We start from the raw sequence: 53122 nt of genomic DNA on the forward strand, positions 1-53122 counted from the left end.
CTGTGGATGCTGGCCGCGGCCGCCTGTGCCACGGTGGTCGCGCCGCTGGCGCTGTGGCGCTTCGCCGATGATACGCCTGCCGTGCAGGTCGCCGAAACACCCGTGTACCGGACGGCGACACGTCAGCGCCTCATGGTCACGCTGTCCGACGGGTCGCGGCTGACTCTCGATACCGACACGCGGGTCCGGATGGCCTATACGCGCACCGAGCGTCGATTGGTGTTGGAACGCGGACAGGCCTTGTTCGAGGTCGCGAAGCATCAGACCCGGCCGTTCGTCGTCACTGCCGGCGCGCAGGCGGTCACCGCGCACGGCACCGCGTTCGACGTGCGGCTCGAAACCAGTGCGGTGCGCGTCGCGCTGCTCGAAGGGCTCGTCAGCGTCGCCGGCAAGGGCGCGCCCGGCAAGCCCGTCGCATGGTGCCGGACGACGTCCTCACCGCATCGGCCAGCGGCGTGTCGGTTCGCCACATGCCCGGCAACGCTCAGCGGCTGGCAAGCTGGAGCGAAGGCCGGCTCGTGTTCGAGGACGAGGCATTAAGTCAGGCCGTCGCCGAGATAAATCGCTACAGCGTCCAGCAGATCGCGATCGTCGACGCCGCGGCGGGCCGGGTCCGGATCAGCGGCGCGTTCCGGACGGGCGAGGTCCAGCCGTTCCTCGACGCGCTCGAACTGGGCTTTCCCGTCAGCGTCGATCGGCACCCGAACGGCAGCATCACGATCGCCTCGAAAAAATAATCGACCCGAGGGCAAAACCCGGTTCGGGTTTTCCAACGTCCCGCGTCTTTACTGTCAGATCGACCCCGGCAGAGGGATCGCAGGAACAGGGAGGGTTGCATGACATCCACAGGCAGGGCCGTGCTGATACGCGGCGTGATGTTGACCGCATTGGCGCTCGGCGCAGGTGGGATCCCGATCGGCGTCACCGCGCAGGCCGCTATCGGCATCCGCATCGCGCGGCAGGACATGAGCACCGCGTTGCTCGCCTTCTCGCGCCAGAGTGGCAGGCAGATCCTGTTCTCCCCCACCCTCGTCCGCGGCAAGACCGCGCGCGCGGTGGCCGGCCGGATGGACGTCGGCGCGGCGCTGACGACGATCCTGAAAGGCTCCGGTCTCGGCCACCGGCTGACGCCGGGCGGGGCCTATCTTATCATCGACACGCATGCTCAGGCGGCCGAAGCCACGCCAGCGGCGGTTCAGGTCGCCCCGGCGCAGGCGGCAGCCGATCCGGCTGCGACGCAGGTGCCCGAGGAAACCGCCCCCGATATCATCGTCATCGGCACCGCGGGCGCAGGCACCCGGCGCCAGGACGCCGCGTTCGCGGTCACCACGATCGACAGCAGCATGGCGCAGCGGCTCGGCACTGCCAGCACCGCCGAGGTCCTCCGCGCGGTGCCGGGGGTCAGCACCGAAAGCTCGGGCGGCAAGACCGGCGCGAACATCTTCGTGCGCGGCTATCCATCTGGTGGCGATGCGGAATATGTCACCTTCCAGACGCAGGGCGTGCCCTTCTTCCCGCCGCCGACGCTGTCGTTCCTCGAAAACACGCAGCTGATCCGTATCGACGAGACGATCCAGCGCGTCGAAGCGGTGCGCGGCGGCACCGGCGCGCTGTTCTCGAACGGTCAGCCCGGCCTGACCGTCAACCTCGTCCAGCGCGAGGGCAAGCAGACGCCGGCCGGATTGCTGAAACTCAGCGGCACCGATTTCGGCGAGTTCCGCGTCGACAGCTACGTCTCGGGGCCGATCGACGACAGCACAACCTATATGCTCGGCGGCTATTACTCGACCTCGCGCGGGATCCGCGACGCGCAGTTCGAGGCGGAGCGCGGTGGTCAGATCACCGGCAATATCCGCCATGACTTCGACAAGGGCTCGATCCTGCTCTTCGGTCGCTATCTCGACGATCGCGGCCAGTGGCTGCTGCCCATCCCGGTCGTCCAGGACGGCGACAAGATCCGCGAATATCCCGGCTTTGATGCAGGCACCGGAACGCTCGTTGGGCGCGACACGCGGATCGGCGTGCGCAACGACGGCAGCCGGGTCGATCTGGCGGATGGCCGCAGCGCGAAGATCTACAATCTGGGCGGCAATTTCGATTACGAACTCGGCAGCGGGATCACGGTTCGCGATCGCGGCAGCTGGATGGAGGGCGATGCGAACACGATCGGTCTCGTCCCCGGCGGCGCCGCGCCGGTCACCGCCGCCGCCTATGCCGCCGGCCGGGGCGGGACGATCGGGTCGCTCACCTTCGCGACCGGCGGTGCGGCGGCCTCGCCCAACCAGGCGGTCGTCGAGGCCGGCCTCTGGAGCGTCGAGAAGCACATCCAGGCCTTCGTCAACGATTTCGCGCTCGAGTGGAAATCGGGCAGCAACACGCTGACCGGCGGCGTCTACTACACGCGGTACAAGTCGCGTGACCGATGGAATCTCGGCAACAGCATGCTGCTCACCGCCGAGCCAAACGCCCGCCGACTGAATCTGACATTCGCGGATGGCCGGATCGTCACGCGGGACGGCTTCTCGGGCGGATCGACGTTCAAGGTCAACGCGCGCTACACCGGCGAGGACGTCGCGGGCTATGCGGTCGACGAACTGCAGATTACCGACCAGCTGCGGATCGACGGCGGCGTCCGGTGGCAGCATCACTCGGTCGACGGCACGCTCGAAAACCTTGCAGCGACGGTCCCGGCGGCGGGTGCGGACGGCAATCCGCTGACGCTCTACGACAATGGCGATGCGCAGCTGAACGGCACCTTCCGCACGATCCGCTATCGCGGCGATGCCTGGTCGTGGACCGGCGGCGTCAATTACGACCTGACCCGGCAGGTCGGCGCGTTCGTCCGCTACAGCCGCGGCAACAGCTTCCCGTTCTTCGACAATCTGCGCGACGGCATCGACGTCGCACCGCAGGTCGACAGCTATGAGGGCGGCGTGAAGGTCTCGACCGGCATCGCCAACCTGTACGCGACGCTGTTCCACAACACGTTCGACGGCCTTGCGACGACGGTCATCACCAGCGGCGCCCCGATCGCGTCGGTCGGCGGCGCCAAGGCGACCGGCGTCGAGTTCGAGGGGCAGTTGCGGCCGTTCGGCGGCTTCACGCTCAGCGGGTCGGCGACCTATCTCGACGCCAGCTACCGCGACTTCTTCACCGATGGCGGCCGGACCGATCTCACCGGCAATCGGGTTCAGCGCCAGCCGAAATGGCAGTGGCGCGTGACCCCCGCCTGTGATCTCGAGCTCGGCGGCGATGCGAAGGCGGGAGTCTATGCGACGATCGGCTATATCGGCGACCGCTTCTCCGACGTCCAGAACGCGCAGGTGCTGCCGAGCTTTTACAAGCTCGACGCAGGGATCACGCTCGATCTGAACCGGCAGGTGCAGTTCCAGGTGATCGGTGACAATCTGACCGACGAGATCGGGCTGACCGAAGGCAATCCGCGCACGCTCGGATCGCAGGGCAGCGGCACGATCCTCGCAAGACCGATCGTGGGTCGCTCGATCCGGTTCGCCGCCGCGTTCAAGTTCTGACACAGCCAAGGGTGATCGATCCCGCCCCGTCGGGGGATCGATCACCCTGGCGAAATGGTTGCGATCTTCATGAAAACCCTTTGCCGTTTTGCCGCCCTGGCCTCGGTCGCCGCGATGGCGCCTGCCCAGACCGCTCCGTCCCGACCGACTGCATCCGCCGCGAAGGCCCAGTCGCCCGCCGATATCTATGGCCCGCTGTTCCAGGCCGTGCAGCAGGGTCACGTCTTCGCGGACGGCAAGACGTTCGTCGATGCCGTCCCCAAGCGCGCGGCCGCGGCGATCATGGCGGACTATGCGCGGACCAGACCCGCCGGCCCGGCGCTGAAGGCGTTCGTGCTCGCCAATTTCGTGGTGCCCGGCGAGAACGACCGGGGCTCGGGCGATCTGAGGTCGCATGTCCGGGCCTTGTGGCCGCAACTCGTCCGTCAGCCGGTCGCCCCCGTCGCAGGCAGCTCCGCCCTGCCGCTGCCGGCGCCTATGTCGTACCGGGCGGGCGCTTCCGCGAAATCTATTACTGGGACAGCTATTTCACGATGCTCGGGCTGAAGGTCGACGGCAAGCAGCCGCTCGTCGAATCGATGCTCGACGATTTCACCAGCCTGATCGAGCGTTACGGGCACATCCCGAACGGGACGCGGACCTATTATCTCAGCCGTTCGCAGCCGCCTTATTACGCGCTGATGCTCGATCTCTCGACCAACACCGACCCCGGTGTCGCGAAGCGTCGGCTGGCGGCGTTGCGCGCCGAGCACGCCTTCTGGATGAAGGGCGCGACCTGCCTCGACGGCAACCCGGCCTGTCTCCGCGTCGTGCGGATGCCCGACGGCAGCGTGCTCAACCGCTATTATGACGACCGCGATACGCCGCGCGACGAATCCTATGCCGAGGACGTCGAGACCGCGGCCAGGGCGGCACCCCGCGCCGCCGCCGATACGCAGCGCAACCTGCGTGCGGGCGCGGAGAGCGGATGGGATTTCAGCTCACGCTGCTCCGCGATCCCCGGTTGCTCGCCACAATCCACACCACCGACATCGTGCCCGTCGATCTCAACAGCCTGATCTGGGCGATGGAACGCCGTATCGCCGCACGCTGCCAGACCGCGGGCGACACCCCCTGCGTGACCGAATTCACGACCCTGGCGACCAAGCGCAAGACGGCGATCGACCGCTATCTCTGGCAGGCGACGACCGCGCGCTACGCCGACTGGGACCTGTCGTCGCGCAAGCCAACGACCAGCATCAATGCCGCGATGCTGCACCCGCTGTTCGTCGGGCTTGCGTCGCCGGCGCAGGCGAAGGCCGTCGCCGCGACGGTGCGCAAATCATTGGTCGCCGAGGGCGGCCTGCGCACGACGACGCTCAACACCGGGCAGCAATGGGACGAACCCAATGGCTGGGCACCGCTGCAATGGGTCGCGATCGCAGGGCTCGAGCGAAACGGCGAACCGGCGCTGGCCAAGGACATCGCCAGACGCTGGCTCGGGACGGTCGGCGCGGCCTATGCCGACACCGGCAAGATGCTCGAAAAGTATAATATCGAACAGCGCATACCGGGCGGGGGCGGCGAATATCCGGTCCAGGACGGGTTCGGCTGGACCAACGGCGTGACCAGCGCGATCCTCGATCGCTTCCCGGACCTGGCCCAGCCGTCGACCAGTGTTCGCAAATAGGCGCTCGGCAATAGGATCATTCTTGTCATCGGCCGCCTTTAACGCGACCTGTCGGCTTTGCAGGAGATGACGTTGGATATCGAGCAGTTCACCGGCGACGCAGCGATCACGGGGTCGGACGCGCTCATCGTCGTCGACCCGCAGATCGACTTCTGCCCGGGCGGCCGGCTGGCGGTTGCGGGCGGGAACGAGATCATGGCCGGGATCGAACGGCTCGCTCCGCGGTTCCGGCATGTCGTCGTAACGCAGGACTGGCATCCTGCGGGACACCAGTCCTTCGCGAGCGGCCACCCCGGTCGGCAGCCGTTCGATACCGTGCCGATGCCATATGGCGAGCAGGTCCTATGGCCCGATCACTGCGTCCAGGGAACCGCTGGTTCCGAGTTCCATCCCGACGTGCAGGGCACCATCCGCCGCGCTCACGTCATCGTTCGTAAGGGGTATAAATCGGAAATTGATTCCTATTCGGCCTTTTTCGAGAACGACAAGACGACGAGAACGGGGCTGGCCGGGTATCTGCGGGACAAGCAGGTCCGGCGGTGCGTGTTCGTTGGGCTGGCCTATGATTTCTGCGTCGCCTGGTCGGCACTCGATGCGCGGCGCGAGGGCTTCGAAGCGTCTATCCTGACGGACTACACGCGAGCGATCGCGATGCCGGCAGGTGATGGAACGACAGTCGACGTGGCTGAAGCGCAGTTCCGCGCAGCCGGCGTCCGGTTGATATAGACTTCAAAATGGCGCGGAAGGATGGTCACGTGTCGACGCCGCGCACGCTCCCTACCCTTTCCGTGCCTGATATTACCGGCGTCCACCCTTTGGTCGGCCGAGCGCGACGACGATACCAGCGCCGACAACACCCAGCATCACAACCGCGGGGTGAAGCTTTTGCACCTGCAGCACGCTGCTCGATGTGCGCGCGTGGACATGCTGGGTCCCGCGCAGCGCATCAGCCCGCGGATCATAGAGATTGTCGCGGCGTGCCGGATCACCGGGATCCCCGGGCTTCTGCTGCGCGAACGTGCCGACCAGTTCCATGATCCGGTCGCTCACCCGCGGTGCGGAGCGCGAGAGAAGCGAGGCCAGCCGCCCGCCACCGCCAGCATACAGCGTCCGCCGCGGCGTCTCGCAAGCGAACAGCACCGCGTCGGCGACGACGGAGGGGGTGTAGAGCGGCGGTGGCAGGCGCGGTGGCTGATCCATGAAATTGCGCGCATGTTCGGGAAATGGCGTGTCGATCGCGCCGGGCTTGATCAGCGTGACCGAGATGCCGGCCCCCTCCTGCTCGAGCTCCATCCGCAACGTGTCCGTCAGCGCCTGCACCGCATGCTTGGTCGCGCCATAGGGCCCCTGCTCGACGATCGCGCGGTCGCTGAGGATCGAGCCGATGTTGACGATCGCGCCGCCTCGCTCGCGCAGATGGCGGGCCGCGACCAGCGATCCGTGCAGCACGCCAAAATAATTGACGTCGAACACCTGCCGGTGATCGGCGACCGGCACCTGATCGAGCGTGCCGTACGTGCCTGTCGCGGCATTGTTCACCCAGCTGTCGAAGCCGCCGAACGCCGTGAGCGCAACGGCGGCGACACGCTCGACCGCGGCCATGTCGCTGACGTCGGCGACGCAGACCGCAATGCGTCCGCCATCGGCCGACAGACGGGCGCGGAGGGCCTCGAGCGCGGCGTCGTTCCGCGCGGTCGCGACGACGGCCGCACCGCGTTGCACGGCGGCCTCGACGATTGCGAGGCCGTTGCCGCTGGTCGCGCCCGTAACGACGATGACCTGATCGCGAAGGGGTTTCAGTGTGAGGACCATGGCGATCAGCGCCCCAGTGGCGACTGGGCGTAATCGGCAAGCAAGGCCGCGACATCGTCATAGATCGCGACCGCACCCGCGCCGTTCAGTTGCTCGTCGCTGAACTTGCCCGATCGGACCGCAACCGCGGCGATCCCGCACTTGGCGGCCGCCTCAATATCATAAGGCGTATCGCCGACGACGATCACCTCTGCAGGATCGATCCCCGGCAGCGCCTTCAGCGCGGTGGCGAAAATGTCCGGGGCGGGTTTGGTGCGCTCGACGTCGTCGCTGCTCGTCGTTGCGCCGATCAGATCGCGCGCCTCGAGCAGCGCGATGTAATGATCGAGCTCCGATCCCGACGCCGACGAGGCGAGCACGACCTGCTGCCCCAGGCTATGCGCGTGCGCCAGCAGATCATGCGCGCGAGCGAACGGCTTGGCAGTCTCGAGATATTTTGCCTTGAAGATCTCGCCGTGCGTATCGCCGAGTTTCTCCTGCTCCTCCGCGTCGGCACCGGGCAACAGGGTCGGCACGAGCATGTCGGTCCCCTTGCCGATCTGATCGTGGATCACCTGCCGGTCGAAGGACGCCCCGACACCTGCAAAGGCCTCCTCCCAGGCGAGGACATGCATGTCATTGGTATCGACCAGCGTGCCGTCGATGTCGAAGAGGATGGCCTTGATCTGCATATCTAATTCCCGAATCGAAGTCGCGTTTGCCAGCCGGCATGCCAGCGCCCCGCAGGTGCGCCGGTGAGTGTCGGCGAAGGTTGCTGACATCCCAACGGTCCGCTGTCCGAATTGGCCCCGACGACGGCAAGCATGGCGGGGCGCGCGGCCTCCGTGAAACTGTTCAAGGCGTGATTTTTCGCCGGCGAGGAGCCCAACCTGACGGTCATTTCCGGCAATTTACCAATGATCGCAGGCATTTAGTCACACTGATGAGGATCAATACGAAATATTCTCGACGAATAGTCAAGATCGTCAGGAACGATGAGGACATCCAAATCGCTATGTCTCCATCAATATCCGGGGCCTGACGCGTGGCTTGACGGTAGAACACATGATGCGATGACGCCACCCGGCGATCTCGTTGTTGTTTCTGCCGACTACGCTCCGTCGAGATCGCCCGATGACTGATGAGTTCTGACGGCAAATGGTACTTTTGAAAGTACGGCACGCCACTTAAAAGACGGAGACTTTCTGATGCGCGCACTGGTTTGGCATGGAAAAGGCGATGTTCGGGTCGATACTGTCGCGGATCCCGAGATCAAGCATCCGCGTGACGCGATCATCAAGGTGTCGTCTTGCGCGATCTGCGGGTCCGATCTTCATCTGCTCGACGGCTATCAGCCGACGATGCAGGCCGGGGACATTCTCGGCCATGAGAATATGGGCGTCGTCGTCGCACTGGGCTCCGAGGTTACCAACCTGAAGATCGGCGACCGCGTCGTCGTGCCGTTCACGATCAGCTGCGGCGATTGCTTCTTCTGCCGCAAGGGGCTGTTCTCGGCGTGCGAGCGGACCAACCCGAATGCCGAAATGGCGATCAAGGCGATGGGGCATTCGCCTGCCGGTTTGTTCGGCTTCAGCCACATGCTCGGCGGATATTGCGGTGGCCAGGCAGAGTATCTGCGCGTGCCGATGGCCGATATCGGCCCGATCAAGGTGCCGGACAACGTCACCGACGATCAGGCGCTGTTCCTCTCCGACATCTTCCCGACGGGCTATATGGCCGCCGAGAATGCGAACATCGAAGAGGGCGACACCGTGGCGATCTGGGGCTGCGGTCCGGTCGGCCAGTTCGCGATCCGATCGGCGCTGATGCTCGGCGCAGGCCGTGTGATCGCGATCGACGAGGTGCCCGAGCGCCTGGCGATGGCCGAGGCCGGCGGTGCGGAGACGATCAACTTCGCCGAGGTCGACAGCGTCTATGACGAACTCCAGTTCCGCACCAAGGGCCGCGGTCCGGACAGCTGCATCGATGCCGTCGGTGCAGAGGCTTCGGGTCATGGCGCAATGGATGCAGTGATCGACAAGGTGAAGGCGGCGACGTTCCTCGCCACCGACCGTGTGCATGTCCTGCGCGAGGCCATCATGAGCTGCCGGATGGGTGGCACGGTCTCGATCCCCGGCGTCTATGTCGGGATGGGCGACAAGATCCCTATCGGCGCGATGATGAACAAGGGGCTGACGATCAAGACCGGCCAGACGCATGTCCAGGCCTACACCAAGCCCTTGCTGGCGCGCATCGAAGCCGGCGACATCGACCCGAGCTTTGTCGTGACTCACCCTGCAAGCCTCGAGGATGCGCCCGAAATGTACCAGAAGTTCCGCGACAAGCAGGACGGTGTCATCAAGGTCGTGCTGCGGCCGTAACCCTGCCCCACCCCGGTCCGCTCGGCATGCCGATCGGGGTGGCCGCTTCCTATCCACGACCGTCACGAGGAGTTTTCATGAGCGACAAGGTTCATACCCCCGTCCCGGGCAATCCCGCGAGCAAGGGCGCACCGGATGGCGTCTCGGAGTCGCCTCGCAGCGATACCGACGGCCGCGTTCATGGTCGCAGCGACGGCGGTGAGAGCGCGGGCGGCGCCTATCCCAACCCGCACGAAGGCAAGACCGACGCCGATACCAGCCCCGCGTCGCAGGGCGGCCAGACGGACATCGCCTATCATGGTGGCGGTCAGGCGGGCAAAGGCGGAGGCAGCGCGGGGAACGCGGCTGCCGGCTCGAGCGGTGGCGGCGGCACGACGATCGCGGCGGACCCGGATGCCGATCGGACCCCGCACTCGATCGCGGCCGAGCATGGCACGATCAAGGTCGTCGAGACGTCCGGTATCGCCGAGGCCGAGGCAACGGGCAAAGTGGGCACCGATGCGCGCTACGAGAACGAACAGGCGAAGCCCGGCGCGGGCTGACGCCTGGACGGCACGCCCCCTATTCAACGTCAATCACGCCACCGGGCATTTCTGGCCCGTGCACCAGCAAGGAGTATCCCATGTCTGCACCCGAAGATCTGAAAGACATCTACACCGACGAGCTGAAGGACCTGTGGTCGGCGAACGACCAGATGAAGAAGGTCCTTAAGAAGATCACGTCGAAGGCCAGCGATGCCGCGCTGAAGGACATGCTGACCAAGTCGCAGGCGGATATCGAGAAGCATACCGATCTCCTCAAGGAACTGATCGCGTCGAACGACGAGAAGGTTTCCAAGGAGCATTGCAAGGGCATGGAAGGGCTGGTTGCCGAAGCCACCAAGCATGTCGTCGAAGAGGGTCCGGCAAAGGGTCCGTTGCTCGATGTCATGATCATCGCCCAATATCAGCGGATGACGCATTACGGGATCGCCGGTTTCGGCACGGCCGCGGCCTATGCCAAGGCGCTGGGTCTCAAGGATGATCACAAGGCGCTGAATGCGGCCACCAAGGACATTTACGGTGGCGACGAATATATGACGAAGCTCGCCGAGACGAGCGTCAACATCGACGCCGAAGACGCCTGAAACGATCGCCCGCCGGCTCACCCCGGCGGGCGATGTCCTGCTCCGTAGACGACGGACGCGACAGTCATGACTACCTACCCCTTGAGCGAGCCGGCCCGGATCTTCGCTGACGCATCGTCCGCCGGCGCGACACCAACGGAAGTCGGCCGCGGAACGCTGGAGGCGTGCGTCGATATCGTCGCTGGTCTGTCGGAGGCGCGGCAGCGTTCCGTCGCCATCCATATGGACGATCTCGACCTCCGGTTCGATGCGCGGGAGATCGGCGAATTGCTCCACTATCTCCGCGCTGAAAAACCGGGTCTTTCAAACGCAGAAATTACCGAGATCAAGGTCGCCGACCAGTAGCGACAAAGGCGCTCGCGGCGTTCCGCGATTGCCTGTACGCCCCGCGTCTTCCGGATCACACGGACTACGCTGTAGCCCGGCGGGGACAACCGCGGTGACATTGACCGTCGCTGTCATTTGCGACCATCATCACCACATGATCATATCGCAGGCCGATGCGCGCCGCATTGCCCTTGCAGCCCAGGGGTTCGACCGACCGCCGCCTCCTCGGGTCACGGCGGCGCATGTCCGCAAGGTCGCCGATCGGACGGGCCTTCTCCAGATCGACAGCGTCAACGTGCTGGCCCGCGCGCATTACCTGCCACTGTTTTCCCGGCTTGGCAGCTACGACCGGGCGCTGCTCGAGCGCGCCGCCTGGGGCCCGAAGCCGCATCGCCGCTTCTTCGAATATTGGGCGCATGAGGCGTCGCTGCTGCCGCTCGAGCTTCATCCGCTGCTGCGATGGCGGATGGCCCGCGCTGAGCGAGGCGAGATTGGCTACGCCGCGCTTCGCCGCTTTGCGACAGAGCATCGCAGCGAAGCCGACGCCGTGCTGGCGCGCATCGCAGCCGAGGGCCCCCTGACCGCCGCCGACTTCGAAAGCGGCACGAGCCGCAGCGGCTGGTGGGAATGGAGCGACGTCAAACACGCGCTGGAATGGCTGTTCTGGTCGGGCCGGATCACCACGGCGACACGGCGGGGCAGTTTCGCGCGGGTCTATGACCTGCCCGAGCGGGTGCTGCCCCCTGCTGTACTGGCTCTGCCCACACCGAGCGTTGCCGAGGCGCAGCGGGCGCTGATCGAGCGGAGCGCCCGCGCGCTCGGCATCGCGACCGCTGCCGAGCTGCGTGATTATTTCCGGCTGAAGCCCGTCGAGGCGGATCATGCCATTGCCGATCTGGCCGAGGATCAGGTGTTGGTGCCGGTCCGCGTGGACGGGTGGAGCCAGAAGGTCTGGCTCCACCGCGACGCCGCGGTGCCCCGCCGGGTGCGCGGGGCGGCCTTGCTGGCGCCCTTCGATCCGCTGATCTGGGAACGCGGCCGCACCGAACGCCTGTTCGGCTTCCGGTATCGTATCGAGATCTATGTGCCGCAGGCGCAACGCACCCACGGCTATTATGTGCTGCCCTTCCTGATGGACGAGGCGTTGGTCGCGCGGGTCGATCTCAAGGCGGACCGGCAAGCGGGCGTGCTGCTGGCAAAACGCATAACGCTCGAACCGGGGGCGCCCGGCGACACGCTGCCGCGGCTCCACATCGAGTTGGAGCGGATGGCGCAATGGCTCGGGCTGTCGGACGTTCGTGTCGGCGACATCATCCGCCCCGCGTGATGCAGGATGCCGCGATCGCAGGATTGCCGCCAAAGGTCAGTGGCTGATCGATCAGAATGTCACGACGACACTGACGGCGTCCTGATAGCTTCCCGCCGCCGGCGTGACCTGCGCCTGATTGATCCTGGCGACATAGGAATAGGTTCTGACGGGGGTCAGGCTGCCCGTTCCGGGGCTTGCGCCGGTAAGCGGGTTGGCTTCGTTCCAGACGGTGACGCCATCCGCATGATAGATCTGATACTGCAACGTCGCGCCCGCGCCGCTGGTCATCTGCCGCCACGCCGAGCCCGTGCCAGCACCGCCGGGTGTGAAGCCGATCCGGTAGACGGCGTCGCGGGTACAATCGATCTGGACGGCCGAGGTCACCGGGCCGAACTGCGTAACGAGCGCCGCACTGCCGAAGGACAGGTCGGGCGCGGTGATCTTGCAGTCGTTGCCGACCACCAGCGTCACCTGAAGCGTTATGACGACCTTCCCGCTATCATAGCCCGTACAGACGACACCGAGCACATTCACCCCGTTGCAGACGCTATAGTCCCATTGCACCGTCAGTGTGTCGCTATACGTCCCGGCGGCCACATTGGGAGCCGCCGTCAAACGCGCGAACAACGGCGTGGTGAAACTGCTTCCACCGCCCTGCAGCGCCAGCAGGCTGCCGCTCATATAGTTGACCGTCGATCCCTGCGTGAACGGCGTGTTGCCGCTGGCATCGGCGGATACCTGATAGGCGATCGCGTCGGCGCCTTTGACCAGGCGAAACTGGTTGAGGCTGGTGATGGTCGCGCGCGCCGAATTGCCGCCGATCAGGGTCAGCACCGAACCCGTGCAGGAAAGACCGGCGGATCCGGCAACCTGCGGCACCGTGCCCCCTCGCACGTCGTACGACGACACCGGCGAGAAGGTGAGTGCCCCGGACGATGTCGTGCAGGCGGCGAATGCGGGGCCCGTGACGATGCTCAGGACCACCAGTGCGAAGAACAGCCGCAGCGACGCCATCACCGGCACGAGACCGGTCCTACCCGTGACAGCGCCGCGACGTCTGCGGAGACGCCGAACGTCGCCTGGCACACCGTTCCGTCCGACGTCAGCGCGGAGAGCGACACCTGTTCGCCGACATCCTCCAGATACGCGATGCCGTCCCAGCCGATGGCGACGTCGGGATGTCCCTCGCGCCGGACGCGACCGCCCGGCTTGAGCGCTGCCCCGGTGCTGTCGACGAGCACCGCGAGGATGTTGCGCGTCATGCGAACGTTCAGACGCACGACGGCGCCACTGCCCTGTCGCATGGCAACCCGCTGCTCCACCGCGGATGCGACATGGTTCTCCGACAGCGACAGCGTATCGATCGCGAAGCGGACGGGAAGATAGGGCACGACATTGGGCACGAAGAGATGGCCCTTGCGGTTCGTCACGCCGACCGGCTGGTTTTCGTAACTGACGCCAACGCCTGCCACGCCAGTCTCGACGACCGCAAAGGCATCGCTCGCCTGGTTGGCGACGAACAGGCCGCCGTCCATCGCCACGATTGAACCCGATGCGCCAATCCAGGCCGAGCTGCGCGCCTGGGCCGTCGCGCCCCCGGCCTGCACTTCGATGAAGGGCGCGCGCCATGTCCCGGTCACCTGCCCCGATGCAGGCCCCCGGCTTGCCGCTGCTATCCCGGCATCGATTCCAAGGCCGCCATCGGTCGGCGTCGCCCGGGTATAACCGACCTGATAGAGATTGCGCCCGGCCGAACGGCTGATCCCGCCACTGGCCGCATTGCGTCCGAACGGGATGAACAGGCGCAGCTGGGCGCTGGTCGCGCCCCGTCCGAAATCGCGATCCGCGGTCACGAACAGGTTCGCGCGCGATCCGACCGGACGACCATAGGACAAGGACAGCAGGCGCGAACGTAGCGTGAGTTCGTCGACCGATCCCAAGGTCCGCCCCGAAATATACGCAGCCCCCAATGTGCCCAGCCGCGCCAGATTGACGTTGGCGATCGCGCGATAGGTCCGCCGGCGAGCCGCGGGATTTGCTAAGTCGAAGCTGGCGAGCTCGCGAAAGCCCCTGCTGCGATCGTCATATTGCGCGGCAATGCTGAAGTGACGCGCGGTATAGCTGTAGCCGAGCGACCAGCGATGGCCCGCGGCCTGACCCAAGCGCGACGCACTGACCGACAGCGCGACGGTGCCAAATCGCCACGGCGCCACCACGAGCCCGCCCCCGATCTGCCGAAGCCGGGCGGTCGCCTCGGCATGCGCCTCGAGCGTCAGGAACGACGTCATGCCGCGTCGGATCGAGCCATTGGCGGCGAGCGTGCCGTAATCGAAGTTGCGGATGCCATAGCCTTGGCGGATGGCGCCGGCTTCGGCTGCAAAATCGGTGAGCCCGGCGCGTAGCAGCGTCGACGAGACGTAGAAGGGGATCGTGGTCGCGATCTGCCGGCCCACGGCGTCCGTCGTGACGATCACGGCCTCACCCGCGCCGTTGATCACCGGGACATCCTGAAGCACGAACCGACCGGGCGCGACGTCTGCGCCCTGCTGCCGATAGCCGTCGACGAACAGGTCCACCGCCGACGGCACGGCCGCCTTGCCCGCAAAGCTCGGCAGCGGCATCGTCAACAGGTCCGGCCGCGTATTGAAATCGCGCGTGAGCTGCAGGCCACCCAGCCGGACGGACGTGCTCCAGGGCAAGGACCGCGTGATCAGGTCACCCGCCGTGACGGTCAGCGCGCGATCCTCGTTGATGATTTTCGCATGCGTATCGTAGCGCAGATAACCGCCGATGCCGGACCCGACCCGCAGCACGCCGGAATTGGACAGCGTCGCGATCGGCCCGAAGACCCGCTGTTCGGACCATAAGGAGGCAAGGGAGCCGCCGTCGGCGCGCTGCGCGTAAAACTGGTAGTTGACCATCGCGCCCCAGCTGGCGAGCGTGGCGGCGCGGGGTCTTCCACCCGCGGCAATCCGGGTGGTCGGCAGATAGTCGGGCGCGGTTTCGAGATGGAGCGTCTGGAGCGCGGCGTCATAGCGGGCGCGGGTGTGCGGCAGCGACGCGACGTCGCGCTCCGTCCCGCCGCCCTCCCCCCTCGAGCGTCACGCCATTTCGGCTGAGCGCCTCGGCCGGCACGAGCATGCGTGTGCGACGATCCGCAGCGGCACCAGGTCACCGGTAGCACGGCCGTTCACGACCAGCTCGACGAAGAGCTGCTGCACCGGGTCACCCGCGCGTGCCATTTGTGGCAGGCAGACCAGCATGGTCGTCAACAGGAGCGAACCGCGGATCATGGCGTATCGGACGGATCAACGCGCGGCAATGCGCTGATCGGCGCCATTGACGTTTGCCATCAGCGGACTGATGTCCGGGACACCCTCCGGCACCGGCCAGCGCATCGTCTGACCCGCCAGGACATAGCCCGCGAGCCCCGAAGCAAGACTGGTCTTCTTGTCGTCCGCCGTCCGGATATCGACGAGGCGCGCATGCAGCATGCCGGTATTGCGGATCGCCAGCATCCGACTGCTGCCGCTCCGTTCCACCGTCGCGGTCAGCTCCGGCCTGGCCGCGTTGACGGACCCCGCATAGGTGAAGAGGGGCACCGAATAGCGCATCTGCACCGCAAGCTCGGCCGCCGGCAGCCGGCTCGCATTCGGCGCGTTGGCGGTGGGGATTTCGTCGATCAACAAGCGGTAGCTGCGCTCCCCCGGGCCGGACTGGTCGTTCGCCGCGGCGGCAGGCCGCTCGCGCCGCAGCACACGGATCATCTGCCGTTGTCCCGCCGGGATGACTGCGATCGGCGGGCTGGCAACGACCTCGTCCTGATCATCGTACAGATCGCCCTGCGGACCCTGCGACCAGCGCAAAGTCCGGACCTGCATCGTGATCGGCTCGTTGCCCTTGTTCTCGATCCACAACGCGGTCGCGCGCTCGGTGGCGGCAATTTTCGGATCGACCGGCCAGATGATGACCGCCGCGGCGCGACTTGTGCCTGGCAGCAGGAGAAGCGGCGAGACGATGGCGGTCAACATACGCAGGATCTTCATGACTTGTCCTTGCTGCATCACCAGGTGACGGTGATGCGAACCACATCGGAATATCGCCCCGCCGCCACGCCGCGCTGGACGACGGCACGGGCCTGGACGGGAATGGACAGCCGCGACGTCCCGACCGGGAACGCCAGCGCGATCGCCTGCGACGTCCAGGGCGTCTGACTGCCGTTCGCGAACAGCTGATAGGGAACGCGATCGGCAGGCCGGGTCGCGTGGACGAGCTGGCGCACCCCGTTGGACGGCTGACTGCCATTGTCCGCCGTGAGGATGACGCTCATTCCCGGAGTGCAGTCGATCTGCAATCCGGCGGCAACCGCGGTGACCAGGCTGCCTTGCGCGGCTCCCCCATCGACCCCGTTCACCGACCCGAGGTCGATCGATCCCCAACTGCCCCCCGGTGTCGGCGCTGATCGCGCAACCATTGGCGATGACCGCGCCGACCCTGAACGTGCGGCTGGTCTCGGCCATGCTCCCCGACGCACAGCCTGCAATCGCCGACACCGCGAGGAAAGCCCGGACGGCGCGCACCGCCGCTACCAGCTGAGCGTCACCTGTACCGTATCGGTATAGGTGCCCGCCGGCAGCGCCAGGCCATTGCTCGACGCACGGGCATAGATCGGCAGCGTCAACGCCGAGGTGGCCGCGGTGCCGAGGCTGATCTGCCTGCCGATGGTGATTTCGTCCTGCCGCGACGCGTCCGTATACAGCCGATACGCGACGGTCTGCCCCAGATAGGCCAGCTGACGGACATTGCCCGCGTCGTTCGCGCCCGCCCCGACCGTGACCTTCGGCGCGAGGCCCGGTGTGCACAACACCGTGACCGCATTCGTGCTGCCTTGCGCGACCATCGTCGCATCGGCGTTGCCGAAGACGCCCGACTGATCGGCAAAGGCGATCGTCCCGATCCGCCCCATGGTCGCGGCGCTGTTGCCGCCATTCACGGCACAGGCCGCGAGGATGTTCAGGGACACGCCGATCGTGCCGCTGGCGGTTTGTGCATGTGCCGATGTCGCCCCGCCGGACGCCGCGATCATGCCGACCGCAATCCCCAGAACCCTGCTCGTCATCTTACGGTAAATCATGATAAAACAGCCCTCCATTTGGGCTGTTCTCAATGGTCGCCAGTTAACAGGATGTTGAACAACCGATCTGGCCGACGATAGCTTTCGATCCAACGATTATGACATGGTTCCAATAAGATGACGGCTCTCGTGGCCGGTCATCGAACATGCCGGGTCTGGCAACCGCGGTGCTTCCTAATTCGGATTGCCGACCGGGATGACCGGATTGCCCTTGTAGCTGCCAAGCTTGACGTGGAGCACCTGCACACGATCGGTGAAGTTGATCCCGTAGTCGGTCTGATCGCCGTTCAGCACGCGGTCGAACACCCAGTGTCCCTGCGCGTCGTAATGCCCCTCCTCGACCCGATCGTAGAGCATCGAACGCCCGCTGTTCGCATCCGCCAGCGCGAATGAGACGCGCGTATCGAATCCGGTCACGAGATATTCGTCGGGGCCGATCTCGGCGATAGCAAGACCGCCGGTCGGTTGCGGGTTGCCGGTCGGCTTGTCGGTGCCGAACTGATACTGGCCGAACGTCGCGGTGGCGCGGTACTTGCCGAGGTCCATGACCTGCCTGTGTTCGGCCTTGGGGTCGGTCGGCTCGGCCACGCCCCAGGTCTTGCCGGCAAAGGCCAGCCGGGCCCATTCCCGCATCATCGGCTCGAACACGCGGTAGTTCCGCGCAAACAGTTCCATCGTCGGCGCATCCAGCGTCTTCGCACCGAGCGGGAAGTTGTAATAGCCGCTATCGTCCATCCCGAACGGCGCGAAACCAAGCCCGCCCCTGCCGACCACCGGATAGAAATACCGTGCGAACTCGGGCGCATTGCCCGTCTCCGGGATCAGCAGGGCGTTGTCGGCACGGCCGTAGAGCTTCAGATATTCGAGATACGCAGCATGATCGCGCGCATAGATATCCGGCGCGACCAGATCGAGCGACGGCGCCGCGGCCTTGTACACGTCGATCACGTGATGGATCGGTCCGCCGCTCGAATAGGTGGTCGCCGCCTGCCGTCCAAAAGCGGAGGCGAGCGCGGCGTTGACGTACATCGGCACCGGCTTCACCGCCTTGCCCGCCGCCGCGATCTCCTCGATGTAGCGGGCGATCGACCAGGCGCGGAAATACTCGTCGGCATCGGCACCGAACACCTGTTTCCAGCTGCCCGCGGGCTTGCGGAATTTTTTTGAGCAACGCCGCCGGGACCGGACCGTCGAACAGCTTCTGCGCGACCGGCGAGAAATCGCGGACGCTGCCATAGGTACCGGCCTCGTTCTCGGGCTGGACCATGATGACGGTGTTCTGCGGATCGGCGGCCTTCAGATGCTGCATCAGCCTGACGAAGGCGCGCTTGTCCGCCTCCAGCGTCGACCGATGGAGCGGCGACAGCGCATAATGCGTCTCGCCCTTGGCGTTGGTCATCCGCGGGAACCGCGCGTTGTCGAGCTTGACCCAGGCGGGGGCGTAGTTGGGCGAGGTATTCTTCCACGTCGCGAACCACAGCAGGACGAGGCGAACCTTGTTCTGCCGCGCCTCGGCGAGCAGCTGGTTGAGGAAGGAAAAGTCGAATTGCCCTTCGGTTCGCTCAATCTGCTCCCACGCGATCGGCACCTCGACCGTGTTGGCGTGCATCGCGTGGATCGTCGGCCAGACCTTGGGCAGCATCGCCGGATAATTGCTCGAATTATTGACCTGCGCGCCGAGCATCAGCCACGGCGCGCCATCGACCATCAGCGCGTGATGTCCGTCGCGGGTCACCAGCTGGGTACCTCGGTCGCGGTCTGCGCGTGCGCGGTGCCGGCGAACAGCGTGGCGGCGAGGGTCAGGCCGGCGAGTGTGCGGGAGGGGCGGAAGATCATGATGCAGTACCTCGAACGGGAAACGGGAAAGTCGGGCCGGATCAGTCCTCGACGAAGACGAGCCCGCCCAGGCCCGATGCGACCGTGCCGTCGCTTTCGAGCAGGAGGGTGACGATCCGCTCGCCGGGACCTGGCGGGAAGGCGACGCGCAGCGTGGCGGCGGCGAAATCGGGCTTCGTCGCGGCGCGCTTGCCATCGATCCAGATTTCGCCGCGACCGACCAGATCCTTGAACACGATCGTCCCGCCGCGTTCGCGCGTGCCGCGGTGCGGGGTGAGCTTGGCACGCAGCACGGTCCAGCGGCCAATGCCCTGCGGCGGCTGGATCTCGCCGGCGCGGACATACAGCCAGCTGTTCATGTCGTTGTCCGCCAGCACGATGCCGGGCGACGGCCTGACGGTGGCGGCAGGCGACTGCCGCCAGTCCTGCACCGTCAGCGTCATGCGGTCGGGCGCGACGAACGGACGAGCCGGCGTGGCGAGGCGACGCACAATGCTGATGGCCGGGCGCAATCCCGCCGCGCTGGCCGAGAGCTTGACGGTGCCCGCGCCGCCGCCGCCCGCGCGAACGATCACCTGCGCCAGGCCGTTGAACAGGCGCCGACGATTGCCCTGTTCGGCTTCGTGGCTGACCGGATCGCCATTGCCGAGGCCGATGATCGCGCCCCCGCTCAACGCGAAGGTGACGTCGAGATTGGCGGTCGGGACATGCCGTCCGCGCGCATCGACCGCGTCGATCGTATAGGCTGCACGTCCTCGCCATCCGCCGCCATCGCACGCCGGTCGGGCGTGATCCGCAGCGCCACCGCCGCGCCGGTCGTCTCGACCACGCTGCGCGCGACCTCGCGTCCGCCGCGATAGCCGATCGCCTCGAGCCGGCCCGGCGCATAGGGCACCTGCCAGCTCGGCATCGTGTAGCGATCGACCTTCTGCTCGCCGATCAGACCGCCATTAAGCATCAGCCGCACGGACTCGACATTGGTCAGCGCCATCACCTTGACCGCCTGCCCCTCGCGCCCGGGCCAATTCCAGTGCGGCATCAGATCGAGCAGCGGCACGTCGTCGATCCACTGTGCGCGGTGCAGATAGAACGCCATCTTGGGAAAGCCGCACAGGTCCATGATCCCGAAATAGCTGCCCGCGGACGGCCATTCGAACGGGGTTGGCTCACCGTGATAGTCGAACCCGGTCCACACGAACGTCCCCGCGACGAACGGCCGCTCGGCAACCGATTTCCAGCCCTCGCGGTGGGTACTGCCCCAGTCCGCCGGTTCCTCGTCATATGACGCCATCACGTGCGCGGCGCGGTCGGTCTCCCACGCACCGCGTGTCATGAAACTGCTGGTGTCCTCCGAACTCGTCAGCGGCAGCGTCGGGTTGGCGGCGTGGAACCGATCATACTGGTCGCGCTGATAGTTGAAGCCGACCACGTCGACCGCCTGGCTGACATTGACCGGGGCGAACATCCCGCTGTTCATCGCCGCGGTGACCGGTCGGCTGTCGTCGAGCGCCTTCACCGCGACCGACATGCGGCGGACCATCTCATACCCGGCGGGCGTCCCCTGCATCGGCTCCTCGTTGAACACCGACCACATGAACACGCTCGGCCGGTTGCGATCGCGCCGGACCAGCCATTCGAGCTGGTCGATGTAATCGGGGCTGGTGTTGAAGTTGCGGTTCTCGCTCATCACCAGGAAGCCGAGCCGGTCGCATGCGTCGAGCACCTCGGTCGCGATCGCGCTGTGCGCGAAGCGGATCGCGTTGCATCCCAAGTCCTTCAGACGTCGCAATCGCCAGTCCCACAGCGCATCGGGCACCGCGACGCCGACACCGGCGTGATCCTGGTGGTTGCACGTGCCCTTGATCTTGAGCGGACGGTCGTTGAGATGGAAGCCCGTCGCGGCGTCGAAGCGCAGCGTGCGAAACCCGATCCGCAACGTGCGTTCGTCGACGGCCTTGCCGCCGCGCATCAGTCGCGTCCGCAGCGTGTAGAGCGTCGGCGTGTCGATCGACCATAGCCGCGGCGCGGGGACCGGGATGGTCAGCGTGGCCGTGCCGGGCTTCAAAGACGGCAGGTGCGCCAAAGCGGTCTGCGTCGCGATCGTGCGGCCGTCGAGATCGATCAGCGAGACCTCGATGCTCGCCTCGGCCGGGATCTTGCCGATATTGTCGAGCGTCGCGGTGACGGGGACGCTCCAACTGCCATCGGCGGCGCGGCGCGGATCGGCGTGGATGCCGTCGGTCGCGATGTAGGTCGCATCGCGTTTCGCCAGCCAGACATGGCGGTACAGCCCGGCACCTTCGTACCACCATCCCTCCATCGTCTGCGCATCGACCCGCACGACGATGCTGTTCAGATCATCGCCATACCGCGCCAGATCCGTGATATCGATATAGACAGAATTATAGCCGCTCCAGTTGTGCGCGACGATCGATCCATTGAACCAGATCGTCGCATTCGTCGCGATCCCCCCCGAACTGCAGCTCCAGATACCGCCCCCCGGTCCGCCGGATCGAGCCGCAGCGTGCGCCGGTACCAGCCGAAGCCGCGCCGGCGATAGCCCTGCGAGACATTGGCACCTTCTTCGAACGGCATCGTCGATGCCCAATCGTGCGGCAGATCGACCTCGGGCCAGTCCGAATCGTCATATTGCATCGCCGCCGCACCCTGCGCCTGCCCCGCCTTGGCGCTGTTGTAGGACCAGCCATGGCCGCGGATTTCCGGCATCGGGATATCGCCGATATGGAAGCGCCAGCTGCGATCGAGCAGCAGCCGGCTGGGATCCTCGACCGGCGGGCGCAGCGGCAGATCGTCGCGGGTCGCCGGCATCGGCAATGCGCCGATCGCTGGCGCCCGCACCGGTGCAGCCTGCGCGACACCGTCCGTGGCCAGCGCCACGCCGATCGCGGTTCCGCTTCCCAGGAAATGCCGCCGGTTCAGCCGACCAGTCTCGTGCGCATCCGTCATCTCTGGCTTCCTATCCATCGCTGCCGGGCGGGCCCCGTTCGTTGCACCGTCAATGCTGGCGTTCGCATCAGTCGGACACTGGTGGGCGCCTTGGTGAGGGCATTGCAACCCCACGTCGCCGATCGCGGTGCTGTGCTACAGGTTCGGGTCGCGACAGCACACGGGATCGCACCTGAAGCCCGGGAGTCTTTCGAGCCCCCCGGGCTTCGGCCGGTCAGTAGTTTACGCGGAGCGTCGCGCCGAAACGGCGATCGACGACCGAATAGTCGCGCGGCCGGCTGTCCAACCCGAAGAACGTCTCACGCCGCGTGTTGAGCAGGTTGGTGGCATCCACCGACGCGGTGATGTTGGGCGTGACGTCGTAGCTGATCGAGGCGTCGAGCTGGCCGAACGCCCGGTCGTAGATCGGCAGATTGCCCGTCCCGCTGGCCGACGTGGTGCGGACGTAATCGTCGCGCCAGTTATACGCGACGCGCGCCGACAGGCCGTATTTCTCGTAGATGCCGACCAGATTGTAGCTGTTCTTCGACAGCCCCTCGAGCGGCACCGAGATCGGCGCGCCGGGGATCGCACCGGCGCTCGGATTGGGCGCCTTGGAGTCTACATAGGTGTAGTTGGCCTGCACCCCAAAGCCCGACAGCGGCCCCGGCAGGAAATCGAAGAACTGCTGATAGCCGACTTCGAACCCCTTGATCTTGCCGTTCGCGCCGTTGACCGGCCGATTGATCTGATATTGCGTGCCGTCGATCACCACCGGATCGTCCACGCGCGCGATGAAGCCGTTGACCGCCTTGTAGAATGCGGCCGCGTAGACCGAGCTGGTCTTGTTGAAATACCATTCGAACGAGACGTCGAGCTGATCGGCGCGCAGCGGCTTCAGATCGGGATTGCCCGACGAGCCCCGCCGGCTGACGGGATCGAACGTCAGGACCGAGTTGAGCAGATTGTAATCCGGTCGCGTCAGGCCCTTCGACGCGGCCAGACGCAGCTGCAGCGTCTCGGTGATCGGGAAGCGGATGTTCAGGCTCGGCAGGACCGAGGTGTAGCTGTTGGTCTGGTCGATCGGAATGGTCGGGCCGCCCGACGGCGTCTGGAAACCGGCGACGTTGGTCTTGGTATTCACGATGCGCACACCGAGATTGCCGTCAAACGGCAGAATGGTCTCGGACTTGAACCGCGCGACCCAATAGCCGCCGATCGTCTGTTCCGAGACGTCGTTGCGACCGGTCGGCAGATATTCCGGAACGGCGACCTGGCCATTGGGATAATAGGAGGCGAAGGTCTGGCGTACCGCGTTCAGATCGCCGCGGATCACGTCGAACGGCGGGATCAGGAAGCTGCCGAGCCCGGCCGCATCGCCGCGGAAGAAGTTCTTCACCGGCACGGGGTTGTAATAGCCGGGGATCGCCGAGAGCGGTGTACGCGGCACGCGTGGCGTATCGAACAGGTCGACATAGCCGAACACCGGATTTTCGACGACCGCGTTCAGCTTGGTGTACCGCACACCCGCCTTGATCGACGTGAAGAAGCCGCCATCCGTCTCATATTCGACGTCCTGCCGTACCGACCATTGGTCGTTGTGGCTGCGGCTGCTGGAATCGAGGATGTAGAGATAGGAGAAGTTCGCCGGATCGGTGAGGAAGCTGGGCGACCCTGCCCCGGTCACGCCGATCACGGGCAGTTTGCCGGTAATGTCGACGCTGAGCGTGTTGGGCTGGTCGCTGCCGACGCCGAGCGCGAAGAACTCGGTCTTCGTGCGGCTGTCGACATAGCTGACATCCGTGGTCAGCGTGAGCTGGCTCGACGGATTGAACTTGAGCCCGCCGGAATAGGATGCGGTCTTCGAACGGCGATCGCTGCGATAGGTATTGCCCTCGACGAACACGTTCTGGAACGTGCCGCTCTGGAACTCGCCATTCTCGTCGAACGAGAAGCTGCTCGCCGGCCCCGGCGTGATGGGCGCACCGCCGCGGCCGAACGGGTAGACGAGATAGCCGACCTGGTTGAATTTGTAGTTGGCATAGTCGAACTGGCCGTAGACTTCGAGATTGTCGGCAGGCTTCCACTGGACGGCCGCGGAAATGCCGATGCGGCGGCGATCGCCGACATTGTTGAACTGGCCGACGCCGTTGGGCACGATCACCGCGTCGGCGGCATCAGCCGTGCTGCCATTGCCGGTCCGATCGACGATGCCGGTGCGCAGCTGATAGGGCTCGATCGACAAGGCATCGGTGCGATAGCGCCGCGCTGGAGCGATCCGTTGAGCAGGAAGCCGATCTCGCCCAAACCGGTCTGGTAGGTGTCGGTGATCAGACCCGAGAACGAGGTCTTGGTCTTGTCCGCCAGATCGTGATGCGTGACACGCGCGCTGCCGCTGATCGTCGGCTTCGAAAAGTCGAACGGCATCCGCGTGCGCAGGTTGACCGTGCCGCCCAGACCGCCCTCGATCACGTCGGCGGCAGGGTTCTTGTAGACGTCGATCCCAGCGAGCAGTTCGGAGGGGATATCCTCAAGGCTGATCGTGCGGCCGTCGCCCGCGGTGAAATAGTCGCGACCGTTCAGCTCGGTACGGACCTGGGTCAGGCCGCGGATCGCGATCCGGCTGCCCTCGCCCTGGTTGCGCTCGATCTGGATGCCGCTGATCCGCTGCAGCGCCTCGGATACGTTGTTGTCGGGCAGCTTGCCGATGTCTTCTGCGACGATCGAATCGATGATCTGGCTGGCGTTGCGCTTGCGCGCCTGTGCGCTCCGAAGGCTGGCGCGGACCCCGGTGACCACGATGTCCGCATCCGCATTCGCATTCGCAACGTCCCCGCTCGGTGCGACGGTTCCCGCCTGCGCACCCTGATCGATCGGTGACGGGGCAACCTCTTCGGCCGTGTCGGGGACGATAGCGGGCGCCTGCTGGGCGCTCGCGGCTACCGTGAATGCCGAGACAATTGCGAGGGCAGATGCCCCGCTTGCCAGAGCCTTGAGCACACAAGCCGAACGGAATTTTACGCGGTTCAAACACCATCTCCCCAGGATACCGAACGGACCACCGCTCGAAATTTGTGCCGCATTTTGAGCCATGAAGCGCTCTGCGGTCGAAGTGTGGTATCGGTATCAATCGACGAATTGTCTGACAAGTCATATTTTTGGCGGAGAATTCGGTTGATCTATAGCCCAGACCTGCAATTATACGACAAATTTGCCGCTTTGGCGAAGTTTGCGGTACCACAACGGGCACAGACCCGCGGAGAGGATTTCGATGCATATCGCCCCAGCCTGTGTCGTCACGCAGCCGTCCGACGATTCCCGAAGCACGGTATCGCCGAGCTGGTCGCGCCTGATCGCGCGATTTGCCGTTGGGGTTTCGCTGGCGACGATTGCGACGAGCGGGTTCGCAGCGCCGATCGCGACGGTCGATCGCAACGGCAGCCTGGTTTCGATCGAGGCCTATGCCCCCAACATCGTCCGCGTGACGATCGCGACCGACCGCGGGCAGGTCGACGCCCCCCCGGGCGACGGTCCCAACGCCAAGCCCAATGCCGCAGGCTGGACGCACCGCAACGATGCAGGCGCCGATATCTTCACGTCCGCCGCGCTGTCGCTTTCGGTCGATGCCAAGCCCTGGCCCAAGGCCCCCACGCAGATGGAACGCTATTTCGCGCCATCGCTGCCGCCGGTGTCGGTGACGATCCGCAAGCCCGACGGCACGATGCTGACGCAGATGACCGGGTGGGAGATGGGGCCGCATACCGTCAACGGCGAAAAGACGTTCCGCGTCGGTGCAAGCTTCGCCTCCCCCGCCGACGAGCATTATTACGGGCTGGGCCAGAACCAGGAAGGCAAGCTCGACCTGCGCGGCCGCACGATCGACTGCCGCCACAATTACGATGCGCCCGCAGGTGAGACGGTCTGCGTGCCGTTCATGGTCACCAACAAGGGCTATGGCATCGTCTGGGACAATCCATCCTCGACCGTCGTGTCCCCCGGCCTCCACAGTGCGACGCACTGGCAGTCGGAAGTCGGCGAGCGCGTCTCGTTCTTCGTCATCACGGGCGCGACCACCGACGAGATCTATGCCGGCTACGCCACGCTGACCGGGACGACCCCGCTGCCGCCAAAGGCCGCGTTCGGGCTTATCCAAAGCAAGGCGCGGTACGAGACAGAGAAGGAACTGCTCGGCATCGCTGACGGGTATCGCAGCCGCGGCCTGCCGCTCGACATCATGGTGCTCGACTGGTTCTACTGGTCGCGCATGGGTCAGCTCGACATCGACCGCACCTATTTCCCCGACCCCAAGGGCATGAACGACAAGCTCAAGGCGATGGGGATGCATTCGATCATTAGCGTGTGGCCGCGGTTCGAAAAGGAATCGCGCTACTTTAATCTGCTGTCGAGCAAGTCCTGGCTGCTGAAGGACAAGGATGGCAACGCCGTCGACGGACTGCCGATCCGGTCCGATCGTGCAGGCGCCTTGCTCGACAGCACCAACCCCGATGCGCGCAACTGGTTCTGGGAGCGAATCCGCGACAATATCGCCAGCCAGGGCTTCGACTGGTTCTGGCTCGACGAGACCGAGCCCGATCTGGTGCCCGACGGCAGCTTCTATTCGATCGGCTCGGGCGACCGTTATCACAACGTCTTCCCGCTGCTCCACACGATGAGCGTCGCGGACGGGTCGGCACGGGATCGCCCCACGATGCGCAACCTGATCCTGTCGCGCGCCGCCTATCTGGGCGCCCAGCGCAATGGCGGGCTGTTCTGGTCGTCGGACATCAAGTCGACCTGGGAGGCGCTGCACCGGCAGGTGCCCGCCGGGCTCGGCTTCACCGCGAGCGGCATGGCCTATTGGGGCAGCGACATCGGCGGCTGGCAGTGGCCGAACGGGCCCAAGGCGACCCGTCCGGTGCTGCTCGATCCGGCGGGCGCGACCGCGATGGCGCCCGACTATGCGGATTATCCCGAGCTGTTCACGCGCTGGTTCGCCTATAGCGTGTTCACGCCGACCTTGCGGATCCACGGCCAGCGCCCCGCCACTGCGCTCTGGGAATATGGCACAGCGGCCGAGCCCGTTCTCGCGAACTTCCTGAAGCTGCGCTATTCGCTGATGCCCTATATCTATTCGCTCGGGCGCCACACCTATGAGAGCAATGCGCCGATGATGCGCGCGCTGTTCATGGATTTCCCGAACGATCCCAACGTCGCCGACATGGGCGATGAGTATATGTTCGGCCCCGCCTTCCTGGTTGCCCCCGTCACCGAACAGGGCAAAACCAGCCGCCAGGTCTATCTGCCAGCCGGGGCGGACTGGTATGATTACTGGACCAACCAGCGCTTTACCGGTGGGCAGACCGTCACCGCGAACGCAGCGATCGACAGGATCCCGCTGTTCGTGCGCGCCGGGTCGATCATCCCGATGGGCGTCCAGGTCCCGAGCACCGCGACGGCGCAGTCGCTTGAGGCCATTCGCGTCTATCCCGGCGCGGATGCCAGTTTCGCGCTCTACGACGACGATGGCGTGACCAATGACTATCGGACCAAGGGCGGACGCAAGGCGACCCTCCGCTGGGACGACAAGAGCCGGCGCCTGACCGCGTCGGGCAAGCTGCCGACCGGGCAGGACGCCGGGTCCCTGGTCCAGATCGTGGCACCGAAGTGATCGGTAGCCGCGTCGCCGCACGGCTCCTGACCGGGTTACCGACGGCAGCGCACGCGCGCTTTGACGGCGTGCCCGTCAGATCCGTCGCAACCCCGTGAGCAGCGACCTCAGCCGTCGGTCGGTGCTCGCCGGTATAGCTGCACTCGGACCCGCAACCCATGCGCTCGCGCAGAGCCCGATGGGGCTGGCGCGGGGCCCGGTGCAGCCGACGTGGCAGTCGCTGGTCGATCACTATCGCTACCCCGAGTGGTTTCGTGATGCCAAGCTTGGCCTGTGGTCGCATTGGGGCCCGCAATCGGTACCCGAGCAAGGCGACTGGTATGGGCGCTTCATGTACCTGCAGGGCCATCCAGCGTACGAACATCACCTCAAGACCTATGGCCATCCGACCCGATCGGGGATGATGGAGGTGATGAACCGCTGGACCGCAGCGCGCTGGGATCCAGACGCGCTGATCGCCCGCTATGCCAAGGCGGGGGCGAAATATTTCGTCTCGCTCGCCAATCATCACGACAATCTCGACTGCTACGACAGTCGCTATCACGCCTGGAATTCGCTGCGCGTCGGGCCGAAGCGCGACGTCGTCGGCATCTGGGAGAAGGCCGCGCGCAAGGCCGGGCTGAAGTTCGGCGTCTCGAACCATGCGGCGCATAGCTGGCACTGGTATCAGACCGCCTATGGCTATGATCCGATCGGGCCGCGCAAGGGACAGCGTTACGACGCGTTCACGCTCCGGGCCGCCGATGGCCACGGCACCTGGTGGGACGGGCTCGATCCGCAACAGCTCTATACGGGCGCGCACGCGGTCCTGCCGAACGGCATCGACACGATAGCCGCGATGAACGCCTGGCACGATGCGCATGACGGCCAGTGGATCGAGACCCCGCCGCCGAACGACCCGTCCTATGCCGCGAAATGGCTGCTGCGGCAGACCGACCTGATCGACAAGTACAAGCCGGACTTCTGCTATTTCGACGATTACGAGCTGCCGTTCGGCCCGATCGGGCTCCAGGCGGCGGCGGACTACTATAATCGGTCGATCGCCTGGCACGGCAAGATCGATGTCGTGCTGACCGCCAAGCAGTTGAAGCCCTATGCCCGGTTTGGCCTGGTGCAGGACGTCGAACGCGGCTTCACCGACCATCTGTGGGACGAGCCGTGGCAGACCGATACATGTATCGGCGACTGGTTCTACAATGTCGCGCGCCTGAACGACAAAAGCTACAAGACCGCCGAGCAGGTCATCCAGCGGCTTGCCGACGTGGTGTCCAAGAACGGCAATCTGCTGCTCTCGATCCCGCAGCCCGGCGACGGCTCGATCGACGGCGAGGAGGAAAAGATCCTCGACGGGATGAGCCGCTGGATCGCGATCAACGACGAGGCGATTTTCGGCTCGCGCCCATGGCGGATCTACGGCGAAGGCCCGACCAAGCTGCAGACGGGCATGCAGAACGAGCAGTCGTCGGGGGTGTTCACGCCGCGCGACGTGCGCTTCACCACGAACAAGGGCGCGCTCTATGCGCTGTTCCTCGGCTGGCCACGCGGCGACGTGACGATCGAGGCGCTCGCACGCCACCGCTTCGCCGACGGCGTCGTCGAGCGCGTAACGTTGCTCGGCGGCGACCGCATAGCGCACCGCCGCGACCCGCACGGCCTGCATTTCGCAATGCCCGCCGACCGCGGCGACGGCTTCGTTCCGGTCGTGAAAATTGAGGGCCGCGGCCTGATCTAGGGCGTCGGGTTTCTCGGTGCTCGGCCATTGCTCCCCCTCGAGCGGGCGTTCGAAGGTAGAATACGCGGTCGCCACCAGCTTCGCAGCCAGTTATATCCGGAGAAACCTGGGTAGCGCAGCGCCAAACTTATTGGCGGGGCGGGATGAAAGGATGACGAGGGGTGAGCAATCTGGACTGGGCGCGCCCGCTTGCCGAGCGTGCGCGGGTGGACTCAGCAACGTTCGAAGCCGAAATCCTCAACCGTGGTGAACCGGTAGTCCTGCGTGCTCAAGTCTCCACCTGGCCGTCGGTTGCGGCAGCAAGCGGCGGTGCCCGGAGCGCAGCGCAATACATGGAGAAGTTCGACGGTGGTGTCCCCGTTCAGGTGATGGCGGGGCGGCCGGAGATACAAGGCCGCTTCTTCTACGACGATGCCGTCCAGGGCTTCAACTTCAACCGTCAGATGGTTCCGTTGCAGTTGCTGCTGTCGGAATTGCTTCGGTTTGAAAACGATCCCGCGGCGCCCGTCCTCTATGCTGGGTCTGCGCCGACAGGACAGCTCCTGCCCGGCTGGAGCGAGGCAAACCCGCTCGACCTGACGCTGCCTGGCGCGAAGGCGCGGGTGTGGATCGGCAACGCGACGCGGATTTCGACGCATTACGACGGATCGGCGAACCTGGCGTGCGTCGTCGCGGGCCGTCGCCGCTTCCTCCTGTTCCCACCCGAGCAGCTCGAGAATCTCTATGTTGGGCCGCTCGATCATACGATGGCGGGGCAGCCGGCGAGCATGGTCGACCCCGATCAACCCGACCTGGAACGCTACCCGCGCTTTGCCGAGGCGATGCGCCATGCGCTGGTCGCGGACCTTGGGCCCGGCGACGCGATCTTCATTCCGGCACTGTGGTGGCATAATGTGCGCTCGTACGAGCCGCTCAACATATTGGTTAATTATTGGGCCGAAGGGCACGAGGCGACGAGCCCGTTTACCGCGATGATCCATGCGCTGATGGCGGTACGCGACCTACCGCCGCGCGAACGCGCGGTATGGCGGAAATGGTTCGATCACTATGCGTTCGACGACGCGGCCGAACGGGTGGCCGATCACCTGCCCGAGGCAGCACGCGGCGTGCTCGGGGCGGCGTCGCCATCGCGGACGGATCGCATCAAGCAGTATCTCCTCCACGCACTAGGCGCGCGATAAGCCTTCCCGGCGTCACCGCTGCCGGCCGGACGCAGGCCGCAGTGCGACCGATCTGGTCAAGGAACTGCTGGTGCGAGGGCATACGGTCGACCGCCAGCCGCATCGCATTTGCGATGTGCGTCATGCGCTTGTCGAGTTCGCCTTCGGGCAGCAGATCGGCGAGCGGATGGTAGCGCCTTGGAACAAGCCCCTGCCCGTGCATGACCGCGAGCCAGCTCGTCTCGCTGAACAGTTCATTGTCGTGGCGATATAGTCGGCCATTCTCGCGAAATATCGCGATGCGCTCTTCGAGCGACGTGGGCAACGCCATGCTTCGGCAGTACCGCCACAGCGGGGAGTCATCGCGGGTCGTGGTGGCATAATGCAGGATGATGAAGTCGCGCACCTGCTCATATTCGACACGCGTGCGGCGATTATAATAGTCGATGTCGTGCTGGTTGAAACGACGGTCCGGAAAGTTGGTGAGCAGGCGCGCAATTGCCGACTGGATCAGGTGGATCGACGTCGATTCGAGCGGTTCGAGAAAGCCGTTCGCCAGACCGAGCGCGACGACGTTGCGGTCCCAGGCCTTGTGCCGGACGCCGGCCTTGAACTTCAGGAAGTTCGGTTCCGACAGAGGATCACCGTCAAGCGCGGCGTTAAGCCCAGCGAGCGCTTCATCATCGCTCAGGTGATCGGAGCAGTAGACATAGCCGTTGCCGGTGCGGGACTGGAGCGGGATGCGCCATTGCCAGCCCGCCGCCTTGGCGGTGGCGCGGGTGTACGGAAGCGGGTCGGTGGTCCGGCGGCAGGCGCGCGCCACCGCGCGATCGCAGGGCAGCCAATGGCTCCAGTCCTCGAAGCCGGCGCCAAGCGCTTTGCTAATCAGGAGGCCGCGAAAGCCCGAACAGTCGATGAACAGGTCGCCCGCAACGCGGCTGCCGTCCTCCAGTGTCACCGCCTGGACATGACCATTGCCGCTGTCGAGGGCGACATCGACGATGCGCCCTTCGGTGCGCCGTACGCCACTGGCCTCGGCCCGCTCGCGCAGGTAGCGGGCGTAGAGCGAGGCGTCGAACTGGAACGCGTAACTGATCGTCCCGAGCGGCGAGCCGGCGCGGCTGTGGTCGGGACGCTGAAAACGCTGGGCCCGCGCGGCATCGGCGCCGATGCTGAATCGGTCCAGTTCGAGGGCCCCGCCGAGCTGGGCCTGACGAAGCCAGAAATGATGGAAGTGCAAACCCTCCATTTCCTGACCATAGGTACCAAACGGATGAAAATAGCGGTCGCCGATGCGACCCCAATCGACGAACTCGATCCCCAGCTTGAACGTCGCGGCCGTGCGGCGGACGAAGTCGTCCTCGTCGATCCCGAGCAGCCTATTGAAATATTGCAGGTGCGGGATGGTCGCTTCGCCGACGCCGACCGTCCCGATCGCCTCTGATTCGATCAGCTCGATCTCGACCGCGCGACCCAGGACGCGGGATAGGGCAGCCGCCGCCATCCAGCCGGCGGTGCCGCCACCGACCACAACGATCCTGCGAATGGCAAGTTCGTCCATCGCTCAGCCCTCCGTCGCGGCGCAGTAGGCGCGATGAAGCTCGCATGTGTCGGCATGCGCGATGCAGCGTCCTTCATCGCGACGCCATGGATTGCAGGCTGTTCGCCACGTCGCGCGCGGGCAGCGCCGCGACGATCGGATCGCACCGTTCGGGCATGATTCCCTGGCCCAGCATCACCGCCACCCAGCTCGGGCGGGCAAAAAGCTCGTCATCATAGCGGAAGATGCGCCCCGTTTCGCGGAACAATTCCATCTTGTGCCGGAGGCTGTCCGGCACGCTCATGGTCCGGCAATAGTGCCAGAACGGCGTATCGTCCCTGTTCGTCGCGACATAGTGCAGCACGATAAAGTCGCGCACCTGCTCGAATTTCTTCTGCATGTAGCGGTTATATTCTACTCTGAGTATATCGGGAATATCCCCGTTGGGGAAAAGCGATATGAAGCGGCTGATCCCTTCCTGGATCAGATACAGCGACGTCAACTCAAGCGGCTCCAGAAAACCAGCCGCCAACCCGATAGCGATACAATTGCCGCGCCAGAACTGCCGCCGGTGCCCGGCCTTGAAACGGATCGCGCGGGGCTCTGCGAGAAGCGCGCCCTCGACCCCCTTGCGCAGGACCCGCTCCGCTTCGTCATCGTCCATGAAGCTTCGACTGTAGATATGGCCATTGCCCACGCGGCGTTGTGTCGGGATCCGCCACTGCCAACCGGCGGGGCGCGCTGTGGACCGGGTATAGGGCGGGGGGGGCCGACATGTGCGCTCGGCACCGCCAGCGCGCTGTCGCACGGCAGCCACGCGCTCCAGTCGACGAAATCGATGTCCAGCGTCTGCCCGGTCAGCAGCGCGCGAAATCCCGTGCAGTCGAAGAAGAAGTCGCCCTTGACCTTCGCACCCGAGTCCATCGTCACGGCGGCGATGCCGTCGCCCTGCGCGGTCCGGTGAACCTCTTTCACCACGCCCTCGATGCGCTTGACGCCCCGCTTTTCGGCGTAACGCCGCAGATATCGCGCGTACAGCGTCGCATCGAAGTGATAGGCATAGCGAAGATGCGAGAACACCGATCGCGGGTTCGGGTCAGGCAAGGCGAAGCGACCCGCGCCGGCGGCAACCGCGGAGAGGCTGTAGTCCTCGATCGGCGCAGTGCCGCCATCCCTGTTCAAGCGCAGCCAATATTGGTGGAAGTCGATCCCCTCCATGTCGACACCGTGCTGGCCAAAGGGGTGAATGTAGCGGTCGCCCTTGTGACCCCAGTCGACGAACTCGATCCCGAGTTTGAACGTCGCCTCGGTGGCACGCATGAACTCGGCTTCGCTGATGCCGAGCATCTGGTTGAAGACTAGCATGTCCGGAATGGTGGCTTCTCCGACATCCACGGTGCCGATCGCATCGGACTCGATGACCGTGATGGACACGTCCTTGCTTTCGACAAGGCTGGAAAGCGCGGCGGCGGTCATCCAGCCGGCTGAGCCGCCGCCGACGATGACGATGGATCCTAGGGGGGCCTGCGTCATTTTCGTGGATCCTGGCGGAGATAGCGTTCCAGCTGCGTCATATAGACGTGGTTCGACGGCAACGCGGCGGCGGCAGTCGCGATTTGCTGTGCCGCATCGTCGAGATAGTGGCGGACCCGTTTGGCATCGGCGCGGTCCGCCAGGCGATCATGGCGTCGCGGACGTCGCCCGATACCGAAGTGCATGATCAGCCAGTCCTCGGGATGAAAGGGCTCGAGATCGTAGGAGACGAGCAACCCGCGTTCGGCGAACATCGCGAGCTTGTGCTCGAGTTCCGCGTCCGGCGCGTCGCGTGCCGCGCGCCAGAAATCGCTGTCCGGCAGGGCGGACGTTTCGAGAAGCGCGCGGGTGAAGCGCATCGCATGATCGTGATCCTCGCCATGCCTGCGGTTATATTCGCGTTCTTCGACGGTCATCGACGCGTCGAAACGGGGATCAGCGTCATCAGCCGTTCGATGTCGCGTTCGAGCAGCATCATGGGCGCCGGTGTGAGGGGCTCGACGATGCCGGCCGCGTGCCCGATACCGACACAGTTCCCCGCCCAGGCCCGACGGCGCCGCCCGAGCGTCGCAGACGCGCTCAGCCCGCCTCTCGCGTTGCACGACGCAGTTGCATCGGAGACCGTCAGCGATCGCGTCGACCCACGCAGCGGGGTCTGTGCCGCCCAGCCCTGGTCGTGAAACGAAACGCTGCGAACCGGCGGGCCAAGCCGGGCCTCGGCCACGTCGTCTGCGGAGATCTGCAGCGCGCGCCCGCCCAGCCACGCGGGATCGAGCCGGGATAGAAGTTCGGCCGACGGTCCGCTGCAATCGAGATACAGGTCGGCCGTCACCATGTCGGCACCATCGAGTGCGATGCCGGTGATCGCTCCGTCGCCCACCGCGACCCGGGTCAGCGCCCCCTTCAGATGGTGGATGCGGCCGGGCGGTACGGCGGCGGCGAAACACCGGGCGTGGCTTGCCGGGTCGAAATGGTAGCCATATTCCGCACGCGCCAGCGGCTGCTGACCGGCAGCACCAGGTGATCGCGGGGGATGCGCAAACGTGCCCCGGCTTCCGGCGACGGCACCGAGAAGAAACGGGTCGAGCCGCGTCATGCCCTGTTGTACCAGATACTGGTGCATCAGGACGCCGTCGATCACCGGCAGCGTCAGGTTGAAGCACTGGATCCAGGATCGCCCGCCTTCAGCCCAGTGCACATATTTGCTGCCCCAGGAAAAGGCGGCGGAACTGCCGAGTACGAGAGCGGGCTCGGTGACACCGGCCGCCAGGTTGAACGCATAGCTGCCTGGACCGGAGACGGTGCCGTAGAAAAGGTCGGCGCAGCGGTGATCCCTATCGATCTCTGCAAGCGTGATCCGCACCGTGTCCGGGAGCTGGCGCGCAAGCGTCGCCACCGTCATCCAGGCGGCAAGTCCTCCACCGCAGACCATGATGTGACTGACACCGTTTCCGTGGGTAAACGCAGCAGGTGACCCCGGTCCGTCGATCAAGCCCCGGCAACGGCCAGACGCGCCGCTCCTCCGCTTTCCCGGATAAACGCGGTGTGCTCGGGTGTCCGCCGTACCGCAGCATCTACCCTCGCGCGCACGTCCATTGCTCTTGCCGTCAGAGCATCGACGCTCATGCTCTCGACGCGCGGATCATGCCGGTCGGGAACGAGATTCTGACCCAGGAACACCGCGACCCAGCTCGGCGACAGGAAAAGGCCGAACTCGTACTGGATCAGGTGACCGCGGGTACGCCACGCGTCGATCCGCTCGGATAGACTGTCGGGCAGGCGGAGGTTGCGGAAATGCCGCCACATCTCGCTGTCGTCGCGTTGCGTTGCGACGTAATGCAGCAGCAGGAAGTCGCGGATGCGCTCATAGTGAAGGCCTATGCGGCGGTTATATTCCGCGATGTCGCGCGCCGCGAATCCCTTGTCCGGGAAGACCGCGAGAAGTTCGGTGATGCCATCCTGGATCAGGTTGATCGACGTCGACTCGAGCGGCTCGAGGAAGCCGCCTGCCAGCCCGATCGCCACGACGTTCTTTTTCCAGAACTCGCGCCGCCGCCCCGTCGTGAACGACAGCCGGCGCGGTTCAGCCTGCATCGGTGCGTCGAGCCCGGCAACGAGCTGGTCATGCGCCTCGTCATCGGAAATGAAGCTGCTGCAATAGACATGGCCGTTGCCGACACGGTGTTGCAGCGGGATCCGCCACTGCCACCCGGCGGTGCGTGCGGTCGCCCGGGTGAACGGGCGCAGCGCGCCATTGCTCTGCGTCGGGACCGCGATCGCCCGATTGCACGGCAGCCATGCGCTCCAATCGTCATAGCCGCTCTGCAGGGCGGTCTCGATCAGCAGTCCGCGAAATCCGGAGCAGTCGATGAACAGGTCGGCGGATAGCGTCGTGCCGTTCGTCAGCACGACATCGCGCACAAAGCCGGTTTCACCGTCCTGTACGACCCTGACCACCCTCCCCTCGGTGCGCGACACCCCCCTTTTCTCGGCAAAGCCTCGGAGAAATCGCGCATAGAGCCCCGCGTCGAACTGATAGGCATAACCAAAGGTCGACTCGACGGCGTCCAGGTCACCAGAGGGCCGTCGAAAGCGGCCCTGCTCCGCGGCGATGACCGGGTAACTATATTCGTCGATCCGGCTCCGGTCTCCCGATTGGCGCAGCTTCAGCCAGTATTGATAGAAGGGCACGTCGTTGGTCGTCGGCCCGAAATCCCCGAACGGGTGGATATATCGATCGCCGCGGCGGCCCCAGTCGCAAAACTCGATCCCCAGTTTGTAGGTGGCCTCCGTCGCCCGCATCATTTCCGCTTCGTCGATGCCGAGCGCGAGGTTGAATGCTCGAATATGCGGCAGCGTCGCTTCGCCAACGCCCACGGTGCCGATCTCGTCCGACTCGACCAAAGTGATCGCTATCGGGAGGCCCGCCAGCTTGGCCGCCAGGGCGGCCGCGGCCATCCATCCTGCGGTGCCGCCGCCGACAATGCAGATGCTGCTAATGTCAGACTGTTCTGCCACGAACGCCCACCACGTATCTTGCGGGTGCACCACAATATGGCATCGCCGCTGCCCCTCCTGTTCCCCGCGCCTATTGGCGCCTTACGCCTGATTAAAGCCTGAGCTCGGGAAGGCAAGCGCGGTCGCGAACGTCGGCAAGTGATTAAAAGACAAGCATTCTGTCGCAATATTCAGGTCTTGATTGTCGCAGAAAGCGGACGTAGCATTACTCTTACATTTGACGACCGGTCGTGATGAAGAGCTCAAAAGCTCAGATCACTCAGAAGCTGGCGCAGGTGAGGAGGAAGCCCGGAACAAACCGGACAAAGAGGGGATGCTGTGATGCAAAATTCGGTTTTTCCGGCGTTATCAAGCTCGACCAAGCGCTTTCTGCTTTCGACTTCGGCGCTCTCGATAGCGTTGATCGGGTCACCAGCCATGGCCCAGACGGTTTCGTCACCGGCAAACGAGCAGACCTCGCCGCCGAAATCCGGTTTGCCGGATACCGACCCGGCGACCGCGCCTCAGACGACCGAGCTCGACGAGACGACGACCGAGGACATCGTCGTAAGGGGCATCCGCGCCGCACTCGAAAGCGCGAAGGACATCAAGCGCAACGCCGACACGGTCGTCGACTCGATCACAGCCTCCGACATCGCCACCTTGCCCGATCTGTCGGTGGCAGAGGCGCTCGGGCGCGTCCCGGGCGTGACGATCTCGCGGTTCGCGACCGGCGGCGCGTCACCCGACTTCCCCTCACCCGAAGGCCAGGGCAACCTGATCCGCGGTCTGGGCTTTGTCCGCTCCGAGTTTAACGGCCGCGACGCGTTCAGCGCCAATGGCGGGCGCGTGCTCGATTTCTCGAGTATTCCGCCGGAGCTCATCGGCGCAGTCGATGTGTACAAGAACCAGACGGCCGATCTCATCGAGGGCGGCATCAGCGGCACGATCAACCTGCGCACCCTGGAACCATTCGATCGCCAGAAGCCGTTTCTCGCAATCTCGGCGGACAATACCTACACCGACCTTCGCAAAAAGTCGTCGCCGTCGGGCAGCATCACGGGCGGCAGCAGATGGAAGACGGGGATCGGTGAATTCGGCGTGGTAGCGTCGGTTTCGCGGTCAAAGCTGAGTTCGCGTATCAACGGCTGGCAGCAGAATTCGCCGTTTCCGCGCGTCCTCGACGCGACCGGCAACGTTCCGCAGACAAGCCTGACCGGCGCGGCGAAGCTGTCCGAGTTCACGGGCGTGGATCCGTCACGCATCCTTGGTACGACGCCGGGATTTCAGTTGCGTACGAACGACGTCGATCGTGATCGTCGAAGCTACTACGGCGCGCTGCAGTGGAAGAATGATACGCTGCAACTCACGGCCAAGTATATCCGGGTTGAGGAGGACACGGACAGCATCGAGCGGACGTTCGAGTGGTTCCCCGAGCACGATACGGGCACGACGGCAGGGATCAGCAATCTCAAGGTCAAGCCGGGCTTCGGATCTGATGGTGTCGCCATGTGCAGCGGCGCGGGCGGCTTCCCCTCGAACCCTGGCGACTGCGAGACGCTGATCCCAATTCGCGGCGGTCTGATGGAATCGGGCTTCGTCACCAACCGGATCGATGCCTGGACGGGCGCGGTGGGATCGCCGGTCGGATCGCTCGGCATCGGCAGGACGGAAGAGAGCAAGACCGAGGATTTCAGCCTCAATCTGCGGTGGCAGCCGACCGAACGCCTCCTGGTGACGGTCGACGGGCAATATACCAAGGCAAGCGCACGGCAGCGTCAGATCTGGGGCGGCTTCAACACCTATCTCGACTGGCAGATTGCGCCCGATCTCGATAACCCGCGGATCGCCTTTTCGGTCAACCCGGCCCATCGCTTCAATCCGGGCAATACGCGCTTCAGCGGTGACAGCGATGCCAATCCGCTCGCGTCGCCGACATCGTCCGGCGATCTGAACGGCGCGACCTGGCAATTCGCGGCCGACCAGTTCCAGGTCGGCAAGGGCGATCTCTACGCCTTCCGTGCCGATACCGCGTACGACGTGTCGGGGAGTGACGGACTTGCCGGCTGGTTCGACAGCGTCAAATTCGGCGGTCGCTACTCCGAGCGGAGCCAGACGAACTCGGAAATGGCGCTGAACTGGGGTGCAATCTCGCCTGCATGGGATGGTCGCGGCGGTTACGGCGTGGTCGGCACCTTTCAGGAGCCCACCAAGGCTGCAGAAGCCATCAGCTTCGCCAACTTCTTCCGGGGCGGCGTGGTCGAAGGGCCGAACCAGACCTTCGTCTTTGCGAACTCCGCACTTCTCAACGACTATTCCGCATTCCGCAAATATCTGAACGCAGAGCCGCAGCTGGCCAACGGCAATTACAACTGGGTGCCCAGGGGTACGGACGACGGCAGTAAATTCGGGGTCCCCATATTCCGCCCCGAGGACACGTCCAATATCACGGAGCAGACGGCGAACGCGTACGCTCGCCTTGATCTCAAGCACGAGTTCGACAACGGCATGTCGATCGCCGCAAACTTCGGCGTCCGATATGTCCGCACCAAATTGCGATCGACCGGGTTCCAGGCGTTCCGGCCGTTCGTGGCCGATGCCCAGACACCGGCGTTTGCCGACACCGATGGCGACGGGGTTCTTGAGCGGACCAGAACCGATGATGCGGAGAGCCGGGACGATCCCGCGGACTTCCTGCCCCAGTCGATCGCGTACGGCGCTCAGGCGGCCGTACCGATCAGCTTCAAGCAGACCAACGAGAACTGGCTTCCGTCCTTCAACCTGCGCTGGAATGTCGACTCGCAGCAACTCGTCCGGTTCGCGTACAGCAAGGGGCTAAGCCGGCCGAACGTACAGGATCTGCGCGCGTCGCAGGAATATGTCGTGACCACGAACCGCGTGAACTTCCCGCCGATCACCGATGAGAATGACCCGCTGTTCGGCATTGATCGGGGTGCGCAGAACATCACGGCAGGCGACATCCGCGTAAATCGCGGAAATCCGCTGCTGCGACCAACCACGGCCGACAGCTTCGATCTCTCGATCGAGCGCTATTTCCGCGGGGGATATTTCTCCGTCGCCGGATTCTACAAGAGCTTGTCCAATATCGTCACGAATGGCGATCTGGCGTTGGGAACGACGACGCTTGACGGGCAGACCGTCAATATCATCTACAACGGGCAGGTGAATCAGGCCAAGGCCAAGGTCAAAGGCATCGAGGTCAGCTACCAGCAGTTCTTCGACAAGTTACCGGGCGTGCTGAGCCATCTCGGCTTCCAGGGAAACTATACCTATATCGACTCGTCGACGACACCGCCTGCGAACGGCGTCGACAGTGATGGCGACGGTAACGTCGATGACCAGACGACCTTCTTCCGGTTCGGCGTCGATGATCTTCTCGGACAATCCGATCACATCCTCAACGTCGTTGGAATTTATCAGGACTCCGCGCTCGAGATGCGTCTGGCGTATAACTGGCGCTCGAAATACCTCACGACCTACCGCGACTATGTGACGGGCAACCCCGTCTACAATTCAGCGGCCGGGTTCCTTGACGCTTCGGTTCGATACAGGATCGGCCCCCTGACGCTGCGCACGTCGGTCGCCAACATCCTCGACACGAAGAGCAAGGCGCGCGTGCAAATCGACCAGAGCGGACAATTGTATGATCGGTTCAGTTTCCTGAACGATCGGCGAATCGTCTTCGGCATCCTGTTGCAGTATTGAGGCTATGCGATCGGGACGGTCGAAACCGTCCCGATCTTCTTTCGTGATGGAGGGCATGATGAAATATGCAGTCCTGATAGTAGCGGCGCTGATCTGCACCCCGGCTGCTGCGCAAAAGGGGTATAAGGCAGCGAAGGCGGCAAGTGACGTTGGTTATCAGTCGTCCGTTGCCGCCGACGGCAGGGTGACCATCGTCTACACCGGCGCAAAAGGCGCAAAGCCCGATGATGTCGCCAAATTCGCCATGTTGCGGGCGGCGGAACTCACCCAGGATGCGGGTAAGGAGTGGTTCGCCGTCATCAAGGCTGAGACGCGCGACCTTGCTGCCGGTGGCGGCTCCGACCTGCGCGACAAAACCGGCCCGAGCTTCTCAACAGGGACCGGCGCCAGCGCTTCGATGGGGTCGGCCAGTCAGGCGGGCAGCCCTCCAGGGGTGGCCGATGCAGCCGTGCCGAATGGCCCTACGACGGGTGGTTTTGGCGGCGGTGACGTTCCCTATCAGGTGTTGGAACGCTGGCGTCCGAGCCAGTCTGCACAGACCACGGTCGTGATCCAGATGGGATCGGGCGACCAGGCTACATTCCCAGGACTCAACGTGCAGCCGACAATCTATGCTGCTGCGGACGTGATCGAACAGATACGGGGAAAACGCAAATAACGAGCAGCGTGCCGATCGGACACCCTCGATCGACCGGTACATTGGTCGCTAACACACCCCCCCTTGGGGCGGCGCACGGCCGCCCCGTTTTCGTGGGACGCAGGCTCGGTCGGGTCGGGCGGCTCCGACTTTCGGCGATCGACTATCCGCGATCCTGACAAACCAATGCAAGAGAAAGCCAGCGGGCGCCGGATGAGACGCGCCCCGTTTTTCCCCTCGATTTGGAACCGGGATCCGCACTCGGAATGGACGGGTAAAGCAGCAAATCATTGGCATTCTGAAGACGGGCGCGGTGGTGACGCATGGGAAGCTATGGCAGAGAGGCCGGGAATGCAGGCGTTTGTTCGGCCGCATCTGCAGGTCAAAGCCCCCCCTGCCGAACGACCGCTCAGACAGTCGGCTCGCCGGTGAGATACGGATCGACCGGCACCTCCGCCGGAACCGATACCCGCGGCACCGCCCTTGACGCTGCCGCAGCGAGCCATTCGTCGCCGCCGTCCCTGCGGCGCGTGGAGCCGTCGCCGCGTGTCGAGACACGCCCGTAGATCGGTCGCTCGCGGTCCGATGGTGAGCCCGCGAACGTCGCGGCGATGTTGCCGTAGGTCGACGGGTCGCGACCGTCGAGGCTGAGCCGGTCGTTGAGATAGCAGGCGGTAGACCATGCCGCTTCCGGACTGGGCGTCATCGCGATGATGCGTTTGCCCCAGTACATCCGCAGGTTGTTGTGCATCCAGCCGTCGACGAGAAACTGCTTCTGGCAGGCGTTCCAGGTCTCGTCGCGCGTTTCGCCGTGAAGCATCGCGCTCAACGTCTCCAACTCGGGTCGGGGATCGGCGGCATGCTCTGCGAGCGTGTCGACTGCCCAGCCGGCGACGCGGTCGTAGCGCTCCGGCGCGGCTTGATCCCGCGCCTGGTAGTGGAACCACTCGCGCCATCCGAGAAGCTCGTCGGCGAACTTTGCCTTGTGCCTGCTACCTGCATCAGCCGCGACGACCGCGGCCATCACCTCGCCCGGGCCCAGCACACCAAAGTGCAGATAGGGCGACAATCCGCTGGCGCCGTCCGCGCGCGTGGCGTCGTTGCGCGCTGCGGCATAGCCGGGCAGCACCTCGGTCACCAGCCACCGCAGCCGTTCCTCTGCCGCGCTCCGGCCAGCCGGGTGCAGGTCGCTGACCGGCACCGTATGATCGATCGCGAGACTGGTCACCAGCGCGTCGAGATCGCATGTGTCCAACCTGTCCGGCGTGAAGGGCAGCGTCCCGGCGTAAGCGGGCTGTTCCGGCACCGCCTCCTCCGTCTCTACCCAGTTGGAGCGCTCGGGTTCGTGGCGTCGCAGGAACCCCGATCGTCCACGGATGTCGCCGCCCAGCACTACCGGGGGTACCAGGCACGCAGCCTCGACCGCATAGACCGGCGCCGCGGCGCGGGCAGCGACCCTATCGGACTGCCAGCGGGCGACAAAGGTCGGCTGGTCCTCCAGCACAATCGCCGCCGCATCGGCGCCAAGCCGGTGCACGAGACCTTTTTCGCGGTGCCCAGCCCGATCGACGTGGTGAACGCAGGCCAGACCACGCTTCGTGCACCCGGTACCAAGGTCGCGGCTCGCCGCCAGGATAAAGTGGTGCAGCCGGTCGGAGGCATAGGGATAATCCTCGCGCACGCCGTGGTACACCAGGACCGGCAAACCGAGCGCGTTGCCGAGCAGAATGCTCGCATCGATCACCGGATTGTCGCACGCTCGTAGCGCCTGCTGCAGCCAGCACAGGACGTAACGGCCGCTGACGTTCACCGCGCGGTCGTTCAGCACCCGCACGCGCGGGGCTTCTCGCCAGTCGCGAAGACCGGCAGGCAGAACGGCCGTCACCATCCCATGCTGCCCGGTATGCCTTTGAACGGCCCCACAAGGTCCGACGTGATCCAGCCGCCGTAAAATCCGCCGGGTTGCGGAACCACCTGCTCGCCGTCCACCGTGCATGTATCGAGCGGACCGGCGTAGAAAGCGACATGGTCGCGCAATACCGCAAAGGCCGGCGTCGGCTCCGGATAGCTCCACGCCACGTCGCGCAGCACTTCGGCGCCGATCGTCAGGTGCCAGTAGACTGCGTAGCCCTTCCACTCGCAGAACGAGCGTCGCTCCGAACGGCGAAGCAGGCCTGGGCTCAGATCGTCGGGCGGCAGGTACCAGCTTGGCGGATGGCTGGTCTCAAGCGTGCGAACAGCCCGGCGCGTATCGGCCACCAGGACGCCGCGATGCTCGATGCGGATCCACCGCTCGCTCGCTTCGGCAACGGCCGGGCGGGGAAAGCGCCACACGCTCTCCTGGCCGGGCGCGCGTGAAGGATCGCGGTCGTTGTCGCTCACCGGCGACGACCGAGCCAGATGCCGATACCCGCAAGGCCGAGGACCGCGATACCGGACGTCGCAGCTGCGACCTTGCGCCCCCGATGCGGATCGCGCCGCCCGCCATCCGGACCGGCGGGAACGCCGGGCTCGAACAATACCCCGTCGCTGTCGTCGCCGTCGGGTGCGCGCGCTGACCAGGTGTCGAGGAAGCCGCTCAGGATCGCCGCCAGCAGGTTCGGTGCCGCGAACTCCCCCAGCTTGAAGGCGATCGCCGGCGCGCCGACTGCGGTGAGATTGCGGGGTCGCGTCGCGAGCCCCACGACCGCCTTCGCTACCGTCTCGGGTGCGAGCGAACCCGGCGGCAACGAGAGCCGTGCGCCCGTATAGTTGCCGGCATGGTCGACGCCGGGCGTGTCGACGAAGGTCGGACAGACGTCGCATATATGGATGTGCGGGCGCTTCGACACCTCGCCGCGGAGTGCCGCACTGAACCCGCGCAACCCGAACTTGCTCGCCGAATAGGCCGCCGCATACGGCGTCGCGACGAAGCCGCCGGCCGAGATCATGTTGACCCAGGTGCCGCGATCCCGCGCGAGGAAGATCGGCAGCACCGCATGCACATCATTCATGTGAGCGACGAGGTTCACGTCGACGACGCGCGCATGGTCTGCGATCGGCACGTCTTCGTACCGGCCGAGCACGCCGACGCCTCGCAGCTGAACCACAGGTCGATGCCACCGAGCAGGCGCGGGCCTCGGCAGCGAATGTCGCCACCGCTGCTGCATCGGTACAGTCGACGGGTCGTACGCTGGCGTTCCCGCCCGCCGCGGCGCAGCGGCGTGCCACGTCGTCCAGCCCTTCCCTGCCGCGGGCACCCAGAACGACCCGTGCGCCCGCCGCCGCGAAGGCCACCGCCGTAGCCGCGCCGATACCGCTCGATGCACCGGTGATCACCACCCGGTGTCCAGCGAGTGGTTGGTCCGCGCTCATTGGACCATGCTCGGGGTGCTTGGCAGCACAGCGTCGGCGGGAGGACGCTGTCGCGTCGGATGGGCTGGCCTGTCATCATGCATAGCCTCTCAACGTTCTGAAGGCGCTGCGGTGTCCCACGCGCGCCGCAGAACCGATCTCACCGTATCGGGCTCGAGCTTCGAGAGGTGCTCTCACTACGGAATGCCGGTCGATTTGAACGTGACGCAGGTGCGTGCGTTGGTGTTGCTCGAGACGGGGCGCGCGCCCTTGGAACGCAAGGACACGAGATGGCAAAGCCCTTTACGATTGCAGTACCCGACGAGCGGCTCGCCGGCATCAACGCCAAGGTCGCATCGTTCGACTGGGGCGCGCTGCCGGACGCCGGAAGCTGGACGTCAGGGGTCGGGCTTGCGGATCTCAAGCGGCTCGTGGACCATTGGCGCATGCGGTTCGACTGGCGCGCGCAGGAACGTCGGCTGAATGCTCTACCCCAGTTCACGACGGAGGTGCTGGGCGAAAAGCTTCACTTCATTCATGCGCGGGGCGATGGGTCGCGCCCACCCCTGCTCCTGCTGCATGGCTGGCCGGGCTCGTTCATGGAATTCGAGGCGCTCATCGCGCCATTGGTCGCCGACGGCCATGACATCGTCGTGCCCTCGCTTCCGGGCTACGCCTTTTCCGGGCGCCCTGCCGCGCCGATCGGACCGCGCCGAACAGGCGCGTTGATGCACGGTCTGATGACCGAGCTTTTCGGTGATGCGCGCTATCTGGTGCAAGGTGGTGACTGGGGCGCGGCGATCGGGAGCTGGATGGCGCACGATCATTTCGAAGCCGTGGCCGCGCTGCACCTCAACATGGTTCTCCTTCAGGCGGCGGACATATCGCCGAAGACGCCCGACGAACTCGCCTGGGCGGCCCGACGTGCTACGCTGGCGAAAGAGGAAACCGGCTACGCGCACGAACAAGGTACGCGTCCGCAGACGCTCGGCATTGCCATGTCGGACAGCCCCGTCGGCGTTGCTGCCTGGATTCTGGAGAAGTTCGGCGCTTGGGCGGACGTGCCGCGTGATGAACACGGTAGGCCCGATCTCTGGCAGGCGTTCGACGAAGATACGCTCCTCACCAACATCATGCTGTACCTCGTCGAGGGGTCCTTCATCACGTCCACCTGGATGTATCGCGGCCGCATGCTGGAGGGTTCGGGCGAACTTCCGGCAGGCAGCCGTATCAAGGTGCCGACCGGCGTCGCAGCCTTCCCCGACCCCGTCTTCCCGCCTCCTCCGCGCTCGCAGGCGCGCAAGACCTACAACATCGTCCATTGGAGCGAGATGGAGGCCGGCGGCCATTTCGCGGCGCTCGAACAGCCCGGGCTCCTGCTGGCGGATATGCGACGCTTCTTTGCCGACCAGGCGTCCGCGAAGGCGCGCAGACGGCGTCGGATCGCCGGCGCGGCGGGTGTCGTCGGCGTTGCCGCCCTTGGATTTTGGACGTTGGCAGACAGTCATCGACGCCCGGACGATACCCAAGCCCGGCATCGCGCGACCTACCCGCCACTCGATGTCCCGAAAGTCTTTGCCGAGGGTGTCTGGATCGTCGACAGCGGACCAATAAACGCGATGGGGATAGCGCTGCCCGTGCGCATGACGATCATCCGGCTCGAAAATGGCGATCTCCTTCTGCATTCGCCGACCCCCTATTCGGCCGAGCTGGCCAAGGCGATCGAAGCGCTGGGACGGGTACGGCATCTCGTTGCCCCCAACATCGCGCACTGGACCTACATTGCCGATTGGCAACGGGCCTACCCGGATGCGACCACCTGGGCTGCGCCAGGACTGCGGGACCGGGCACAGGTCCGCGCATCGTCGGTGCGGTTCGATGCCGAACTCGGTGGCACGGCCCCGGCGGAATGGTCGGACACGCTTGATCAAGGCATGGTGCCGGCAGGGGCTGGCTTCAACGAGATTTGGTTCTTCCACCGGCAGACCAGGACGCTCGTACTCGTCGACCTCATCGAAAACCTCGATCCTGACAAGCTGCCGCCTGTCACGCGGCTATTGATGCAGGTCTCCGCTGCCACGGACGGCACGACCGCACGGTACCTTCGGCTACCAGTACGGCTAGGCGGCGCGGACGCCAGAAACGCGGTGCGAGCGATGGTGGCGCTCGAGCCGGACCGGGTGATCTTCGCTCATGGTCAGCCGTTCGATACCAATGGTGCGGCCCGACTGAAGCGTGCTTTTGAATGGCTGATCTAGGCCAGCGTTAGTGCACCTTGAGCGCGTAACTGCAGCGCTGCATCGCGCACCTGCCCAACGCGATCGAGGCAGTTCAGAAGAGCGATGCACGCTGCGCCAAAACGGTTAGCGCGTTGCGCATCGAAGACGTTTACAAGGAGTCACCAATGTCGTTTCCCCGTCCGTACGTCGCGTCGCCGCTCCGGTATGACAGCGGCATGCCCTATCGACGCACCGGCCGAAGCGGCCTGAGGCTGCCGGCAATCAGCCTGGGGCTGTGGCAGAACTTCGGAGGACAGGATGTGTTCGAGACGGGGCGAGCCATCCTGCGGCGGGCATTCGATCGTGGCGTGACCCACTTCGATCTGGCCAACAATTACGGCCCGCCCTATGGCTCGGCCGAAGAGAATTTCGGTCGCGTCCTCGCCTCTGATTTCGCGGCCCATCGCGACGAACTCATCATATCGACCAAAGCGGGTTGGGACATGTGGCCCGGACCGTATGGCGATGTCGGTTCATCCAAAAAATACCTGATTGCGAGTTGCGACCAGAGCCTCAAGCGAATGGGCCTCGACTATGTCGACATCTTCTATTCGCATCGGGTGGATGCCGCGACCCCGCTCGAGGAGACGATGGGCGCGCTGGTGCAACTCCATCGACAAGGCAAAGCACTGTATGTCGGCATCTCCTCCTACGAACCGGGGCTGACCCGCCGTGCGGCCGAGATCCTGTCCGCGGAAAAGGTGCCGCTGTTCATCCACCAGCCCAGCTATTCGATCCTGAACCGGTGGATCGAGCGCGATCTGCTGGCGACGCTGGAGGAGCTGGGCGTCGGCTGCATTGCCTTCTCACCCTTGGCGCAGGGCATGCTGACGAATAAATACCTTCAGGGCGTCCCGCAGGATGCGCGAGCCACCCGTGACGGGTCGCTGTCACAGGCCTTGCTCACGGATCGGAACCTTGCTGCCATCCGTACCCTGAACGATATCGCAGGTGAGCGCGGACAAACCCTGGCCCAGATGGCGATCGCGTGGGTCTTGCGCGACCCGCGCGTCACGTCGGCGCTGATAGGCGCCCGCACGGTCGAACAGCTCGACGATTCCCTGGACTCGCTGAAGACGCTCGACTTCTCCGCCGACGAACTCACCGCGATCGACAACGCGGCCGACGATGGCGGCGTCAATCTCTGGTCGGGATCATCTGACATCACTGCTCTGCCGGCAGCACAAGGAGTGCCCGCCTGAACAACGGTCAGGACGACCGCCTTCAGGACATTCCAGGCGGCGTTTGCGCGCCCTACCTTCAGACATCCGTTCATGCCCGGTTACGTTCGCCGACAGCGGCGCACAATTGCTGGAATACGCGATGCCGTAATCTCTTTGAGCAAACCACGTTAATTGAGCCTTGCCCCGTCGTGAACTGAGCGCCTCGCTACGCTTGTAAATGCCCGCCTCGAACGAAGAGCTCCGATGTCAGGCTGATAGCGGAATGCCTGCCGCCAATCGGACCAAGCGGGGCGCCGCCTTACCGGGCCGGGACGACATAGTCGTGCGTTCCGATCTGGCGATGCAGCTTGAGCGAGCCGCCAGCCTGACGCTGCCAGAGCCGGATGCCGCCGCCCGTGACGGTGCCGGACTGGCCCCCCGCGGTCCACTCGACGCGGAATTTGGGATATTCGATTACCCACGCACCGTGGTTCTCGAACGCCAGGGTCCAGACCCGCACGTCGCGGAAGGTCGCGCCGGTTCCCGCTGCGGTATAGGCGGTCAGATAGGGGCGGATCTCGGCCATGCCGCGTTTGGGCGTATCGGCGAAGGGCATGAAGATGGCGTCGCCGGTATAATCCACGAGCTTCGCCTCGACATCCTTGGTCCGCACGGCCTCGGCGTCGCGGTCGTTATGGGCTCGCAGCAATTCGCCCACGGACCGATCGCCTGCGGCTAGCGGGATGGGCGAGGACGACGGCTCCGGGATCGCGGTGAAGAAGCCCGCGGAATCGGCCAGCGGGCGGAAATAGCCCCAGGTGTCGGCCTTGAGCCTGAGGGCTGCGTCCCGCTCGACGCCCCAGACATGCGCGTATTTTCCCCGCTCCTCGTCGGCGCGGTCGGACCAGCGGATCGTGAAGGTTCCGATCTCGACCAGTGTGTTGCCCAGGTCGAAGACTTCGCTTGCGACCGGCACATAGCTGACCACCTGCCGCCGTTCACGCATCGCGCGGTGATAGGCGGCAATCTGGCGGGTGCCATGCAGCGCGGGTTGATATTCAGGCATGCTCAGCGCGTCCGCGCGGTAGAGCGCGGCGCGCGCATCGGCATCGTTGGAAAGTATCGACTCGCGCAGCTTTCCGTGTGCGGCGTTGACGCGTTCGGTCGGCGTCGCGGGAGGTCCGAACAACAGGTGCCGCGCGATGAAGGGCAGCACATCGGTGTAGAAGCGCCCCTGCTCGCCCCAATGCCGGTCGCGAAAGCCGCCGCCATGCTCCTCGGCTTCATGCGGCACGCCATATTCGGCGAGGAGATTGGAAAAGGCCTGCGCGCCATAGACATGATCGACCAGCGTGTCCTGACGCCCCCAGTCGAACTTGAAGCCCCGCAGCGATTTGAGATTGTCGGCATAAGCGGGGAGCAAGGCCGACAGCGCGAATCCCTGTTTAAAACGCGCCGTACGGTCGCTGTCCACTACGATGCGCCCGTCGACACGCCGCGCCGGTGGATCGAAGAACAGCGGCGGTCGATTGGGGTTCGGCGAAAAGGCCTGATAGATCGACGTGAAGATCAGCGAGAAGCCGTCGTCCCGCAGATCGTCGAGCGATGTCGCGCGCGCCATGCGTTCGAAGTTCGGGCGGCTGTGCGTCGGCTGGATATTCGGCCCGCTCGCCACCGGCTGCATGCCATAGACCGCGCCGAATATTTCGGGATGGCGCATGCCGAAACGGATCGCGCCATACGCCCCCGGACCGTCCCCCGCGATCCCGCGCGAATCCCGGGTAGGAAGCGTGCGGTAGGTGGCATCGATGTGCGGCACCAGCTCGCGCACCATGAAATCCTCCCAATTGCCCGTCGCCGGCGAATTCACGTACCATGAACTGCCCGCGGGGGTCGTGAAGTCGGCGGTCACGACGATGACGTCGCCGATCAGACCCTGCCCTATCGCCTTGTCCAGTAACGCCTTTGCGCCGTGGCTGGCGAAGGGTTCGCGGTGATCTTCGAAGAAATAGTTGAGGAAGTAGAGGACGGGAAATCGCTTGCCTGCCTCGGCGTAGCGCGGCGGCAGGTAGACCGTGAGGTTGCGGACTGGCGAAATGCCGATCTTGCTGCCGGCGAAGCTGGTCGATTGCAGCGTGCTGACAACCAGCCGGTCCTGCGGCTGCGCCATCGCCGGAGCGACGAACAGCGCCAGCAAGCAACAGGCAACGGCGTAAAGCTTGCATAGCGCGCTCATGACGGTGCTCCATCGCTTCGCCGCGCGGGGCCTGATGTACGCCGGAAGGGAATCACGAGTGTCTCACGTTCCTGGCCGTCCGAGCGATTGAGAAAATAGACCGTGAAGCTATCCGGCCCGGTTCGCGAGAAAGTCGCGCCGTCGAAGTAGAAGCTGGTCGAATCGCGATCGACCAGCGGACGGTCGATATAAGCCGCCTGCGCTTCCCAACCGGCGAGTTCCGGCGTGAAGTGCTTGACCCGAAGAGTCAGCGAATTTCCAATCTCGACGAACACGCCGATCTCGTAAAAGGCCAGGTTCTGGGGAGCTAACGCGCGGACGAAGCCCGGAAGCTGCCCAAAGCGAGGACTGAGAAGCACATGCTCGACCGGCCCATCGGGCATGTCGCCGATCCAGTGGCCCTCGATCCACGCCATGTCGGCGATCGTCGCACGCGGGGCCTGGCGGCCTTCAGCGTGGAGCTTGATCATGGCCCGGGGGTTGGCGAGTTGCGCCGATGAAGGGCTTGCGTGGAACAGGATCGCCAGCGCGATTACCGCCGTCGGAAACCTGAAAGGTGCATATGCCCTGTGCCTCAACCCCATGCCCACCCCCTGTTTTGGTTGAGCGGCATACGGGCCCGGAACGGGGTTTCCCGGCAATGGATTTTCGCCGGGCGGGTCCAGCGGATCGTTAAGCGGGATCAGCGGGTAAGGTAGCCGTCGATTGGCTCGCGATATCGACGGCTGATACCAACGCGGCTATGACCGACGGCGGTACACGCCGCGCCGGCCCGACTAACGGCATGTTAGCCGTTCCTTCCGCGATCCAGACGCAGACGGCGTCGGCGTCCGTGGGCCGACCCGTCGCCCGCCAAGAGCCGCCCGGTCAGACGACAGCAGAGCGGTTCGAACAAGCACGCAAGGCGGTTCAGCCCGTGCGTGGCCGCGATCCGATTTACGGTGCGACGATCAGCGATTAGGCCGAACAGCATCGCCGGCAGACTTCCCTTTGCTCTTCCATGCCTGATCCATAGAATCCGCATGCCGATCCGCCCCGAGAACCATTTGCTATATCCGACCCATATGCCTCTCTAATGGTTGACCTTACGCCATGATCCAGATGCGGTCACTCGAACCCCGCTTCCTTACTCCGTCTTTCTGCCCTTCGTTCAACGTCGCCAGTACCTACCTGGTCGGGCTCTCGGCCGTGAAGGATGAGCAGCACGGCTTGGTCACAGGCTGGAACTCCATCAGCTCGATCCGCGTGCCGTCGGGGTCGTAGAGGTTGGCCTGCCACTTGCCGTCCAGGCCCATTTGTGGACCGTCGTGACGCGGGCCTAGGCGATCTTCCCGATACAGCGTCGTGACGGCGGCCTGCAAATTGGGAACGCCCAAGGATAGGTGGTTAAGTACGCCTAGCTGGCGGGCGTCGACCTTGCTCACCGGCACGCCCGAACCCGGACCGATCATCATGTATTCCAGCCAGTCCCGCCCGTCGGGCGTCTGCTGTGACACCCAGTCGACCTTGTCGGGCTCGAATGCGCCATACCAGTACGGCCGAAAGCCGAGCAGGCGGCGGTACATCCTGTCCTGCTTGGCCCGGTCGTGGACGGCGTAGCCGACGTGGATGATGCGCCCGCTAATCGCGCTGGGAACAGCGTTGGCGTCAGCGCTCGCGGATTGCACGAACTGGATCCCGTTGCCTTCTGGATCGCGCAGGGCGAACCAACGATCCCCTTCGGTAGAGCGCTGCATCGCGCCGAGGCCAGAGACGTCTGACGCGGCCAGCCAGACCCGCAGCGTCGCCGCGTCCGTTGTCGAGTAGGCGACGTGCGCCAGCATGCTGGGCCCCTGTCCGGCGGGTGCGGGTAGCACCTCCACGAACTGGCGCGAGCTTAGATAGTAGCGGACGCCGGCCGGGTTCTCAGGGTCCGCACCCTTCCGGGCGCCCAGCACATGCGTGTAGAAGTGCTCGGACTTTGCCATGTCCCGAGCATAAATAGCGAGGTGCGAAACGCCGGTGATGCCTGGGCGCGGACCCGGCGGCGCCTTGGCCCCGAGCAGAGCGGCAGCTGCACAGGCAAGAACTGGGATACGACGGGCCATGGCAGCCTCTCCTCACCCGGCCGCGTTTCGGGCCGTGGCTGGCAGCGTAGGGAGCGATGCCGACGCTGTCACGTGCTCACGTGTTGGTCCTTGTCGATACTGTTGCCGAGGAGTTTGATGCCGCTATCTGCTAGGGTGCCGCGCAGGAACAAGAAGCGGTCTTGGTGCCGAACACTGACCCGCACCGCCGCTCTTTGGACCCAAAAGGCGACGTTCCGAACGCCCCTTCCGCTCGCCGAAACCTGTCATCCATTCATGTGCCGCAACTGGCGGGGACGGCGAGGCATTGTAGCTGCCACCAGTACACGCTTCCTGACCCTATTTAGATCTTGAAATCAGGCGAATGCGGTATCGCCCGACCTGGGAGGTCGAAGCGGGCCGGTCAGTAACGGTAACGCAAAATGGCGCGACCGCCCGGCGGCAGGGTCGGCGACCAGGTGAGGATCCCGTCGGTTCGGTTGAGCGCCTTGTCATCGGCCTCGATCGCCTGGCCCGCCGCTCCGATCGGGACGTCGAGCGTCGCCGGAAAAGGGTTGGCGTTAGTCGCCGTCAGCACGACCTCTCGCGACAATGCGTCCCCCGGAGCCGCCATCGGCACGCGCGACGCAACGATAGCCTGGGTCAACATAACCTGGCTGCTGATACCTGCCGCTAGGCGCACCGTCTCGCCAACCGTGCGGTCGGTGACCGCGCCCAATCCCAGCAGCAGGCGTCCGCCAGCCCGCTCGGCGTAGAGTGCGGTGCTGCCGGCTGGCATCGGCACGCCCAGGCCGCCAGGTGTATCGTTCTTCATCACGAGCACGATCGACGTCGGCACGCCGTCGAGCTGCTGGCCGGGATACACCGCGCGTCGGTAGCGACGATCGACCGGCACGCCCTTTTGAAAGAGCAAAGCAACTTGCTTTTGCGCGCGTGCGGCGACGGTCGTGGGCGTCGGTATGCGATAAAGCTTGAGATCGCCAAGATCTTCGGGAGGGGG

At 65.0% G+C, this 53122-nt stretch carries 47 protein-coding genes and 3 pseudogenes; 20 read left to right on the top strand and 30 right to left on the bottom strand.

Annotated features, from left to right (window positions below; all coding sequences use genetic code 11):
• The 7 genes from NI18_RS01390 to NI18_RS01405 all read left to right on the top strand — a co-directional run.
• Window positions 1-540, top strand: a 540-nt coding sequence (locus tag NI18_RS01390; protein WP_198526918.1) for a FecR domain-containing protein, incomplete at its 5' end; no start/stop codon positions are given.
• Complete coding sequence (locus NI18_RS21935) at window positions 519-737, top strand: hypothetical protein (RefSeq protein ID WP_052148902.1); 219 nt, start codon at window positions 519-521, stop codon at window positions 735-737. The genes NI18_RS01390 and NI18_RS21935, both read left to right, overlap by 22 nt.
• Before the next feature lie 138 nt (window positions 738-875).
• The gene (locus tag NI18_RS01395; RefSeq protein WP_306286157.1) at window positions 876-3533 is read left to right on the top strand and encodes a TonB-dependent receptor; all 2658 of its coding nucleotides are present in this window, start codon (window positions 876-878) and stop codon (window positions 3531-3533) included.
• Window positions 3534-3587: 54 nt separating this feature from the next.
• Entirely contained in the window at window positions 3588-4079 is a 492-nt protein-coding gene (locus NI18_RS27695) for a hypothetical protein (RefSeq protein WP_347574778.1), read from the top strand.
• Window positions 4040-4591: a trehalase family glycosidase gene (locus NI18_RS27700; protein WP_347574781.1), complete on the top strand. Its 552-nt coding sequence runs from the start codon at window positions 4040-4042 to the stop codon at window positions 4589-4591. The genes NI18_RS27695 and NI18_RS27700 overlap by 40 nt, the downstream gene beginning before the upstream one ends.
• Window positions 4501-5202, top strand: a complete 702-nt coding sequence (locus NI18_RS27705) for a trehalase family glycosidase (RefSeq protein ID WP_347574779.1) — start codon at window positions 4501-4503, stop codon at window positions 5200-5202. Before NI18_RS27700 ends, NI18_RS27705 begins: the two co-directional genes overlap by 91 nt.
• Before the next feature lie 72 nt (window positions 5203-5274).
• Window positions 5275-5928, top strand: coding sequence for a nicotinamidase (locus NI18_RS01405; RefSeq protein WP_306286158.1), 654 nt, complete (start codon window positions 5275-5277; stop codon window positions 5926-5928).
• A gap of 72 nt (window positions 5929-6000) precedes the next feature.
• Here the strand turns inward: NI18_RS01405 and NI18_RS01410 are convergent, their stop codons facing one another.
• On the bottom strand, window positions 6001-7014 hold the full coding sequence (locus tag NI18_RS01410) for an SDR family oxidoreductase (protein ID WP_037527547.1): 1014 nt from the start codon (window positions 7012-7014) through the stop codon (window positions 6001-6003).
• A 5-nt stretch (window positions 7015-7019) separates the two neighbouring features.
• Window positions 7020-7685, bottom strand: coding sequence for an HAD family hydrolase (locus tag NI18_RS01415; protein WP_037527550.1), 666 nt, complete (start codon window positions 7683-7685; stop codon window positions 7020-7022).
• Between the two features lie 516 nt (window positions 7686-8201).
• On the opposite strand from NI18_RS01415, the gene NI18_RS01420 reads away from it, so the two are divergent.
• From NI18_RS01420 to NI18_RS01440, 5 genes are all read left to right on the top strand, one after another.
• Window positions 8202-9374, top strand: a complete 1173-nt coding sequence (locus tag NI18_RS01420; RefSeq protein WP_031395504.1) for a zinc-dependent alcohol dehydrogenase — start codon at window positions 8202-8204, stop codon at window positions 9372-9374.
• A gap of 77 nt (window positions 9375-9451) precedes the next feature.
• The gene (locus NI18_RS01425; RefSeq protein WP_037527552.1) at window positions 9452-9916 is read left to right on the top strand and encodes a hypothetical protein; all 465 of its coding nucleotides are present in this window, start codon (window positions 9452-9454) and stop codon (window positions 9914-9916) included.
• A gap of 80 nt (window positions 9917-9996) precedes the next feature.
• A complete protein-coding gene (locus tag NI18_RS01430; protein WP_031439927.1) occupies window positions 9997-10500 on the top strand; it encodes a ferritin-like domain-containing protein in 504 nt (167 codons plus the stop codon).
• A 66-nt stretch (window positions 10501-10566) separates the two neighbouring features.
• Window positions 10567-10845: a hypothetical protein gene (locus NI18_RS01435; protein ID WP_037527559.1), complete on the top strand. Its 279-nt coding sequence runs from the start codon at window positions 10567-10569 to the stop codon at window positions 10843-10845.
• 136 nt (window positions 10846-10981) lie between these two features.
• Window positions 10982-12154: a crosslink repair DNA glycosylase YcaQ family protein gene (locus tag NI18_RS01440; RefSeq protein ID WP_037527561.1), complete on the top strand. Its 1173-nt coding sequence runs from the start codon at window positions 10982-10984 to the stop codon at window positions 12152-12154.
• 51 nt (window positions 12155-12205) lie between these two features.
• Here the strand turns inward: NI18_RS01440 and NI18_RS01445 are convergent, their stop codons facing one another.
• The 5 genes from NI18_RS01445 to NI18_RS22835 all read right to left on the bottom strand — a co-directional run bounded on the left by NI18_RS01445 (window position 12206) and on the right by NI18_RS22835 (window position 16550).
• Window positions 12206-13150, bottom strand: coding sequence for a spore coat U domain-containing protein (locus NI18_RS01445; RefSeq protein WP_052148905.1), 945 nt, complete (start codon window positions 13148-13150; stop codon window positions 12206-12208).
• A complete protein-coding gene (locus NI18_RS01450; RefSeq protein WP_052148906.1) occupies window positions 13150-15057 on the bottom strand; it encodes a fimbria/pilus outer membrane usher protein in 1908 nt (635 codons plus the stop codon). The genes NI18_RS01445 and NI18_RS01450 overlap by 1 nt, the downstream gene beginning before the upstream one ends.
• 180 nt (window positions 15058-15237) lie before the next feature.
• Window positions 15238-15429 carry a hypothetical protein gene (locus tag NI18_RS21940; protein ID WP_052148907.1) on the bottom strand — a complete coding sequence of 64 codons (192 nt, stop codon included), beginning with the start codon at window positions 15427-15429 and terminating at the stop codon, window positions 15238-15240.
• Window positions 15430-15444: 15 nt separating this feature from the next.
• Window positions 15445-16182: a molecular chaperone gene (locus NI18_RS01455; RefSeq protein WP_052148908.1), complete on the bottom strand. Its 738-nt coding sequence runs from the start codon at window positions 16180-16182 to the stop codon at window positions 15445-15447.
• Between the two features lie 17 nt (window positions 16183-16199).
• Window positions 16200-16550: a spore coat protein U domain-containing protein gene (locus NI18_RS22835; protein WP_157840466.1), complete on the bottom strand. Its 351-nt coding sequence runs from the start codon at window positions 16548-16550 to the stop codon at window positions 16200-16202.
• Window positions 16551-16585: 35 nt separating this feature from the next.
• Here NI18_RS22835 and NI18_RS25415 point away from each other — a divergent pair, with 35 nt between their 5' ends.
• Complete coding sequence (locus NI18_RS25415; protein WP_198526919.1) at window positions 16586-16732, top strand: hypothetical protein; 147 nt, start codon at window positions 16586-16588, stop codon at window positions 16730-16732.
• On the opposite strand, the gene NI18_RS01465 is transcribed toward NI18_RS25415, so the two are convergent.
• The 8 genes and pseudogenes from NI18_RS01465 to NI18_RS21945 form a co-directional block, all read right to left on the bottom strand.
• Window positions 16722-17270, bottom strand: a complete 549-nt coding sequence (locus tag NI18_RS01465; protein WP_157840467.1) for a spore coat protein U domain-containing protein — start codon at window positions 17268-17270, stop codon at window positions 16722-16724. The two genes, NI18_RS25415 and NI18_RS01465, sit on opposite strands and share 11 nt — an antisense overlap.
• Window positions 17271-17444: 174 nt before the next feature.
• Window positions 17445-18506, bottom strand: a complete 1062-nt coding sequence (locus tag NI18_RS26180; protein ID WP_306286159.1) for a DUF5597 domain-containing protein — start codon at window positions 18504-18506, stop codon at window positions 17445-17447.
• Window positions 18507-18522: 16 nt separating this feature from the next.
• Window positions 18523-18978, bottom strand: a pseudogene (locus tag NI18_RS27710) (beta-galactosidase); the annotation flags it as partial.
• Window positions 18979-19147: 169 nt separating this feature from the next.
• On the bottom strand, window positions 19148-19843 hold the full coding sequence (locus tag NI18_RS26185; RefSeq protein WP_306286165.1) for a hypothetical protein: 696 nt from the start codon (window positions 19841-19843) through the stop codon (window positions 19148-19150).
• Entirely contained in the window at window positions 19777-21447 is a 1671-nt protein-coding gene (locus NI18_RS26190) for a glycoside hydrolase family 2 TIM barrel-domain containing protein (protein WP_306286160.1), read from the bottom strand. Before NI18_RS26190 ends, NI18_RS26185 begins: the two co-directional genes overlap by 67 nt.
• Before the next feature lie 11 nt (window positions 21448-21458).
• Window positions 21459-22073 (bottom strand): hypothetical protein, encoded by a 615-nt coding sequence (locus NI18_RS26195; protein ID WP_306286161.1) that lies wholly within the window; start codon window positions 22071-22073, stop codon window positions 21459-21461.
• A gap of 214 nt (window positions 22074-22287) precedes the next feature.
• On the bottom strand, window positions 22288-24297 hold the full coding sequence (locus tag NI18_RS01480) for a TonB-dependent receptor (RefSeq protein ID WP_052148910.1): 2010 nt from the start codon (window positions 24295-24297) through the stop codon (window positions 22288-22290).
• Window positions 24213-25082, bottom strand: coding sequence for a TonB-dependent receptor plug domain-containing protein (locus NI18_RS21945; RefSeq protein WP_157840468.1), 870 nt, complete (start codon window positions 25080-25082; stop codon window positions 24213-24215). The genes NI18_RS01480 and NI18_RS21945 overlap by 85 nt, the downstream gene beginning before the upstream one ends.
• A gap of 241 nt (window positions 25083-25323) precedes the next feature.
• Here NI18_RS21945 and NI18_RS01485 point away from each other — a divergent pair, with 241 nt between their 5' ends.
• From NI18_RS01485 to NI18_RS01495, 3 genes are all read left to right on the top strand, one after another.
• Complete coding sequence (locus tag NI18_RS01485) at window positions 25324-27720, top strand: TIM-barrel domain-containing protein (RefSeq protein WP_084214933.1); 2397 nt, start codon at window positions 25324-25326, stop codon at window positions 27718-27720.
• Window positions 27721-27898: 178 nt separating this feature from the next.
• A complete protein-coding gene (locus tag NI18_RS01490; protein ID WP_081874375.1) occupies window positions 27899-29452 on the top strand; it encodes an alpha-L-fucosidase in 1554 nt (517 codons plus the stop codon).
• Window positions 29453-29613: 161 nt separating this feature from the next.
• The gene (locus NI18_RS01495) at window positions 29614-30633 is read left to right on the top strand and encodes a cupin-like domain-containing protein (protein WP_037527568.1); all 1020 of its coding nucleotides are present in this window, start codon (window positions 29614-29616) and stop codon (window positions 30631-30633) included.
• Here NI18_RS01495 and NI18_RS01500 read toward each other — a convergent pair.
• From NI18_RS01500 to NI18_RS25420, 7 genes and pseudogenes are all read right to left on the bottom strand, one after another.
• Complete coding sequence (locus tag NI18_RS01500) at window positions 30596-32173, bottom strand: tryptophan halogenase family protein (RefSeq protein WP_052148912.1); 1578 nt, start codon at window positions 32171-32173, stop codon at window positions 30596-30598. The two genes, NI18_RS01495 and NI18_RS01500, sit on opposite strands and share 38 nt — an antisense overlap.
• Window positions 32174-32246: 73 nt before the next feature.
• Window positions 32247-32969 carry a tryptophan 7-halogenase gene (locus tag NI18_RS26200; protein ID WP_347574780.1) on the bottom strand — a complete coding sequence of 241 codons (723 nt, stop codon included), beginning with the start codon at window positions 32967-32969 and terminating at the stop codon, window positions 32247-32249.
• Window positions 32966-33685 (bottom strand): annotated as a pseudogene (locus NI18_RS26205) (FAD-dependent oxidoreductase); the annotation flags it as partial. The pseudogene NI18_RS26205 and the gene NI18_RS26200, both read right to left, overlap by 4 nt.
• The gene (locus NI18_RS01510; protein WP_037527572.1) at window positions 33682-34101 is read right to left on the bottom strand and encodes a tryptophan 7-halogenase; all 420 of its coding nucleotides are present in this window, start codon (window positions 34099-34101) and stop codon (window positions 33682-33684) included. The gene NI18_RS01510 and the pseudogene NI18_RS26205, both read right to left, overlap by 4 nt.
• The gene (locus NI18_RS01515; RefSeq protein ID WP_084214935.1) at window positions 34098-35117 is read right to left on the bottom strand and encodes a tryptophan 7-halogenase; all 1020 of its coding nucleotides are present in this window, start codon (window positions 35115-35117) and stop codon (window positions 34098-34100) included. Before NI18_RS01515 ends, NI18_RS01510 begins: the two co-directional genes overlap by 4 nt.
• A 56-nt stretch (window positions 35118-35173) precedes the next feature.
• Complete coding sequence (locus NI18_RS01520) at window positions 35174-36736, bottom strand: tryptophan halogenase family protein (RefSeq protein WP_342211167.1); 1563 nt, start codon at window positions 36734-36736, stop codon at window positions 35174-35176.
• A gap of 209 nt (window positions 36737-36945) precedes the next feature.
• Window positions 36946-37122, bottom strand: coding sequence for a hypothetical protein (locus NI18_RS25420; RefSeq protein WP_197975285.1), 177 nt, complete (start codon window positions 37120-37122; stop codon window positions 36946-36948).
• On the opposite strand from NI18_RS25420, the gene NI18_RS01525 reads away from it, so the two are divergent.
• Together NI18_RS01525 and NI18_RS01530 are read left to right on the top strand one after the other, a co-directional pair.
• Window positions 37121-40408 (top strand): TonB-dependent receptor, encoded by a 3288-nt coding sequence (locus NI18_RS01525; protein ID WP_052148914.1) that lies wholly within the window; start codon window positions 37121-37123, stop codon window positions 40406-40408. The two genes, NI18_RS25420 and NI18_RS01525, sit on opposite strands and share 2 nt — an antisense overlap.
• 58 nt (window positions 40409-40466) lie before the next feature.
• Window positions 40467-41066: a hypothetical protein gene (locus tag NI18_RS01530; RefSeq protein WP_128082015.1), complete on the top strand. Its 600-nt coding sequence runs from the start codon at window positions 40467-40469 to the stop codon at window positions 41064-41066.
• Window positions 41067-41454: 388 nt separating this feature from the next.
• On the opposite strand, the gene NI18_RS01535 is transcribed toward NI18_RS01530, so the two are convergent.
• Genes NI18_RS01535 through NI18_RS26210 form a run of 4 tightly spaced genes read right to left on the bottom strand, consistent with a single transcriptional unit; the run spans window position 41455 to window position 44399 of the window.
• A complete protein-coding gene (locus tag NI18_RS01535) occupies window positions 41455-42933 on the bottom strand; it encodes a deoxyribodipyrimidine photo-lyase (RefSeq protein ID WP_037527581.1) in 1479 nt (492 codons plus the stop codon).
• On the bottom strand, window positions 42927-43427 hold the full coding sequence (locus tag NI18_RS01540; RefSeq protein WP_037527583.1) for a DUF427 domain-containing protein: 501 nt from the start codon (window positions 43425-43427) through the stop codon (window positions 42927-42929). The genes NI18_RS01535 and NI18_RS01540 overlap by 7 nt, the downstream gene beginning before the upstream one ends.
• Window positions 43424-44134, bottom strand: a complete 711-nt coding sequence (locus NI18_RS01545; protein WP_306286163.1) for an SDR family NAD(P)-dependent oxidoreductase — start codon at window positions 44132-44134, stop codon at window positions 43424-43426. The genes NI18_RS01540 and NI18_RS01545 overlap by 4 nt, the downstream gene beginning before the upstream one ends.
• Entirely contained in the window at window positions 44031-44399 is a 369-nt protein-coding gene (locus NI18_RS26210) for an SDR family NAD(P)-dependent oxidoreductase (protein WP_306286164.1), read from the bottom strand. The genes NI18_RS01545 and NI18_RS26210 overlap by 104 nt, the downstream gene beginning before the upstream one ends.
• A gap of 269 nt (window positions 44400-44668) precedes the next feature.
• Here NI18_RS26210 and NI18_RS25425 point away from each other — a divergent pair, with 269 nt between their 5' ends.
• Together NI18_RS25425 and mgrA are read left to right on the top strand one after the other, a co-directional pair.
• The gene (locus tag NI18_RS25425) at window positions 44669-46636 is read left to right on the top strand and encodes an alpha/beta fold hydrolase (RefSeq protein ID WP_084214938.1); all 1968 of its coding nucleotides are present in this window, start codon (window positions 44669-44671) and stop codon (window positions 46634-46636) included.
• Window positions 46637-46782: 146 nt separating this feature from the next.
• On the top strand, window positions 46783-47859 hold the full coding sequence (mgrA, locus tag NI18_RS01555) for an L-glyceraldehyde 3-phosphate reductase (protein ID WP_037527585.1): 1077 nt from the start codon (window positions 46783-46785) through the stop codon (window positions 47857-47859).
• A gap of 280 nt (window positions 47860-48139) precedes the next feature.
• Here mgrA and NI18_RS22845 read toward each other — a convergent pair whose 3' ends face one another.
• The 4 genes and pseudogenes from NI18_RS22845 to NI18_RS01580 all read right to left on the bottom strand — a co-directional run.
• Window positions 48140-50056 (bottom strand): alpha/beta hydrolase-fold protein, encoded by a 1917-nt coding sequence (locus tag NI18_RS22845; RefSeq protein ID WP_084214940.1) that lies wholly within the window; start codon window positions 50054-50056, stop codon window positions 48140-48142.
• The gene (locus NI18_RS01565; RefSeq protein WP_128082016.1) at window positions 50053-50472 is read right to left on the bottom strand and encodes a DUF6265 family protein; all 420 of its coding nucleotides are present in this window, start codon (window positions 50470-50472) and stop codon (window positions 50053-50055) included. The genes NI18_RS22845 and NI18_RS01565 overlap by 4 nt, the downstream gene beginning before the upstream one ends.
• Window positions 50473-51222: 750 nt before the next feature.
• Window positions 51223-52143, bottom strand: coding sequence for a VOC family protein (locus NI18_RS01575; protein WP_031441284.1), 921 nt, complete (start codon window positions 52141-52143; stop codon window positions 51223-51225).
• Window positions 52144-52525: 382 nt separating this feature from the next.
• A pseudogene (locus NI18_RS01580) lies at window positions 52526-53122 on the bottom strand (hypothetical protein); the annotation flags it as partial.

It is taken from the genome of Sphingomonas sp. Ant20, assembly GCF_000783375.1.
In the GTDB taxonomy this organism is placed as follows: Bacteria; Pseudomonadota; Alphaproteobacteria; order Sphingomonadales; family Sphingomonadaceae; genus Sphingomonas; species Sphingomonas aerolata.

Excerpts from the sequence above, each read along its gene's own strand:
- NI18_RS01455 (WP_052148908.1), bottom strand. The coding sequence starts at position 16,182 with ATGAAGATCCTGCGTATGTTGACCGCCATCGTCTCGCCGCTTCTCCTG.
- NI18_RS01565 (WP_128082016.1), bottom strand. The coding sequence starts at position 50,472 with ATGGCGTGGATCGAGGGCCACTGGATCGGCGACATGCCCGATGGGCCG.
- NI18_RS01510 (WP_037527572.1), bottom strand. The coding sequence starts at position 34,101 with ATGACCGTCGAAGAACGCGAATATAACCGCAGGCATGGCGAGGATCAC.
- NI18_RS01490 (WP_081874375.1), top strand. The coding sequence starts at position 27,899 with ATGGGGCTGGCGCGGGGCCCGGTGCAGCCGACGTGGCAGTCGCTGGTC.
- NI18_RS01445 (WP_052148905.1), bottom strand. The coding sequence starts at position 13,150 with ATGGCGTCGCTGCGGCTGTTCTTCGCACTGGTGGTCCTGAGCATCGTC.
- NI18_RS26210 (WP_306286164.1), bottom strand. The coding sequence starts at position 44,399 with ATGAGCGCGGACCAACCACTCGCTGGACACCGGGTGGTGATCACCGGT.
- NI18_RS01415 (WP_037527550.1), bottom strand. The coding sequence starts at position 7,685 with ATGCAGATCAAGGCCATCCTCTTCGACATCGACGGCACGCTGGTCGAT.
- NI18_RS01535 (WP_037527581.1), bottom strand. The coding sequence starts at position 42,933 with ATGGTGACGGCCGTTCTGCCTGCCGGTCTTCGCGACTGGCGAGAAGCC.
- NI18_RS01485 (WP_084214933.1), top strand. The coding sequence starts at position 25,324 with ATGCATATCGCCCCAGCCTGTGTCGTCACGCAGCCGTCCGACGATTCC.
- NI18_RS01575 (WP_031441284.1), bottom strand. The coding sequence starts at position 52,143 with ATGGCCCGTCGTATCCCAGTTCTTGCCTGTGCAGCTGCCGCTCTGCTC.
- NI18_RS01525 (WP_052148914.1), top strand. The coding sequence starts at position 37,121 with ATGGCCCAGACGGTTTCGTCACCGGCAAACGAGCAGACCTCGCCGCCG.
- NI18_RS01500 (WP_052148912.1), bottom strand. The coding sequence starts at position 32,173 with ATGGACGAACTTGCCATTCGCAGGATCGTTGTGGTCGGTGGCGGCACC.
- NI18_RS01410 (WP_037527547.1), bottom strand. The coding sequence starts at position 7,014 with ATGGTCCTCACACTGAAACCCCTTCGCGATCAGGTCATCGTCGTTACG.
- NI18_RS01450 (WP_052148906.1), bottom strand. The coding sequence starts at position 15,057 with ATGGTCAACTACCAGTTTTACGCGCAGCGCGCCGACGGCGGCTCCCTT.
- mgrA (WP_037527585.1), top strand. The coding sequence starts at position 46,783 with ATGTCGTTTCCCCGTCCGTACGTCGCGTCGCCGCTCCGGTATGACAGC.
- NI18_RS27695 (WP_347574778.1), top strand. The coding sequence starts at position 3,588 with ATGGTTGCGATCTTCATGAAAACCCTTTGCCGTTTTGCCGCCCTGGCC.
- NI18_RS01435 (WP_037527559.1), top strand. The coding sequence starts at position 10,567 with ATGACTACCTACCCCTTGAGCGAGCCGGCCCGGATCTTCGCTGACGCA.
- NI18_RS01530 (WP_128082015.1), top strand. The coding sequence starts at position 40,467 with ATGAAATATGCAGTCCTGATAGTAGCGGCGCTGATCTGCACCCCGGCT.
- NI18_RS01395 (WP_306286157.1), top strand. The coding sequence starts at position 876 with ATGTTGACCGCATTGGCGCTCGGCGCAGGTGGGATCCCGATCGGCGTC.
- NI18_RS01420 (WP_031395504.1), top strand. The coding sequence starts at position 8,202 with ATGCGCGCACTGGTTTGGCATGGAAAAGGCGATGTTCGGGTCGATACT.
- NI18_RS25420 (WP_197975285.1), bottom strand. The coding sequence starts at position 37,122 with ATGGCTGGTGACCCGATCAACGCTATCGAGAGCGCCGAAGTCGAAAGC.
- NI18_RS26195 (WP_306286161.1), bottom strand. The coding sequence starts at position 22,073 with ATGACGGATGCGCACGAGACTGGTCGGCTGAACCGGCGGCATTTCCTG.
- NI18_RS25425 (WP_084214938.1), top strand. The coding sequence starts at position 44,669 with ATGGCAAAGCCCTTTACGATTGCAGTACCCGACGAGCGGCTCGCCGGC.
- NI18_RS21940 (WP_052148907.1), bottom strand. The coding sequence starts at position 15,429 with ATGATCCGCGGTTCGCTCCTGTTGACGACCATGCTGGTCTGCCTGCCA.
- NI18_RS01430 (WP_031439927.1), top strand. The coding sequence starts at position 9,997 with ATGTCTGCACCCGAAGATCTGAAAGACATCTACACCGACGAGCTGAAG.
- NI18_RS22845 (WP_084214940.1), bottom strand. The coding sequence starts at position 50,056 with ATGAGCGCGCTATGCAAGCTTTACGCCGTTGCCTGTTGCTTGCTGGCG.
- NI18_RS01465 (WP_157840467.1), bottom strand. The coding sequence starts at position 17,270 with ATGATTTACCGTAAGATGACGAGCAGGGTTCTGGGGATTGCGGTCGGC.
- NI18_RS26180 (WP_306286159.1), bottom strand. The coding sequence starts at position 18,506 with ATGGCAGCGTCCGCGATTTCTCGCCGGTCGCGCAGAAGCTGTTCGACG.
- NI18_RS01515 (WP_084214935.1), bottom strand. The coding sequence starts at position 35,117 with ATGGTCTGCGGTGGAGGACTTGCCGCCTGGATGACGGTGGCGACGCTT.
- NI18_RS27705 (WP_347574779.1), top strand. The coding sequence starts at position 4,501 with ATGGGATTTCAGCTCACGCTGCTCCGCGATCCCCGGTTGCTCGCCACA.
- NI18_RS01425 (WP_037527552.1), top strand. The coding sequence starts at position 9,452 with ATGAGCGACAAGGTTCATACCCCCGTCCCGGGCAATCCCGCGAGCAAG.
- NI18_RS01440 (WP_037527561.1), top strand. The coding sequence starts at position 10,982 with ATGATCATATCGCAGGCCGATGCGCGCCGCATTGCCCTTGCAGCCCAG.